This is a genomic window from Kribbella sindirgiensis, from assembly GCF_004331435.1.
Classification (GTDB): domain Bacteria; phylum Actinomycetota; class Actinomycetes; order Propionibacteriales; family Kribbellaceae; genus Kribbella; species Kribbella sindirgiensis.
Genome location: NZ_SJKA01000003.1, coordinates 281096 through 334130, shown reverse-complemented (window position 1 = coordinate 334130; position 53035 = coordinate 281096). Strand labels below are relative to the sequence as shown.

The 53035-nt window shown below is 67.8% G+C and carries 69 protein-coding genes and 1 pseudogene (2 of these 70 cut by a window edge); 53 read left to right on the top strand and 17 right to left on the bottom strand.

Annotated features, from left to right (window positions below):
* On the bottom strand, positions 1–491 hold the 5' portion of the coding sequence (locus tag E0H50_RS10095; RefSeq protein WP_131286365.1) for a hypothetical protein. It extends 40 nt beyond the left edge of the window; the window shows 491 of its 531 coding nt (coding positions 1–491); its start codon is at positions 489–491; its stop codon lies off the left edge, out of view.
* Positions 492–1125: 634 nt separating this feature from the next.
* On the opposite strand from E0H50_RS10095, the gene E0H50_RS10090 reads away from it, so the two are divergent.
* The 32 genes and pseudogenes from E0H50_RS10090 to E0H50_RS09935 all read left to right on the top strand — a co-directional run bounded on the left by E0H50_RS10090 (position 1126) and on the right by E0H50_RS09935 (position 22236).
* Positions 1126–2433, top strand: coding sequence for a nuclear transport factor 2 family protein (locus tag E0H50_RS10090; RefSeq protein ID WP_131286363.1), 1308 nt, complete (start codon positions 1126–1128; stop codon positions 2431–2433).
* Complete coding sequence (locus E0H50_RS10085; protein WP_131286361.1) at positions 2426–3184, top strand: maleylpyruvate isomerase N-terminal domain-containing protein; 759 nt, start codon at positions 2426–2428, stop codon at positions 3182–3184. The genes E0H50_RS10090 and E0H50_RS10085 overlap by 8 nt, the downstream gene beginning before the upstream one ends.
* A 278-nt stretch (positions 3185–3462) precedes the next feature.
* Positions 3463–3837: a 30S ribosomal protein S12 gene (gene rpsL, locus E0H50_RS10080; RefSeq protein WP_130384649.1), complete on the top strand. Its 375-nt coding sequence runs from the start codon at positions 3463–3465 to the stop codon at positions 3835–3837.
* Positions 3837–4307, top strand: coding sequence for a 30S ribosomal protein S7 (gene rpsG, locus E0H50_RS10075; protein WP_131286359.1), 471 nt, complete (start codon positions 3837–3839; stop codon positions 4305–4307). Before rpsL ends, rpsG begins: the two co-directional genes overlap by 1 nt.
* 122 nt (positions 4308–4429) lie before the next feature.
* A complete protein-coding gene (fusA, locus tag E0H50_RS10070) occupies positions 4430–6490 on the top strand; it encodes an elongation factor G (RefSeq protein ID WP_238150905.1) in 2061 nt (686 codons plus the stop codon).
* Between the two features lie 72 nt (positions 6491–6562).
* Positions 6563–7756 carry an elongation factor Tu gene (gene tuf / locus E0H50_RS10065; RefSeq protein WP_131286355.1) on the top strand — a complete coding sequence of 398 codons (1194 nt, stop codon included), beginning with the start codon at positions 6563–6565 and terminating at the stop codon, positions 7754–7756.
* A 352-nt stretch (positions 7757–8108) separates the two neighbouring features.
* A complete protein-coding gene (gene rpsJ, locus E0H50_RS10060) occupies positions 8109–8417 on the top strand; it encodes a 30S ribosomal protein S10 (protein WP_012923688.1) in 309 nt (102 codons plus the stop codon).
* Positions 8418–8433: 16 nt separating this feature from the next.
* A complete protein-coding gene (rplC, locus tag E0H50_RS10055) occupies positions 8434–9090 on the top strand; it encodes a 50S ribosomal protein L3 (protein ID WP_131286353.1) in 657 nt (218 codons plus the stop codon).
* Complete coding sequence (rplD, locus tag E0H50_RS10050) at positions 9087–9779, top strand: 50S ribosomal protein L4 (protein WP_131286352.1); 693 nt, start codon at positions 9087–9089, stop codon at positions 9777–9779. Before rplC ends, rplD begins: the two co-directional genes overlap by 4 nt.
* Positions 9776–10081: a 50S ribosomal protein L23 gene (gene rplW / locus E0H50_RS10045; protein WP_130384643.1), complete on the top strand. Its 306-nt coding sequence runs from the start codon at positions 9776–9778 to the stop codon at positions 10079–10081. Before rplD ends, rplW begins: the two co-directional genes overlap by 4 nt.
* Entirely contained in the window at positions 10081–10914 is an 834-nt protein-coding gene (gene rplB / locus E0H50_RS10040; protein ID WP_131286351.1) for a 50S ribosomal protein L2, read from the top strand. The genes rplW and rplB overlap by 1 nt, the downstream gene beginning before the upstream one ends.
* Positions 10915–10929: 15 nt before the next feature.
* Positions 10930–11211, top strand: coding sequence for a 30S ribosomal protein S19 (gene rpsS, locus E0H50_RS10035; protein ID WP_130384641.1), 282 nt, complete (start codon positions 10930–10932; stop codon positions 11209–11211).
* Positions 11212–11266: 55 nt separating this feature from the next.
* Positions 11267–11716, top strand: a pseudogene (gene rplV / locus E0H50_RS10030) (50S ribosomal protein L22); the annotation flags it as partial.
* A gap of 157 nt (positions 11717–11873) precedes the next feature.
* Complete coding sequence (rpsC, locus tag E0H50_RS10025) at positions 11874–12749, top strand: 30S ribosomal protein S3 (RefSeq protein ID WP_131286349.1); 876 nt, start codon at positions 11874–11876, stop codon at positions 12747–12749.
* 3 nt (positions 12750–12752) lie between these two features.
* The gene (rplP, locus tag E0H50_RS10020; RefSeq protein ID WP_130384638.1) at positions 12753–13172 is read left to right on the top strand and encodes a 50S ribosomal protein L16; all 420 of its coding nucleotides are present in this window, start codon (positions 12753–12755) and stop codon (positions 13170–13172) included.
* A complete protein-coding gene (rpmC, locus tag E0H50_RS10015; protein WP_131286348.1) occupies positions 13172–13456 on the top strand; it encodes a 50S ribosomal protein L29 in 285 nt (94 codons plus the stop codon). The genes rplP and rpmC overlap by 1 nt, the downstream gene beginning before the upstream one ends.
* Positions 13453–13749 carry a 30S ribosomal protein S17 gene (gene rpsQ / locus E0H50_RS10010; protein ID WP_131286347.1) on the top strand — a complete coding sequence of 99 codons (297 nt, stop codon included), beginning with the start codon at positions 13453–13455 and terminating at the stop codon, positions 13747–13749. Before rpmC ends, rpsQ begins: the two co-directional genes overlap by 4 nt.
* Before the next feature lie 94 nt (positions 13750–13843).
* Positions 13844–14212 (top strand): 50S ribosomal protein L14, encoded by a 369-nt coding sequence (rplN, locus tag E0H50_RS10005; protein WP_012923677.1) that lies wholly within the window; start codon positions 13844–13846, stop codon positions 14210–14212.
* 1 nt (position 14213) lies between these two features.
* Positions 14214–14603 (top strand): 50S ribosomal protein L24, encoded by a 390-nt coding sequence (rplX, locus tag E0H50_RS10000; protein ID WP_238150874.1) that lies wholly within the window; start codon positions 14214–14216, stop codon positions 14601–14603.
* A complete protein-coding gene (gene rplE / locus E0H50_RS09995; protein ID WP_131286346.1) occupies positions 14603–15175 on the top strand; it encodes a 50S ribosomal protein L5 in 573 nt (190 codons plus the stop codon). Before rplX ends, rplE begins: the two co-directional genes overlap by 1 nt.
* A gap of 1 nt (position 15176) precedes the next feature.
* Positions 15177–15362 carry a type Z 30S ribosomal protein S14 gene (locus tag E0H50_RS09990; RefSeq protein ID WP_012923674.1) on the top strand — a complete coding sequence of 62 codons (186 nt, stop codon included), beginning with the start codon at positions 15177–15179 and terminating at the stop codon, positions 15360–15362.
* Between the two features lie 94 nt (positions 15363–15456).
* Positions 15457–15864, top strand: a complete 408-nt coding sequence (gene rpsH / locus E0H50_RS09985; RefSeq protein ID WP_131286345.1) for a 30S ribosomal protein S8 — start codon at positions 15457–15459, stop codon at positions 15862–15864.
* Positions 15865–15891: 27 nt separating this feature from the next.
* On the top strand, positions 15892–16434 hold the full coding sequence (gene rplF / locus E0H50_RS09980; protein ID WP_131286344.1) for a 50S ribosomal protein L6: 543 nt from the start codon (positions 15892–15894) through the stop codon (positions 16432–16434).
* A gap of 2 nt (positions 16435–16436) precedes the next feature.
* Positions 16437–16820 (top strand): 50S ribosomal protein L18, encoded by a 384-nt coding sequence (gene rplR, locus E0H50_RS09975; RefSeq protein WP_131286343.1) that lies wholly within the window; start codon positions 16437–16439, stop codon positions 16818–16820.
* A gap of 28 nt (positions 16821–16848) precedes the next feature.
* Entirely contained in the window at positions 16849–17448 is a 600-nt protein-coding gene (rpsE, locus tag E0H50_RS09970; RefSeq protein ID WP_131286342.1) for a 30S ribosomal protein S5, read from the top strand.
* Positions 17448–17630, top strand: coding sequence for a 50S ribosomal protein L30 (gene rpmD, locus E0H50_RS09965; RefSeq protein WP_131286341.1), 183 nt, complete (start codon positions 17448–17450; stop codon positions 17628–17630). Before rpsE ends, rpmD begins: the two co-directional genes overlap by 1 nt.
* A 1-nt stretch (position 17631) precedes the next feature.
* Entirely contained in the window at positions 17632–18072 is a 441-nt protein-coding gene (rplO, locus tag E0H50_RS09960) for a 50S ribosomal protein L15 (RefSeq protein WP_131286340.1), read from the top strand.
* A gap of 135 nt (positions 18073–18207) precedes the next feature.
* A complete protein-coding gene (gene secY / locus E0H50_RS09955) occupies positions 18208–19509 on the top strand; it encodes a preprotein translocase subunit SecY (protein ID WP_131286339.1) in 1302 nt (433 codons plus the stop codon).
* Complete coding sequence (locus E0H50_RS09950; protein WP_202868082.1) at positions 19509–20081, top strand: adenylate kinase; 573 nt, start codon at positions 19509–19511, stop codon at positions 20079–20081. Before secY ends, E0H50_RS09950 begins: the two co-directional genes overlap by 1 nt.
* 10 nt (positions 20082–20091) lie before the next feature.
* On the top strand, positions 20092–20913 hold the full coding sequence (gene map / locus E0H50_RS09945) for a type I methionyl aminopeptidase (protein WP_420323240.1): 822 nt from the start codon (positions 20092–20094) through the stop codon (positions 20911–20913).
* Between the two features lie 64 nt (positions 20914–20977).
* Positions 20978–21424 carry a DUF1707 SHOCT-like domain-containing protein gene (locus E0H50_RS09940; RefSeq protein ID WP_131286337.1) on the top strand — a complete coding sequence of 149 codons (447 nt, stop codon included), beginning with the start codon at positions 20978–20980 and terminating at the stop codon, positions 21422–21424.
* On the top strand, positions 21421–22236 hold the full coding sequence (locus E0H50_RS09935) for a hypothetical protein (protein ID WP_131286336.1): 816 nt from the start codon (positions 21421–21423) through the stop codon (positions 22234–22236). Before E0H50_RS09940 ends, E0H50_RS09935 begins: the two co-directional genes overlap by 4 nt.
* Here the strand turns inward: E0H50_RS09935 and E0H50_RS09930 are convergent.
* Positions 22217–23074 carry an NAD(P)-dependent oxidoreductase gene (locus tag E0H50_RS09930; protein ID WP_131286335.1) on the bottom strand — a complete coding sequence of 286 codons (858 nt, stop codon included), beginning with the start codon at positions 23072–23074 and terminating at the stop codon, positions 22217–22219. The genes E0H50_RS09935 and E0H50_RS09930 overlap by 20 nt on opposite strands.
* A 76-nt stretch (positions 23075–23150) precedes the next feature.
* On the opposite strand from E0H50_RS09930, the gene E0H50_RS09925 reads away from it, so the two are divergent.
* From E0H50_RS09925 to E0H50_RS09860, 14 genes are all read left to right on the top strand, one after another.
* Positions 23151–23480, top strand: coding sequence for a winged helix-turn-helix transcriptional regulator (locus E0H50_RS09925; protein WP_131286334.1), 330 nt, complete (start codon positions 23151–23153; stop codon positions 23478–23480).
* Positions 23481–23577: 97 nt separating this feature from the next.
* Positions 23578–23799 (top strand): translation initiation factor IF-1, encoded by a 222-nt coding sequence (gene infA, locus E0H50_RS09920; protein ID WP_012923661.1) that lies wholly within the window; start codon positions 23578–23580, stop codon positions 23797–23799.
* A gap of 33 nt (positions 23800–23832) precedes the next feature.
* Entirely contained in the window at positions 23833–23946 is a 114-nt protein-coding gene (gene rpmJ / locus E0H50_RS09915; protein ID WP_008361054.1) for a 50S ribosomal protein L36, read from the top strand.
* A gap of 198 nt (positions 23947–24144) precedes the next feature.
* Positions 24145–24516, top strand: coding sequence for a 30S ribosomal protein S13 (rpsM, locus tag E0H50_RS09910; protein ID WP_131286333.1), 372 nt, complete (start codon positions 24145–24147; stop codon positions 24514–24516).
* A gap of 35 nt (positions 24517–24551) precedes the next feature.
* Entirely contained in the window at positions 24552–24959 is a 408-nt protein-coding gene (gene rpsK / locus E0H50_RS09905; protein ID WP_131286332.1) for a 30S ribosomal protein S11, read from the top strand.
* Between the two features lie 26 nt (positions 24960–24985).
* On the top strand, positions 24986–25594 hold the full coding sequence (gene rpsD / locus E0H50_RS09900; RefSeq protein WP_131286331.1) for a 30S ribosomal protein S4: 609 nt from the start codon (positions 24986–24988) through the stop codon (positions 25592–25594).
* 100 nt (positions 25595–25694) lie between these two features.
* A complete protein-coding gene (locus E0H50_RS09895; RefSeq protein ID WP_130384620.1) occupies positions 25695–26720 on the top strand; it encodes a DNA-directed RNA polymerase subunit alpha in 1026 nt (341 codons plus the stop codon).
* Positions 26721–26790: 70 nt separating this feature from the next.
* Positions 26791–27474, top strand: coding sequence for a 50S ribosomal protein L17, sunset domain variant (gene rplQ, locus E0H50_RS44655; protein ID WP_131286330.1), 684 nt, complete (start codon positions 26791–26793; stop codon positions 27472–27474).
* 60 nt (positions 27475–27534) lie between these two features.
* Positions 27535–28347 (top strand): tRNA pseudouridine(38-40) synthase TruA, encoded by an 813-nt coding sequence (gene truA / locus E0H50_RS09885; RefSeq protein ID WP_131286329.1) that lies wholly within the window; start codon positions 27535–27537, stop codon positions 28345–28347.
* Entirely contained in the window at positions 28340–28939 is a 600-nt protein-coding gene (locus E0H50_RS09880) for a class I SAM-dependent methyltransferase (RefSeq protein ID WP_131286328.1), read from the top strand. The genes truA and E0H50_RS09880 overlap by 8 nt, the downstream gene beginning before the upstream one ends.
* Before the next feature lie 39 nt (positions 28940–28978).
* Entirely contained in the window at positions 28979–29266 is a 288-nt protein-coding gene (locus E0H50_RS09875) for a hypothetical protein (protein WP_131286327.1), read from the top strand.
* Complete coding sequence (locus E0H50_RS09870; RefSeq protein WP_131286326.1) at positions 29263–30519, top strand: zeta toxin family protein; 1257 nt, start codon at positions 29263–29265, stop codon at positions 30517–30519. The genes E0H50_RS09875 and E0H50_RS09870 overlap by 4 nt, the downstream gene beginning before the upstream one ends.
* Positions 30488–31111 (top strand): SigE family RNA polymerase sigma factor, encoded by a 624-nt coding sequence (locus E0H50_RS09865; RefSeq protein WP_238150873.1) that lies wholly within the window; start codon positions 30488–30490, stop codon positions 31109–31111. Before E0H50_RS09870 ends, E0H50_RS09865 begins: the two co-directional genes overlap by 32 nt.
* The gene (locus E0H50_RS09860; RefSeq protein WP_131286325.1) at positions 31104–31868 is read left to right on the top strand and encodes a hypothetical protein; all 765 of its coding nucleotides are present in this window, start codon (positions 31104–31106) and stop codon (positions 31866–31868) included. Before E0H50_RS09865 ends, E0H50_RS09860 begins: the two co-directional genes overlap by 8 nt.
* Before the next feature lies 1 nt (position 31869).
* On the opposite strand, the gene E0H50_RS09855 is transcribed toward E0H50_RS09860, so the two are convergent.
* Together E0H50_RS09855 and E0H50_RS09850 are read right to left on the bottom strand one after the other, a co-directional pair.
* Complete coding sequence (locus E0H50_RS09855) at positions 31870–33039, bottom strand: hypothetical protein (RefSeq protein ID WP_131286324.1); 1170 nt, start codon at positions 33037–33039, stop codon at positions 31870–31872.
* Entirely contained in the window at positions 33036–33245 is a 210-nt protein-coding gene (locus E0H50_RS09850; RefSeq protein WP_131286323.1) for a hypothetical protein, read from the bottom strand. The genes E0H50_RS09855 and E0H50_RS09850 overlap by 4 nt, the downstream gene beginning before the upstream one ends.
* 109 nt (positions 33246–33354) lie before the next feature.
* Between E0H50_RS09850 and E0H50_RS09845 the strand changes: the two genes are divergently transcribed.
* The gene (locus E0H50_RS09845; RefSeq protein ID WP_131286322.1) at positions 33355–35037 is read left to right on the top strand and encodes an ABC-F family ATP-binding cassette domain-containing protein; all 1683 of its coding nucleotides are present in this window, start codon (positions 33355–33357) and stop codon (positions 35035–35037) included.
* A gap of 37 nt (positions 35038–35074) precedes the next feature.
* Positions 35075–36832, top strand: coding sequence for a hypothetical protein (locus E0H50_RS09840; protein ID WP_131286321.1), 1758 nt, complete (start codon positions 35075–35077; stop codon positions 36830–36832).
* Here E0H50_RS09840 and E0H50_RS09835 read toward each other — a convergent pair.
* Together E0H50_RS09835 and E0H50_RS09830 are read right to left on the bottom strand one after the other, a co-directional pair.
* Positions 36829–37797: a glycoside hydrolase family 18 protein gene (locus E0H50_RS09835; protein WP_131286320.1), complete on the bottom strand. Its 969-nt coding sequence runs from the start codon at positions 37795–37797 to the stop codon at positions 36829–36831. The two genes, E0H50_RS09840 and E0H50_RS09835, sit on opposite strands and share 4 nt — an antisense overlap.
* A complete protein-coding gene (locus E0H50_RS09830; protein WP_238150872.1) occupies positions 37794–38342 on the bottom strand; it encodes a TetR/AcrR family transcriptional regulator in 549 nt (182 codons plus the stop codon). Before E0H50_RS09830 ends, E0H50_RS09835 begins: the two co-directional genes overlap by 4 nt.
* 121 nt (positions 38343–38463) lie before the next feature.
* Here E0H50_RS09830 and E0H50_RS09825 point away from each other — a divergent pair, with 121 nt between their 5' ends.
* On the top strand, positions 38464–38919 hold the full coding sequence (locus E0H50_RS09825) for a nuclear transport factor 2 family protein (protein ID WP_131286319.1): 456 nt from the start codon (positions 38464–38466) through the stop codon (positions 38917–38919).
* A gap of 35 nt (positions 38920–38954) precedes the next feature.
* Here the strand turns inward: E0H50_RS09825 and E0H50_RS09820 are convergent, their stop codons facing one another.
* From E0H50_RS09820 to E0H50_RS09795, 6 genes are all read right to left on the bottom strand, one after another.
* The gene (locus E0H50_RS09820; RefSeq protein ID WP_131286318.1) at positions 38955–39428 is read right to left on the bottom strand and encodes a DoxX family membrane protein; all 474 of its coding nucleotides are present in this window, start codon (positions 39426–39428) and stop codon (positions 38955–38957) included.
* 137 nt (positions 39429–39565) lie between these two features.
* Positions 39566–40906: a sulfatase-like hydrolase/transferase gene (locus E0H50_RS09815; protein ID WP_131286317.1), complete on the bottom strand. Its 1341-nt coding sequence runs from the start codon at positions 40904–40906 to the stop codon at positions 39566–39568.
* 11 nt (positions 40907–40917) lie between these two features.
* On the bottom strand, positions 40918–41745 hold the full coding sequence (locus E0H50_RS09810; RefSeq protein ID WP_131286316.1) for a carbohydrate ABC transporter permease: 828 nt from the start codon (positions 41743–41745) through the stop codon (positions 40918–40920).
* Positions 41738–42586 (bottom strand): carbohydrate ABC transporter permease, encoded by an 849-nt coding sequence (locus E0H50_RS09805; protein ID WP_238150871.1) that lies wholly within the window; start codon positions 42584–42586, stop codon positions 41738–41740. The genes E0H50_RS09810 and E0H50_RS09805 overlap by 8 nt, the downstream gene beginning before the upstream one ends.
* Positions 42583–43854: an extracellular solute-binding protein gene (locus E0H50_RS09800; RefSeq protein WP_131286315.1), complete on the bottom strand. Its 1272-nt coding sequence runs from the start codon at positions 43852–43854 to the stop codon at positions 42583–42585. The genes E0H50_RS09805 and E0H50_RS09800 overlap by 4 nt, the downstream gene beginning before the upstream one ends.
* 44 nt (positions 43855–43898) lie before the next feature.
* Positions 43899–44900 carry a LacI family DNA-binding transcriptional regulator gene (locus E0H50_RS09795; protein WP_131286314.1) on the bottom strand — a complete coding sequence of 334 codons (1002 nt, stop codon included), beginning with the start codon at positions 44898–44900 and terminating at the stop codon, positions 43899–43901.
* 302 nt (positions 44901–45202) lie between these two features.
* Between E0H50_RS09795 and E0H50_RS09790 the strand changes: the two genes are divergently transcribed.
* Complete coding sequence (locus tag E0H50_RS09790) at positions 45203–46021, top strand: LLM class flavin-dependent oxidoreductase (protein WP_131286313.1); 819 nt, start codon at positions 45203–45205, stop codon at positions 46019–46021.
* A 112-nt stretch (positions 46022–46133) separates the two neighbouring features.
* Here E0H50_RS09790 and E0H50_RS09785 read toward each other — a convergent pair whose 3' ends face one another.
* A complete protein-coding gene (locus tag E0H50_RS09785; protein WP_131286312.1) occupies positions 46134–47447 on the bottom strand; it encodes a citrate synthase in 1314 nt (437 codons plus the stop codon).
* Positions 47448–47704: 257 nt separating this feature from the next.
* Between E0H50_RS09785 and rplM the strand changes: the two genes are divergently transcribed.
* From rplM to glmM, 3 genes are read left to right on the top strand one after another with little or no spacing between them, the layout of a single operon-like run.
* Positions 47705–48148, top strand: coding sequence for a 50S ribosomal protein L13 (gene rplM / locus E0H50_RS09780; RefSeq protein ID WP_131286311.1), 444 nt, complete (start codon positions 47705–47707; stop codon positions 48146–48148).
* Between the two features lie 35 nt (positions 48149–48183).
* Positions 48184–48705 (top strand): 30S ribosomal protein S9, encoded by a 522-nt coding sequence (gene rpsI, locus E0H50_RS09775; protein WP_131286310.1) that lies wholly within the window; start codon positions 48184–48186, stop codon positions 48703–48705.
* A gap of 7 nt (positions 48706–48712) precedes the next feature.
* Positions 48713–50059, top strand: coding sequence for a phosphoglucosamine mutase (gene glmM, locus E0H50_RS09770; RefSeq protein ID WP_131286309.1), 1347 nt, complete (start codon positions 48713–48715; stop codon positions 50057–50059).
* Positions 50060–50412: 353 nt separating this feature from the next.
* Here the strand turns inward: glmM and E0H50_RS09765 are convergent, their stop codons facing one another.
* The 4 genes in view from E0H50_RS09765 to E0H50_RS09750 are tightly spaced (at most 11 nt apart) and all read right to left on the bottom strand, a layout consistent with a single transcriptional unit that may run on beyond the window.
* Positions 50413–51213, bottom strand: coding sequence for an ABC transporter ATP-binding protein (locus E0H50_RS09765; RefSeq protein ID WP_131286308.1), 801 nt, complete (start codon positions 51211–51213; stop codon positions 50413–50415).
* Complete coding sequence (locus tag E0H50_RS09760) at positions 51213–52076, bottom strand: ABC transporter ATP-binding protein (protein ID WP_131286307.1); 864 nt, start codon at positions 52074–52076, stop codon at positions 51213–51215. Before E0H50_RS09760 ends, E0H50_RS09765 begins: the two co-directional genes overlap by 1 nt.
* Positions 52073–52990, bottom strand: coding sequence for an ABC transporter permease (locus E0H50_RS09755; protein ID WP_131286306.1), 918 nt, complete (start codon positions 52988–52990; stop codon positions 52073–52075). The genes E0H50_RS09760 and E0H50_RS09755 overlap by 4 nt, the downstream gene beginning before the upstream one ends.
* A gap of 11 nt (positions 52991–53001) precedes the next feature.
* On the bottom strand, positions 53002–53035 hold the end of the coding sequence (locus tag E0H50_RS09750) for an ABC transporter permease (RefSeq protein ID WP_131286305.1). The gene runs 956 nt beyond the window's last position; the window shows 34 of its 990 coding nt (coding positions 957–990); its start codon lies beyond the right edge, outside the window; it ends in the stop codon at positions 53002–53004.

The following is a 53035-nucleotide window of genomic DNA, read 5'->3' as shown; positions in this document are numbered from 1 at the left end:
GAGCGAGCAGTGCCGGTCCAGCCTCGAAGGCGCAGGGCAGAAGCCACCTGTGCGGCCGCCTGGCATGGCTCGTCGACGAGTTGGTAGCCAAATCGCAGAGTCAGATCGCCGCTCATCGCCGTGGAGTTGTCCCGGTGCATGTCGCGCCACCGCGACTCGGAGTCCGAATGACCGGCGTGCCCGTCGAGCTCGATGACGAGTCCGTACGGCGAGTACAGGGCGTCGCGATAGCGGACGATTCGGCCAAACCCGTCCGTCGACTCGACCCGGACCTGCCGCTCGGCGGTCGGCAGTCCATGCGCCCGCTCGACCCGGCGCAGGTAGACCTGCTCCAGGAACGACTGCACACCGTCCGCCGCGTCCAGCACGATCCGGCGGAGAACCTGACGAGCAGGCAGTCTGGTGAGCGAGTCGAGTTCGGCGAGCAGACGCCGGGGAGTGGTGGCGCGCTGGCGGCAGACATCGAGGAGCAGAGCGGCCTGCCGGACCATTCGGGCCGTAGGCGAGCCAAGCGGCCCAGACCCTGGTCTCCCACGGCAGCGGCCCGGTGAAGTCGACGTACACACCGCCGTGGACGTGCTGGATCTGCCGCGCACGGCGTTGTCGCGAAAGGACCTTGTCCGTGATCCCGTGCGCGACCGCCTGCTGTCTGCTGAAGGCACCCGCCTGCTGATGACACAGGTCCCTGAACCGCATCAGTCCCTCGTCGATCTCGTCAGGTGGGTCACTGTCGCGCACCGCGTCGACGTTTCGCATGGCAACTCCTCTCGACGGATCGCCCGCGGATCCGCTGCCAGAGAAGATGCACCGCCGGCCACCCGTCCCGCCCGACCATTTGTTTCCTGTGCAAACCCGATGCTCGCCCCCGACCCCCTTCCACCGCCGACCCCGCCTGTCCCGCTCCGTCGCCCAAACCGGTTCGGGGAGGCGAGCAGCCCGATTCGGGTGGGTGATCCTCCCCGGTCCGGATGGCTTCCGTTCCCGAACCGGTTTGGGGAGTTCGGCGTCCTGGGCGGGGGGATCGGGGGCTGTCCGCGGTGCTTTTACGCGCCAGTACGACGGGTGCCGGAAAAGACACTCGGGGTGGCGGCTGTAAAGGTGCCCGTCATGCGCCAAGATTGGTGCATGACGGATCTGCCGGCCTACCTGCGGCCTTTCGTCTTGGGGGTTCTGGAAGGTTCTGACGTACGCGTCGATCGCCTGGGGGAGATCGACCTGTACCGCCCGCCCGGTACCGCCCGAGGCGGCGCAATTCTCTTCGTGCACGGGGGACCTGGGCCTGCCGGCCTCGAGGTGATGCCTCGGGACTGGCCGGTCTACAAGGGTTATGCAACCGCTGCGGCCAGGCGTGGCCTGGTCTCGGCGGTGGTCGACCACAGCCTGATTCACGGCCTCGACCGACTGGTCACGGCCGCGGACGAGGTGGAGGCTGCGGTCGGCGTACTGCGTTCCGATCCACGTGTCGATCCCGATCGGGTCGGCCTGTGGTTCTTCTCGGGCGCGGGCCTGCTCGCCGGTGAGTGGCTGGACAGCCGCCCCGACTGGCTGCGCTTCGTCGCCCTGACGTACCCCCTGCTCGCCACCCCGCCCGGTGTCGACGATCTGGTAACCGCTGCCGAAGTGATCGGCAAACACAAGGACCTGCCGGTGCTGCTGACAAGAGTCGGACTCGAGCGTGAGGAGCTCGCCGGTCCGGTAGCGGAGTTCGTCTCCGCGGGCGGCGCCGCGCTGGACATCATCGACGTACCGAAAGGGCACCACGGGTTCGACATGCTCGACCACACCGAAGAATCACGCGCCGCCGTGACCAAGGCTCTCGACTGGGCGATCGCCCACCTCGGCGAAGAGCCTGGCACCGACGGCAAGCTCCTCGTCCCACCCCCGGCCACCAAGAAGACCACCCCAACCCGCCGTACGACGTCCGCACCCAAAGCGGCCGTCGCGGTGCAGAAAGCCCCGGCCCCGGCTCCGGCTGAACCCGCCACTCAGCCGCCGGTGACCTCCACACCCACCACCACCCCTCCGCCCGTCGTTCCGGCGCCCGTCGCGCCCGTTCCGGCTCAGCCGCCGTTGGCGGGTCTCGGAGCCGCGACGGTGGCGGCTGTCACGGCCGATACGCCGGCCGCACGGGTGATCGGCCGTGAGCACGCGGCGTACGACGCCCACGATCTCGAGGCGTTCCTGGCCATGTACTCGCCGACCGCCCGGATCCTGCTCGCGGACGGCACCGAGCTCAAGGGCCGCCGGTTCCTGCGCGAGTTCTACCGCCCGCGCTTCGCCGCCGGCCGCTGCAAGACCGAGGTCGTCCAGCGGCTGATGCTGGGGGAGTGGGTGGTCGAGCACGTCATCACGTACGACGACGGCGAAACCCCGCAACTCGCGCTCTACCGGGTCCTCGACGGCCTGATCACCGACGTCGAGTTCCGTGCCTGACCCGATCGATCACCTGTCCGAGTACGAGCGGGCGGCCGACGATTTCGCGGCCGCCCTCGGATGGATCGATCCTGGTGCGGCGGTGCCGGCCTGTCCCGGCTGGACCGTCGCCGACCTGGCCCTGCACCTGGGGGCGGGGCAGCGCTGGGCCGCGTCGATCCTGCTCAGCGGCACCTCCCAGAAGGAGCCGGAGGTGCTGCGTACGACGGCCTCCTGGCCGGACTGGTACGCCGGGACGACTGCCGCGTTGGCGGCGGCGATCCGCGCGGTCGATCCGGACGAGAAATGCTGGAATTTCGCACCGGTGGAACAGCGTGCGGGGTTCTGGTCCCGCCGTCGTCTCCATGAGACGGTCATCCACCTGGTGGACCTCATTCAGGCCGGCCTGGCGGCTGACGAGCAGGTCGATGACGGACTGGCAGTCCCCTTGGCGGCGATCGCGGCCGACGGGGTGGACGAGGTTTTCGAGGTGTTCCTGCCGCGGATGATCGCCCGCGGGTTCGCGCCGGCGGTCACCCGGCAGGTCGGCGTACGGGCGACCGACACCGGCGACGAATGGACGCTAACCCCTGTGCCACAAGGGGATCGGCCGCGGGTCGAACGGGGCAAGGCGACGGGTGAGGCGGTGCTGTCCGGCACCGCGGCCGAGCTTGACCTGTGCGTGTGGAAGCGCTTGCCGGCGGCCGCGCTGACCGTCGAGGGAGACGCTGTCGTGGCCAGTGACTTCCTGGCCGGGAGGGCTACTCCGTAAGCCTTGTACACTGGAGGGGCGGAAGGCTCTCAACCGTGGTCGATCAGTCATTTTGACCGCACTTGAGGCACCCGCTAGTCTTAACGATCGTGCCCGGGGTCTTTCCTGGGCCGTCATGCGTGCCCCTCGTCCAACGGGTCGGGCCGCGTGGCACGGGACTCCTGCCGACAGTCTGGAAGATTACGGCTTCGGTCTGCTCGTGCGCACGCGACACACCCGACCGCGGGGGTCAGGTAAAAGCTACAAACCCAGCCGGACGACAGAAAGAGACCCACGCGGTGCCCACCATTAACCAGCTGGTCCGCAAGGGCCGCCAGGACAAGGTGTCCAAGAACAAGACGCCCGCCCTGAAGGGTTCCCCTCAGCGTCGTGGTGTGTGCACGCGCGTCTACACGACCACGCCGAAGAAGCCGAACTCCGCGCTTCGCAAGGTTGCGCGTGTCCGCCTGACCAGCGGTATCGAGGTCACCGCCTACATTCCCGGCGTCGGCCACAACCTGCAGGAGCACTCGATCGTGCTCGTGCGTGGCGGCCGGGTGAAGGACCTCCCGGGTGTCCGGTACAAGATCATCCGCGGTTCGCTCGACACCCAGGGTGTGAAGAACCGGAAGCAGGCTCGCAGCCTCTACGGCGCGAAGAAGGAGAAGAGCTAATGCCGCGCAAGGGCCCGGCCCCGAAGCGCCCGGTCATCATCGACCCGGTCTACAGTTCGCCGCTCGTCACCCAGTTGATCTCCAAGATCCTGGTCGACGGCAAGAAGCAGATCGCGCAGAGCATCGTCTACAGCGCGCTCGAGGGCACCCGCACCAAGACCGGCACCGACCCGGTGATCACGCTGAAGCGTGCGCTGGACAACGTGAAGCCGAGCATCGAGGTCAAGAGCCGTCGGGTCGGTGGAGCCACCTACCAGGTGCCGATCGAGGTCAAGCCCGGCCGGTCCACCACGCTGGCGCTGCGCTGGCTGACGACGTACTCGCGGGCCCGTCGCGAGAAGACCATGTCCGAGCGCCTGATGAACGAGATCCTGGACGCGTCCAACGGTCTCGGTGCGTCGGTGAAGCGCCGCGAGGACACGCACAAGATGGCCGAAGCCAACAAGGCTTTCGCCCACTACCGCTGGTGAACCGGAGTCCGATCCGGACGCCGGCACTCACCCCTTTGACGCAGTACAGAATCGAGAGGTAGACCACCGAGGTGGCCGTACAAATCACCACCGACCTGGCCAAGGTCCGCAACATCGGGATCATGGCCCACATCGACGCCGGCAAGACGACGACGACCGAGCGGATCCTCTTCTACACCGGTATCACCTACAAGATCGGTGAGGTCCACGACGGCGCCGCCACGATGGACTGGATGGAGCAGGAGCAGGAGCGCGGCATCACGATCACGTCCGCCGCGACGACCTGCACCTGGAAAGACCACACCATCAACATCATCGACACCCCGGGCCACGTGGACTTCACCGTCGAGGTGGAGCGTTCGCTGCGCGTCCTCGACGGAGCCGTCGCGGTCTTCGACGGTGTCGCCGGCGTCGAGCCGCAGTCCGAGACCGTGTGGCGTCAGGCGGACCGGTACGGCGTACCCCGCATCTGCTTCGTGAACAAGCTGGACCGGACCGGCGCGGAGTTCATGCGCTGTGTCGACATGATCGTCGACCGGCTGGCCGCGGTGCCGCTGGTGCTGCAGCTGCCGATCGGGTCCGAGGCCGACTTCATCGGCGTCGTCGACCTGATCGGGATGCGCGCGCTGACCTGGCGCGGCGAGACCACGATGGGTGAGGACTACACCGTCGAGGAGATCCCGGCGACCCACACCGAGATCGCCGCCGAGTGGCGCGACAAGCTGATCGAGACGCTGGCCGAGGCCGACGACGAGATCATGGAGATGTACCTGGAGGGCGACGAGCCCACCCAGGAGCAGCTCGTCGCCGCGATCCGGCGCGCGACCATCGCGAGCAAGCTGACCCCGGTGCTGACCGGTACGGCGTTCAAGAACAAGGGCGTCCAGCCGCTGCTGGACGCGATCAACGCCTACCTGCCGAGCCCGATCGACGTCCCGGCCATCGAGGGCCACGACGTCAAGGACGCCGAGCAGGTCGTGCTGCGCAAGCCGGACGACAGCGAGCCGTTCTCGGCGCTGGCGTTCAAGATCGCGGCCGACCCGCACCTGGGCAAGCTGACCTTCATCCGGGTGTACTCGGGCAAGCTCGAGACCGGCACCCAGGTGCTGAACCCGACGAAGGGCCGCAAGGAGCGGATCGGCAAGATCTACCGGATGCACGCGAACAAGCGTGAGGAGATCGCGTCGATCGGCGCCGGCCACATCGTCGCCGTGATGGGCCTCAAGGACACCACCACCGGTGAGACCCTGTGCGACCCGGCCAAGCCGGTCGTGCTGGAGTCCATGCAGTTCCCGGCCCCGGTCATCTCGGTCGCCATCGAGCCCAAGTCGAAGGCCGACCAGGAGAAGCTGGGCGTCGCGATCCAGCGGCTCGCCGAGGAGGACCCGACCTTCCAGGTCCGGACCGACGAGGACACCGGCCAGACGATCATCGCCGGGATGGGCGAGCTGCACCTCGAGGTGCTGGTCGACCGGATGAAGCGCGAGTTCCGCGTCGAGGCCAACGTCGGCAAGCCGCAGGTCGCCTACCGCGAGACCATCAAGAAGAAGGTCGAGAAGGTCGACTACACGCACAAGAAGCAGACCGGTGGTTCGGGTCAGTTCGCGCGCGTGATCATCAACATCGAGCCGACCTCGGTCGAGGCCGGCGGCGAAGGCGGCTACGAGTTCGTCAACTCCGTCACCGGTGGCCGGATCCCGCGGGAGTACATCCCGTCGGTGGACGAGGGCGCCCAGGAGGCGATGGAGTTCGGCGTACTGGCCGGCTACCCGATGGTGGACGTCAAGGTCACGCTGACCGACGGCGCCTACCACGATGTCGACTCGTCCGAGCTCGCCTTCAAGATCGCCGGTTCGATGGCCTTCAAGGATGCCGCCCGCCGGGCGAACCCGGTCATCCTGGAGCCGATGTTCGCGGTCGAGGTCACCACGCCCGAGGACTACATGGGTGAAGTGATCGGCGACCTCAACTCCCGCCGTGGCCAGATCCAGTCCATGGACGAAGGTCCTGGTGGCAGCCGGGTCGTCAAGGCCCTGGTGCCGCTGTCGGAGATGTTCGGGTATGTCGGTGACCTGCGGTCGAAGACCCAGGGCCGCGCGTCCTACTCGATGCAGTTCGATTCCTACGCCGAGGTTCCGAAGAACGTGGCGGAAGAGATCATCAAGAAGGCCCGGGGCGAGTAGTCTCTCGCTCCTGACCACCACACCCCAAGCGCGTCGGCGTACGGCGTAGTCAATTTATCTAGGAGGGCCCCAGTGGCGAAGGCGAAGTTCGAGCGGACTAAGCCGCACGTCAACATCGGCACCATCGGTCACATCGACCACGGTAAGACCACTCTTACCGCGGCGATCACCAAGGTGCTGCACGACAAGTACCCGGACCTGAACGAGGCGTCGGCGTTCGATCAGATCGACAAGGCGCCGGAAGAGCGCCAGCGCGGTATCACCATCTCGATCGCGCACGTCGAGTACCAGACCGAGGCCCGGCACTACGCCCACGTCGACTGCCCGGGGCACGCGGACTACATCAAGAACATGATCACCGGTGCGGCTCAGATGGACGGCGCGATCCTGGTCGTCGCCGCCACCGACGGCCCGATGCCGCAGACGCGTGAGCACGTGCTGCTCGCCCGTCAGGTCGGCGTGCCGGCGATGGTCGTCGCCCTGAACAAGTGCGACATGGTCGACGACGAGGAGATCCTGGAGCTCGTCGAGCTCGAGGTCCGCGAGCTGCTCTCGGAGCAGGAGTTCGACGGCGACAACGCGCCGATCGTCCGCGTCGCCGCTCACCCGGCGCTGCAGGGCGACGCCAAGTGGGGCGAGTCGATCCTCGAGCTGATGAACGCGGTCGACGAGTACATCCCGCAGCCGGAGCGCGAGATCGACAAGCCGTTCCTGATGCCGGTGGAGGACGTCTTCACCATCACGGGTCGCGGCACGGTCATCACCGGCCGGATCGAGCGCGGTGTCATCAAGGTCAACGAGACCGTCGACATCGTCGGTATCCGTCCGGAGAAGCAGACCACCACGGTCACCGGTATCGAGATGTTCCGCAAGCTGCTCGACGAGGGCCAGGCCGGTGAGAACGTCGGTCTGCTGCTTCGTGGCACCAAGCGCGAGGACGTCGAGCGCGGCATGGTCGTCATCAAGCCGGGCACCACGACCCCGCACACGAACTTCGAGGCGTCGGTCTACATCCTGTCCAAGGAGGAGGGCGGCCGTCACACGCCGTTCTTCCAGAACTACCGCCCGCAGTTCTACTTCCGCACCACCGATGTCACCGGTGTCGTCACGCTGCCCGAGGGCACCGAGATGGTCATGCCGGGCGACAACACCGACATGTCGGTCGAGCTGATCCAGCCGATCGCCATGGAGGACGGTCTGAAGTTCGCGATCCGTGAAGGTGGCCGCACCGTCGGCGCCGGCCGGGTCACCAAGATCATCAAGTGATCTCATGAGGCCCGCGCGGGCTGTCCCGCGCGGGCCTCTGCTTTGTGCCTGATCCGGCGCTCAGGTGGTACCGGATCAGGCGTGAAGCCACCCGATTGGCGTTCCGGCGCCCATCGATGGCACAATATTCAGGTTGCTCAGGCGAGGCCGCCGGGGTGCGCCCCAGATCTTCTTGATCTGGCTGGTGCGCTGGACCGGAGACCATGCCGAGGTTCCGGTCCGAGACCGGGCCCCGATCTCCAATCCAGGTCGACGAAGCGGTGGGTCACGTGCGTTCCGCGTGCGCGACACACCCGACCGCGGGGGTCGGAGCAACGAAGGCGAAGACGATAGAGAAGGACGAAGCGAAGCGATGGCGGGACAGAAGATCCGCATCCGGCTGAAGGCCTACGACCACGAGGTCATCGACAGCTCGGCACGCAAGATTGTCGACACGGTGACGCGTACTGGTGCGAAGGTTGCTGGCCCGGTGCCGTTGCCGACGGAAAAGAACGTGTTCTGCGTCATCCGCTCGCCGCACAAGTACAAGGACAGCCGCGAGCACTTCGAGATGCGCACCCACAAGCGGCTCATCGACATCATCGACCCCACGCCGAAGACCGTCGACTCGCTGATGCGTCTCGACCTGCCGGCCGGCGTCGACATCGAGATCAAGCTCTGAGGGACGCGAACAGCCAATGAGCAAGCTAAAGAACACGCGCGGTCTGCTGGGCACCAAGCTCGGCATGACCCAGACCTGGGACGAGAACAACCGCGTCGTCCCCGTGACCGTGGTCCAGGCCGGCCCGTGCGTCGTGACCGAGGTTCGCACCTCGGCCAGCCACGGGTACGACGGCGTCCAGATCGCCTTCGGCGACATCGACCCGCGCAAGGTGACCAAGCCCATGCGGGGGCACTTCGAGAAGGCCGGCGTGACTCCGCGGCGCCACCTGCTGGAGCTGCGCACCGCCGACGCCAGTGAGTACACCCTGGGCCAGGAGATCAAGGCCGAGGCCTTCGCAGCCGGTGAGCTCGTCGACGTCTCCGCCACCAGCAAGGGCAAGGGTTTCGCCGGTGTCATGAAGCGGCACGGCTTCCACGGTCTGCGCGCCACCCACGGTGTGCACAAGAAGCACCGCTCGCCGGGTTCCATCGGCGGCTGCGCCACCCCGGGCCGGGTCTTCAAGGGCCTGCGGATGGCGGGCCGGATGGGCGCCGAGCAGGTCACCACGCAGAACGTGTCGGTGCACGCGATCGACGCCGAGCGCGGCCTGATCCTGATCAAGGGCGCCGTCCCCGGCCCCAAGGGCGGCCTCGTGCTGATCCGCAACGCCGCGAAGGGAGCTGGCAAGTGAGCACCGTCGACGTCGTCGTCGTGAAGGGCGACAAGGTCAGCAAGAAGGGTTCCGCCGAGCTTCCGGCCGAGCTGTTCGACGTCCAGGTCAACGTGCCGCTGATCCACCAGGTCGTGGTGGCCCAGCTGGCCGCGGCCCGCCAGGGTACGCACAAGGCGAAGACCCGGGGCGAGGTGTCCGGCGGTGGCGCCAAGCCGTACCGCCAGAAGGGCACCGGTCGCGCCCGCCAGGGTTCGACCCGTGCGCCGCAGTTCACCGGCGGTGGCGTCGTCCACGGCCCGGTGCCGCGCGACTACAGCCAGCGGACCCCGAAGAAGATGATCGCCGCCGCGCTCCGCGGCTCGCTGTCGGACCGGGCCCGTGACGGCCGCGTGTTCGTCGTCGAGAGCTTCGTGGACGGCGACAAGCCCTCCACCAAGTCGGCGCTGAAGGTGCTCGGCGAGGTGACCGAGCCGGGTAAGGCGCTGGTCGTCGTCGACCGCGCCGACGAGCTCACCTGGCTGAGCCTGCGCAACGTGCAGCACGTGCACCTGATCGCGGCCGACCAGCTGAACGCGTACGACGTGCTGTGCAGCGACGCAGTGGTGTTCACCAAGAGCGCCCTGGACTCCTTCGTTGCCGGCGCGCCCAAGGGCAAGTCCGTCAAGGCCGTCGCCACGTCGACTGAGGCCGAGGAGGTAGAGGCATGAGCCACGGAGTCAACAAGGACCCGCGTGACGTGCTGCTCCGGCCGGTCGTGAGCGAGAAGAGCTACGGCCTGCTGGACGAGCAGAAGTACACGTTCGAGGTCGCGCCGGACGCCAACAAGACCGAGATCAAGCTCGCGGTCGAGAAGGTGTTCAAGGTCAAGGTCAGCGACGTCAACACCCTGAACCGCAAGGGCAAGCGCCGCCGGACCCGGTCCGGTTTCGGCAAGCGCCCGGACACCAAGCGGGCGATCGTGACCCTCAAGGGCGACGACCGCATCGATATCTTCGGAGGCCAGTCGTAATGGGAATCCGCAAGTACAAGCCGACGACGCCGGGCCGCCGTGGCTCGAGCGTGGCCGACTTCGTCGAGCTCACCCGTTCGACCCCCGAGAAGTCGCTGCTGCGTCCGCTGCCCAAGAAGGGCGGCCGGAACAACTCCGGCAAGATCACCACCCGGCACCACGGCGGCGGTCACAAGCGGGCGTACCGGCTGATCGACTTCAAGCGGTACGACAAGGACGGCGTGCCGGCCAAGGTCGCGCACATCGAGTACGACCCGAACCGGACCGCGCGGATCGCGCTGCTGCACTACGTGGACGGCGAGAAGCGCTACATCCTCGCCCCGTCCAACCTGAAGCAGGGCACGGTCGTCGAGAACGGCCCGGCCGCGGACATCAAGATCGGCAACAACCTGCCGCTGCGCAACATCCCGGTCGGTTCCACGGTGCACGCCGTCGAGCTGCGCCCGGGTGGCGGCGCCAAGATGGGCCGCTCGGCCGGCGCCAGCATTCAGCTGGTCGCGAAGGAAGGCCGGATGGCCACCCTGCGGATGCCGTCCGGCGAGGTCCGGATGGTCGACGTGCGCTGCCGCGCCACCCTCGGTGAGGTCGGCAACGGCGAGCAGTCGAACATCAACTGGGGCAAGGCGGGCCGGATGCGCTGGAAGGGCAAGCGCCCGACCGTCCGCGGTGTCGCGATGAACCCGGTCGACCACCCGCACGGTGGTGGTGAGGGTAAGACCTCGGGTGGTCGCCACCCGGTGTCCCCGTGGGGCCAGCCGGAAGGCCGGACCCGCACCCGCAAGGAAAGCGACCGAATGATCGTCCGGCGCCGCAAGGCCGGCAAGAAGCGCTGATAGGGAGCCGGCCACATGCCACGCAGCCTCAAGAAGGGCCCGTTCGTCGACCACCACCTGGCCAAGAAGGTGGAGGTGCAGAACGAGAAGGGCACCAAGAACGTCATCAAGACCTGGTCCCGGCGATCGATGATCGTGCCGGACATGATCGGCCACACGATTGCGGTGCACGACGGCCGCAAGCACGTGCCGGTGTTCGTGACGGACTCGATGGTCGGGCACAAGCTCGGCGAGTTCGCCCCGACCCGGACGTTCAAGGGTCACGAGAAGGACGACCGGAAGTCACGGCGTCGCTGATCCCGCACGGGGTCAGTGACGAAGCGAAAGCAATCTACGGAGAGATTCGAACATCATGAGCGTTCAAGAGCGTAGGGCGATCAGCGCCCGTCGCGAGAGCCTGCTGGGCGAGCAGCCCGGGGCCTTCGCGGTCGCGCGCTTCGTCCGCGTGACGCCGATGAAGGCGCGCCGCGTGGTCGATCTGGTGCGCGGTCTGGGCGTCGACGACGCACTCGCCACTCTGAAGTTCGCCCCGCAGGCCGCTGCCGCGACCGTGTACAAGGTCGTCGACAGCGCCGCGGCGAACGCCGAGGGCACCGAACACCTGAACCGCGCCGACCTGGTCGTGGCGAAGGCCTACGTGGACGAGGGCCCGACGCTGAAGCGTCACCGCCCGCGGGCACAGGGCCGGGCCACCCGGATCGACAAGCGCACGAGCCACATCACCGTGGTCGTCGCGCCGCGCGTCGTCGAGGCCGAGCCGGTCGAGAAGGCCCCGGTCAAGAAGGCAGCCGCGAAGAAGTCCGCGGACACCGCCGACACGGCGAAGAAGGCACCGGCGAAGAAGGCGGCCAAGAAGGCCGCCGACAAGCCGGCCGAGGCCGCCGAGAAGCCGGCCAAGAAGGCGACCGCGAAGAAGGCGACCGCCAAGAAGGCCACCGCTGAGAAGAAGGAGTCCTGACGTGGGACAGAAGGTAAACCCGCACGGGTTCCGTCTCGGCATCAGCACCGACCACAAGAGCCGTTGGTACGCCGACAAGCTGTACAAGGACTACGTGGGCGAGGACGTCAAGATCCGTCGTCTGCTGAGCAAGGGCATGGAGCGTGCCGGTATCTCTCGGGTGGAGATCGAGCGCACCCGTGACCGGGTCCGGGTCGACATCCACACCGCCCGTCCGGGCATCGTGATCGGCCGCCGTGGCGCCGAGGCGGACCGCATCCGCGGTTCGCTGGAGGAGCTCACCGGCAAGCAGGTGCAGCTGAACATCCTCGAGGTGAAGAACTCCGAGGTCGACGCCCAGCTGGTCGCGCAGGGCGTGGCCGAGCAGCTGTCCGGCCGCGTGGCGTTCCGCCGCGCGATGCGCAAGGCGATGCAGACCACCATGCGTGGCGGTGCCCTGGGCATCCGGATCCAGTGCTCCGGCCGGCTCGGTGGCGCGGAAATGTCGCGGTCGGAGTTCTACCGCGAGGGTCGCGTTCCGCTGCACACGCTGCGGGCCGACATCGACTACGGCTTCTACGAGGCCCGGACGACCTTCGGCCGGATCGGCGTGAAGGTCTGGATCTACAAGGGCGACGTCGCCGGCACCCGCGCCGAGCGCGAGGCGCAGGCTGCTGCCCGCGCCGCTACCCAGCAGCGTGGCCGTCCGGCCCGTCGCGACGGTGGCGACCGCGGTGACCGTGGCGGACGCGGCGGCGACCGTGGCGGTCGCGGTGGTGACCGTGGCGGTCGCGGTGGCGACCGGCGTGACGACGCGCGCAACAACAACGCGGCCCCGGCCGCCGAGGCGTCCGCGCCGGCCGAGAAGGCTGCCGAGACGACCGGAACGGAGAGCTGAACAATGCTCATCCCCCGCAAGGTCAAGCACCGCAAGCAGCACCACCCGACGCGCTCCGGCGCGGCCAAGGGCGGTACGACGCTGGCGTTCGGTGACTTCGGCATCCAGGCGCTGGAGAGCCACTACGTCACCAACCGGCAGATCGAGGCCGCGCGTATCGCGATGACCCGGCACATCAAGCGTGGCGGCAAGGTGTGGATCAACATCTACCCGGACCGCCCGCTGACCAAGAAGCCGGCCGAGACCCGGATGGGTTCCGGTAAGGGTTCGCCGGAATGGTGGATCGCCAACGTGAAGGCCGGTCGCGTGATGTTCGAGCTCTCCGGTGTGCCGGAGGACATCGCTCGCGAGGCGATGCGCCGCGCGATTCACAAGTTGCCGATGAAGTGCCGCTTCATCACCCGAGAGGCAGGTGAGAACTGATGGCTACCCTGACCGCCGCCGAGCTGCGGAACCTGGGCCGGGACGAGTTGCTGACGAAGCTCGGTGAAGCCAAGGAGGAGCTGTTCAACCTCCGGTTCCAGGCTGCCACGGGCCAGCTGGAGTCCCACGGCCGGCTGCGCGCCGTCCGCAAGGACATCGCTCGCATCTACACGGTGCTGTCCGAGCGTGCGCTCGGGATCACCGAGGAGGTCGACGCCCCGGTCGCAAAGGACGAGGCCGACGCCGACGAAGCTGCGGACGACAGTGAGAAGGCCAACGCATGACCGAGAACACGAAGGACGAGACCGTGAGCACGACCACCGAGGCGCGAGGCCGCCGGAAGACCCGCGAGGGCCTGGTGCTGAGCGACAAGATGGACAAGACCGTCGTGGTTGAGGTCGAGGACCGGGTCAAGCACAAGCTGTACGGCAAGGTCATCCGGCACACCAGCAAGCTCAAGGCGCACGACGAGCAGAACGCCGCCGGGATCGGCGACCGCGTCCTCCTGATGGAGACCCGGCCGCTGTCGGCGACCAAGCGCTGGCGCGTCGTAGAGATCCTCGAGAAGGCCAAGTAGCCGTTCCGGTCATGCGATCGGCAACCATTCGAAATTATTCGTTCCGCAAGGCTCACGTGAGTGAGAACCAGCGAGACAACCAGGAGATCAACAGATGATCCAGCAGGAGTCGCGACTGAAGGTCGCCGACAACACGGGCGCGAAGGAGATCCTTTGCATCCGCGTTCTCGGTGGCTCCGGTCGGCGCTACGCCGGTGTCGGTGACACGATCGTCGCCACCGTCAAGGACGCGATCCCCGGCGGTGGTGTGAAGAAGGGCGACGTCGTCAAGGCGGTCGTCGTGCGTACCGTGAAGGAGCGCCGGCGTCCGGACGGCTCCTACATCCGCTTCGACGAGAACGCCGCGGTGATCCTGAAGGCCGACGGCGAGCCGCGCGGCACCCGTATCTTCGGGCCGGTCGGCCGGGAGCTGCGGGAGAAGCGCTTCATGAAGATCATCTCGCTCGCGCCGGAGGTGCTCTGAGATGGCCCAGCAGAAGAAGCTGAACGTGAAGAAGGGCGACCAGGTCCGCGTGATCTCGGGTCGTTCGAAGGGCCTTGAGGGCAAGATCATCCAGGTCTTCCCGAACGACGAGAAGGTCATCGTCGAGGGCGTCAACCGGGTGAAGAAGCACACCAAGGTGCAGCAGGCCCAGCGCGGCGGCACCACCGGTGGCATCGTCACCCAGGAAGCCCCGATCCACGTCTCGAACGTGGCGCTTCTCGTCGAGGTCGAGAAGGACGGCAAGAAGGAGAAGGTGACCACGCGCGTCGGCTACAACCGCGTCGAGGTCCAGAAGCGCCGTCCCGACGGTTCGACGTACACCGGTTACCGGAGCGTCCGGATCGCTCGGCGGACCGGCGAGGAGATCTGATGAGCACCGCAGTTTCGGAGACCAAGGTCCAGCCGCGGCTGAAGACGAAGTACCGCGAGGAGATCGTCGGCCAGCTGCACGAGCAGTTCAAGTTCGAGAACGTCATGCAGGTGCCCGGGCTCACCAAGATCGTGGTGAACATGGGCGTCGGCGAGGCGGCTCGCGACTCGAAGCTGATCGAGGGCGCCGTGAAGGACCTGGCCGCGATCACCGGCCAGAAGGCGCAGGTCACCAAGGCCCGCAAGTCGATCGCGCAGTTCAAGCTGCGTGAGGGGATGCCGATCGGCGCCCACGTGACGCTGCGCGGCGACCGGATGTGGGAGTTCCTGGACCGGCTGCTGGCGCTCGCGCTGCCCCGGATCCGCGACTTCCGCGGCCTGTCCCCGAAGCAGTTCGACGGCACCGGGAACTACACCTTCGGTCTGACCGAGCAGGTGATGTTCCACGAGATCAACCAGGACCGGATCGACCGGGTCCGGGGCATGGACATCACCGTGGTGACCACCGCGAAGAACGACGACGAGGGTCGGGCCCTGCTGCGGGCGCTCGGCTTCCCGTTCAAGGAGAACTGACGTGGCGAAGACAGCACTCAAGGTCAAGCAGGCCCGGAAGCCGAAGTTCGCGGTGCGTGGCTACACGCGCTGCCAGCGCTGCGGCCGGCCGAAGGCGGTCTTCCGCAAGTTCGGCCTGTGCCGGATCTGCCTGCGGGAGATGGCGCACCGGGGCGAGCTGCCCGGCGTGACCAAGTCCAGCTGGTGACCGTCTCCACCCCCGAACTTCTCCCCATTCACCACCATCTAGTCACCGTAGGTCGCCGGACGGCGAAACCACGGCGGGAAAGAGGCCCCAGGCCATGACGATGACCGACCCGATCGCAGACATGCTGACGCGTCTGCGCAACGCCAACCAGGCGTACCACGAGTCGACCTCGATGCCGTACAGCAAGATCAAGCAGGGCATCGCCGACATCCTCCAGCAGGAGGGCTACATCTCCTCCTACAAGGTGGAGGAGCCCAAGGAGGGCACCGTCGGCAAGACCCTGATCGTCGACCTCAAGTTCGGCCCCAGCCGGGAGCGCTCCATCGCGGGCGTCCGCCGGATCAGCAAGCCGGGCCTGCGGGTCTACGCGAAGTCGACCAGCCTGCCCAAGGTCCTCGGTGGCCTGGGCGTCGCGATCATCTCGACGTCCCAGGGTCTGCTGACCGACCGTCAGGCCAAGAACAAGGGCGTTGGCGGGGAAGTCCTCGCCTACGTCTGGTGACGAAGAACCGGAAGGAGGACCACTGCAATGTCTCGCATCGGTAAGCTCCCGGTCACGGTCCCGTCCGGCGTCGACGTCACGATCGACGGCCAGACGGTCACTGTGAAGGGTCCCAAGGGTCAGCTGTCGCACGTCGTCGCTGAGCCCATCGTGGTCAACCGGGACGAGGACGGCGCGATCGCCGTGACCCGCCCGGACGACCAGCGCAAGAGCAAGGAACTGCACGGCCTGTCCCGCACTCTGATCGCCAACCTGGTGACCGGCGTGACGGACGGCTACGAGAAGAAGCTCGAGATCGTCGGCGTCGGGTACCGCGTCCTGTCCAAGGGACCGACCCAGCTGGAGTTCTCGCTCGGGTACAGCCACACGATCACGGTCGACGCCCCCGAGGGCATCACCTTCAACGTGGAGGCGCCGACCCGCTTCTCGGTCATCGGCATCGACAAGCAGTCCGTCGGTGAGGTCGCCGCCAACATCCGCAAGCTGCGCAAGCCCGAGCCGTACAAGGGCAAGGGTGTGCGGTACGCGGGCGAGCAGGTGCGCCGCAAGGTCGGAAAGGCTGGTAAGTAACCATGGCGATCGGACTGCGTCCGCACAAGCACTCCGCCAAGAAGACGGCTTCCCGGCTGCGTCGGCAGATCCGGGTCCGGAAGAAGATCAACGGCACGGCCGAGCGGCCGCGCCTGGTGGTCTCGAAGTCGTCGAAGCACCTGTTCGCGCAGGTCATCGACGACGTCGCCGGCAAGACGCTGGTCTCGGCTTCCACCATGGAGGCCGACCTGCGGGGCGCGGAGGCGAACAAGACCGACAAGGCCAAGACCGTCGGCGGCCTGATCGCCGACCGGGCCAAGGCCGCCGGCATCGACTCGGTCGTCTTCGACCGGGCCGGGAACAAGTACCACGGCCGCATCGCGGCCCTGGCCGACGCCGCCCGCGAGGGCGGGCTCGGCTTCTGATGGCGACAAGGGAAGAAGGTAGTTCGAAATGAGCGGAGGCCAGCAGCGTCGCGGAGGCGGCGCCGGTGGTGAGCGCCGTGGCCGCGACGGTGGTCGCGGTCAGCAGGCGGACAAGACCGCCTACATCGAGCGCGTGGTAGCCATCAACCGTGTCGCCAAGGTCGTGAAGGGCGGTCGTCGCTTCAGCTTCACCGCCCTCGTGGTCGTCGGCGACGGCGAAGGCACCGTCGGTGTGGGTTACGGCAAGGCCAAGGAGGTGCCCGCGGCGATCGCCAAGGGTGTCGAGGAGGCCAAGAAGGCATTCTTCAAGGTGCCGAGGATCCAGGGCACCATTCCGCACCCGGTCCAGGGCGAGAAGGCCGCCGGCGTGGTGCTGCTGCGCCCGGCCGCGCCCGGTACCGGTGTGATCGCGGGTGGCTCGGCGCGCGCCGTACTGGAGTGCGCGGGGATCCACGACATCCTCAGCAAGTCGCTGGGTTCGTCCAACTCCATCAACGTGGTGCACGCCACCGTTGAGGCGTTGCGCAGCCTGGAGACCCCGGAAGCCGTGGCCGCGCGCCGTGGCCTGCCGGTTGAGGACGTCGCTCCGGCGGCCCTGCTGAAGGCGCGGGCGGAGGCGGCTTCCTGATGGCACGCTTGAAGGTGACCCAGATCCGTTCGGGTATCGGTGGCAAGCAGAACCAGCGCGACACGCTGCGCACCCTCGGCGTCAAGCGGATCGGCGACAGCGCCGTCCACGAGGACAAGCCCGAGGTTCGCGGCATGGTGCGTGCGGTTCGCCACCTCATCACCGTCGAGGAGGTCGACTGACATGGCGCTCAAGGTTCATCACCTGCGTCCGGCGCCCGGTGCCAAGACCGCCAAGACCCGCGTGGGTCGTGGTGAGGGCAGCAAGGGCAAGACCGCCGGCCGCGGTACCAAGGGCAGCAAGGCGCGTAACAACATCCCCGAGTGGTTCGAGGGTGGCCAGATGCCGCTGCACATGCGGCTCCCGAAGCTGAAGGGCTTCAAGAGCAGGAACCGAGTGGAGTTCCAGGTCGTTAACCTGGACAAGCTCGGACAACTGTTCCCCGAAGGTGGCGAGGTCGGCATTGCCGACCTGGTGGCCAAGGGCGCGGTCCGTAGCGGTCAGCCGGTCAAGGTACTGGGTGACGGCGAACTGACCGTGGCACTGCAGGTCTCGGCCAACAAGTTCTCCAAGTCCGCCACGGACAAGATCCAGGCGGCCGGGGGGACCACGTCCGAGGTGTGACACGAGGTCCAGGGCTCGTAACGGCCGGTGCTTGATATCCTGCGCCGGTCGGACGGGCCCTGGTTCGTCTCTTGCCCAGCGGCTTAGCTAGGCCCCTGCCGTGCCCGCGGCAAGGGAAACTTGTGGGAGGACAGGGTGTTAGGCGCCTTTGCCAACGCGTTCAAGACTCCGGACCTGCGCCGGAAGATCTTGTTCGTGCTCTTCATCGTCGTGATCTTCCGGATCGGCTCCGTGGTGCCGGCCCCCGGCGTGAACGTTCAGTCCCTGGACACGTGTATCAAGATCTCCCAGGGCGGCCAGAACGCCAACCTCTACAACCTGATCAACCTGTTCTCCGGTGGGGCACTGCTGCAGCTCGCGATCTTCGCGCTCGGCATCATGCCCTACATCACCGCCAGCATCATCCTGCAGCTGCTCACCGTGGTGATCCCGCGGCTGGAGTCGCTGAAGAAGGAAGGCCAGGCGGGCCAGGGCAAGATCACGCAGTACACCCGGTTCCTGACCGTCGGGCTGGCGATCCTGCAGTCCACCGCGTTCGTGGCGCTGGCGCGGACGCCGGGCCGGCTGTTCCAGGGCTGCAACGAGCCGCTGCTGTACAAGGACGACTGGTTCACCATCACCGTGATGGTGCTGACCATGACCGCCGGCACCGGCGTCGTCATGTGGCTCGGCGAGCTGATCACCGACCGTGGTGTCGGTAACGGCATGTCGATCCTGATCTTCACCCAGATCGTCGCCACCTTCCCGACCCAGCTGTGGAGCATCCGCAAGCAGAAGGGCGTCACCACCTTCGTCGTGGTGATCGCGATCGGCCTCGTCATCATGGCCGCGGTCATCTTCATCGAGCAGGCTCAGCGCCGGATCCCGGTGCAGTACGCGAAGCGCATGGTCGGCCGGAAGATGTTCGGCGGAACGTCGACGTACATCCCGCTGAAGGTGAACCAGGCCGGTGTCATCCCGGTCATCTTCGCCTCGAGCCTGATGTATCTCCCGGTCCTGATCAGTCAGTTCCAGCAAGGCAAGGGCTGGTCCAACTGGATCCAGGCCCACTTGGTCAAGGGCGACCACCCGATCTACATGGTGACGTACGTCGCCTTGATCCTCTTCTTCACGTACTTCTACGTCTCGATCACCTTCAACCCGAAGGAGGTCGCCGACAACATGAAGAAGTACGGCGGCTTCATCCCGGGGATCCGGGCGGGCCGGCCGACCGAGGAATACCTGAAGTACGTGTTGGACCGCATCACGCTGCCCGGCGCGATCTACCTCGCGGCGATCTCGATGATCCCGCTGGTCGCTCTCGTCCTGCTGAACGCGAGCCAGAACTTCCCGTTCGGCGGTACGTCGATCCTGATCATGGTCGGCGTCGGACTCGACACGGTGAAGCAGATCGAGAGTCAGCTGCAGCAGCGTAACTACGAAGGGTTCCTGCGCTGATGAGAATGTTGCTGATGGGTCCGCCCGGGGCGGGCAAGGGCACGCAGGCAAAGGTGCTTGCGGAACGCCTGAAGATCCCGGCCGTGTCCACCGGCGACATCTTCCGTGCGAACGTGAAGGACGAGACGCCGCTGGGGATCGAGGCCAAGCGGTACATGGACGCCGGCGACTACGTCCCGGACGAGGTCACGAACTCGATGGTGCGCGACCGGCTGTCCGAGGCCGACGCGGGCGAGGGCTTCCTGCTCGACGGGTACCCGCGGACGCTGGCCCAGGTGGGCACGCTGGACGAGATCCTGGCCGACCACGGTCACAAGCTGGACGCCGTCGTCGCGCTGGTCGCCGATATCGACGTACTCGTCGAGCGGATGACGAAGCGGGCCCACATCGAGGGCCGGACGGACGACTCCGAAGAGGTCGTCCGGCACCGGCAGGACGTCTACACGGCCGAGACCAAGCCGCTGCTGCAGGTGTACGCCGAGCGCGGCCTGCTGGTCGAGGTCGACGGCGTCGGCGAGATCGAAGAGGTCAGTGAGCGCGTCCTCGTCGCGCTGAAGACCGTCACGGAGTAGACCGGACGTGATGTTCAGGGACCGCGGTATCGAGATCAAGACCCGCGAGCAGATCCTCTCCATGCGGAAGGCCGGCCTGGTGGTCGGCCGGACGCTGGAGCTGCTCCGCGGTGCGGTCCGGGCCGGAATCACCACCGGCGAGCTGGACGCGATCGCGGAGGACAACATCCGGTCCTCCGGCGCGACGCCGTCGTTCAAGGGGTACCACGGGTTCACCGGCTCGATCTGCGCGTCGGTGAACGACGAGATCGTGCACGGCATCCCGGGCGACCGGGTGCTGGCCGACGGCGACCTGATCTCGATCGACTGCGGTGCGATCGTGGACGGGTGGCACGGCGACGCCGCGATCACCGTGCCGGTCGGCGAGGTGGACGCGGAGCTGCTGGACCTCGCCCGGATCTGCGCGGAGTCGATGTGGCACGGGTTCGCCGCGGCGCGGCTCGGCGGGCGGCTGTCGGACATCTCGGCCGCGGTCGAGGCGCATGTCCGCGCGAACTCGTCGTACGGAATCGTCGAGGACTTCGTCGGGCACGGGATCGGTTCAGCGATGCACCAGCCGCCGAACGTGCCGAACTTCGGCCGCCCCGGGCGCGGCCCGAAGCTGGTCGAGGGGATGGCACTGGCCGTCGAGCCGATGCTCACGCTCGGCAAGCAGGACAACCACACGCTCGAGGACGACTGGACGGTCGTCACCGACGACGGCCGGTACGCCGCCCACACCGAGCACACGTTCACGCTGACCCCGGCCGGCCCGTGGGTCCTGACCGCCCTCGACGGCGGCGAATCCCACCTCGCCGACCTCGGCGTCAAGTTCGGCGCCCTGGCCGACTGACGGACCCTGTGGGTCCACCCGTTGGGGGACGCGGAGGGGACCGGGGCTGAGGCACACTTGTGACATGCCTCAGTACCAGCCGCACCAGCGTTTCACCGAAGCCGACCGGGACAAGATCGCCGGGCGGTTGCGGGACGCGTTCGCGGACGGGCGGCTGGACCAGCCCGAGTTCTCGTCCCGGCTCGACCAGCTCTACACCGTGCAGACGTACGGCGAGCTCGAGCCGCTGGTGCGGGACCTGCCGGCGGTCCGGACGTACGAGACGCCCAAGGTGGTGCAGGACCGCAAGCCGGCGCCCGAGCCGGGGAACTTCCCGGAGCGGAAGAAGGACAACCACCCGCACGGCCGCGCCGGAGCGATCGGCGGCTTCACCGGCGTCGTGATGATCAACGTGGTGATCTGGTTCGTGATCGGTCTCGGCAACGGCGGGCACTGGCCGCACTTCTGGCCGGTCTGGCTGCTGATCCCGTGGGCGGTCATCGCCCTCGGCGGCCTGGGCAGACGCCGTTGACGGCGGCCCAGGTCAGCCACCGCGTCACCGGACCGCGGTTGCGGTCCGACCTGGCGTGGCAGCTGCACCAAGGGGCTGCGATCGTCTACGTGATCTGGTTCGCCGTCGCCGTACCGCTGGCGATCGCCGGGCTGCTGCTGGAACCGCGCTGGGTGGGCTGGATGGTGCTGGCCTGGTTCCTGGTGCTGATCGGGTTCACGGTGCTGCTGCGGGTCCGTGACGGCCGGCGGCGACGGGCGTGGGCCGAGGCCGCCGGGCAGCTCGGATGGCGGATCAGCGCGTCCGGGACGGAACTCCTGGATCGTTGGCCGTTCCCACCGTTCGACGTGGACCCGAAGGCCGAGGTCGTCGACGTGACGTCCGGGCGGCATCGCGGCCGGGAGTTCTGGACCGGACGGTTCCGGCACAAGGTCCGGCGCCGTGAACTCGGCTTCGACTTCCTTGATCTGCACGTGGAGCGGCCCCTGCCGCCGTTGCAGGTGCTGCCGACCGCACTGGCGCCGGTCGCGGCAGCCGGCTACCTGCCGCTGCCTTTGCAGATCGACGGATTGCCGGCGCGGTACGGCTTGTTCAACGGGCGCGAGGACCACGCGACGGCGGTCCTGCATCCGCGGGCGGTCGAGGCGCTGGCCGACGTACCGGCGTTCGGTTTCAGCTGTGAGGGCAGGCGATTCGTCGCGATCCTTCCGGCGTACCGCGACACGACCACCGCCCTCGCCCAACTGGACGCGGCCTGCGACCTGCTCGACCTGATGCCCGAGCAGGTCTGGCGTGCGGGTGAGCAGTGGGCGGCTACTCAGCAGGAGTCCTGAGTACGCCGATGAGCGCCGCGAGGTCCCCGTCGCCGTGCCCAGCGGCGACTGCCCTGCGCAGCAGTTCGCCCATCGGCGCCACCAGCATCGGGTCGACGCCTTGTGCAATGGACGTTTCGGTCAGGTTGTCGAAGGAGGCTGCCTGCATCGCGAGGTTCGAGCCGGCGGTGTCGCCCGGCCCGTTGTCGAGATCCTCGGCGATGGGAGGCAGCGAGCCGAGCATCGCGGTCAGCCACGGGAAGAGGAAGCGTTCGGTGAACGGTCCGGCCGGGACGTTCTCGGTGCCGACCAGCGCCAGCGCGTGCTGGGCGCCGCCGAACATCCCGTACATCGCGCTCAGCAAGGCGATGTCGTACAGGGCTGCGAGCCCCGGATCGGCGCCGACGTACTCGGGACGTGCCGGCACGGACAGATCGGCGCGGTGCTTCTCGAACGCTTCCGGTACGCCGCTGTAGAAGATGAACGCCGCGGGACCGCCGATCATCGCGGGCACTGCCATGATCCCGCCGTCGACGTACTGCGCTCCCGCGGCCGAGACTCGTTCCGCGGTCGCGCGGGCCTGGTCGGGAGTGCTGTTGGTGAGGTTGACGACTGTCTTGCCGCTCAGATCGATGCCGTCCAGTGTGCTGCGGACGGTGTCGTCGACGAGCAGGCAGACGATCACGAGCGGACTCGCGGCGATCGCCTCGGCGGCTGTCGCGGCGCGCACCGCGTCGAGTTCGGGAGAGCGGCCGGGGGTGCGGTTCCAGACGGTGGTCGGATGGCCGGCGGCCAGGTAGGCCCGGGCGAGAGCGGTCCCCATCGCCCCGAGCCCAAGGACGGTGACAGGTGTCTTCATGCCGTCCACCCTGGTGCTTAAGCTTTAGGATGGACAAGTACCCACTAAATAGTCAGGTACTGACGGAAGGGTAAGTATGCGCGCCTACACCTGTGGCCTGGACGCCGCCGCCGATGTGATCGGCGGGAAGTGGAAGCCGCGGATCCTGTGGGCGTTGCACCACGGGCCGATGCGGTTCGGGGAGTTGCGGCGGGAGATCTCCGGGGTCACCGAGAAGATGCTGATCCAGCAACTGCGGGAGCTGGAATCGCGGGACATCGTGCACCGGGAGGTGTTCCACCAGGTGCCGCCGAAGGTGGAGTACTCACTCACCGAACTCGGGCGATCACTCAACGAAGCGCTGATACCCTTGGACACCTGGGGATCGGAGCATCTGACCGAGCTCGAGGCCTCGCGGGTGCGCTGACCGGGTCTCGATTGGGTTTCGCCTGGGTGTCTGGCGTACACTCGGTCCTTGGCTACTTTGTGGCCATAGCCAGTCACGTCTACAGAAGTGCGAGGACATGCCCAAAAAAGAGGGAGTTATCGAACTCGAGGGCACCATCGTCGAGGCCCTGCCGAACGCGATGTTCCGTGTTGAGCTGTCCAACGGGCACAAGGTGCTCGCGCACATCAGCGGCAAGATGAGGCAGCACTACATCCGGATCCTCCCCGAGGACCGGGTCGTCGTGGAGCTGTCGCCGTACGACCTCACCCGGGGTCGGATCGTCTATCGGTACAAGTAAGACCCACCAACACCTGTCGAAGAAAGTAGCTCGATGAAGGTCAATCCGAGCGTCAAGAAGATCTGCGACAAGTGCAAGGTGATCCGCCGTCACGGCCGGGTCATGGTGATCTGCGAGAACCCGCGGCACAAGCAGCGGCAGGGCTGACAAAGCCTTCACGCAGGAACACGGCACTTTCGCACCACAGCGCGCATGCTCGTCCGGGATCCGTCCCGGACGTTGCCCCCGGAACAGAGGCCGGGGCCTTGCCGGTGCTCTACCCAATGAGAAGCGGGTACGAATCACCGAGGCGGGCAAGGACGCAGCGCGCCACCACACCTCTGCTGACGAAAGGAACACCGCCACATGGCACGCCTCGTAGGAGTCGACCTGCCGCGCGACAAGCGCATCGAGGTCGCTCTGACCTACATCTTCGGTGTGGGCCGTACTCGGGCCCTGGAAACGCTGAAGAACACCGGGGTCTCCCCGGACAAGCGCGTCCACGAGCTGGGCGACGAAGAGCTGGTCAAGCTCCGGGACTGGATCGAAGGCAACTACAAGATCGAGGGTGACCTCCGTCGCGAGGTGACCGCGGACATCCGCCGCAAGATCGAGATCGGGTCGTACCAGGGTCGCCGGCACCGCAGCGGACTGCCGGTGCGCGGTCAGCGCACCCGCACCAACGCCCGCAGCCGTAAGGGTCGTCGTAAGGCGATCGCCGGCAAGAAGAAGAAGTGACCCGGATGACCGTCGACCCCAGGAGCAACTGACCTATGCCTCCCAAGAGCCGCACCGCGGCCGGCGCGAAGAAGGTGCGCCGCAAGGAGAAGAAGAACGTGGCCGCCGGCCACGCGCACATCAAGAGCACGTTCAACAACACGATCGTGACGATCACCGACCCGACCGGCGCGGTCATCTCGTGGGCTTCCGCGGGCACCGTCGGCTTCAAGGGTTCGCGCAAGTCGACCCCGTTCGCCGCGCAGATGGCCGCCGAGGCCGCCGGGCGCCGGGCGATGGAGCACGGCATGCGCAAGATCGACGTGTTCGTCAAGGGTCCCGGCTCCGGCCGTGAGACCGCGATCCGTTCGCTGGGTGCGGTCGGCCTCGAGGTCGGCACCATCCAGGACGTCACCCCAGTCGCCCACAACGGATGCCGCCCGCCGAAGCGGCGCCGGGTCTGACCCCAGAGAGAGGAAGGTAGCGAACCATGGCCCGTTACACCGGACCTATGACCAAGAAGTCGCGCCGTCTCGGGGTCGACCTCGTCGGTGGCGACAAGGCGTTCGAGCGTCGTCCGTACCCGCCGGGTATGCACGGCCGCGGCCGCCCGAAGGAGAGCGAGTACCTGCTCCAGCTGCGCGAGAAGCAGAAGGCGCGTTACTCGTACGGCGTCCTCGAGAAGCAGTTCCGCCGGTACTACGAGGAGGCCTCGCGGCGCTCCGGCAAGACCGGTGACAACCTGCTGCAGATCCTCGAGTCCCGCCTGGACAACGTGGTCTACCGCTCCGGCCTGGCCCGGACGCGCCGGCAGGCCCGTCAGCTCGTCGTCCACGGTCACTTCACCGTGAACGGCGTCAAGGTGAACATCCCGTCGTACCGCGTTTCCGCTCACGACATCATCGATGTCAAGCAGAAGTCGGTCGAGACGACGCCGTTCATCATCGCCCGGGAGACGCACAGCGAGCGCGTCGTACCGGCTTGGCTCGAGGTGATGCCCGAAAGGCTGCGGATCCTCGTCCACCAGCTGCCGACCCGGCAGCAGATCGACACCCAGGTCGCCGAGCACCTGATCGTCGAGCTCTACTCGAAGAACTGACCCGGTTCCGGCCGGCGGCCTGCGGGCCGCCGGCCGGATCGGTGCGTTCTTCCTTCGCGACCTCAAATAGTGGTCGTCGCGGAACAGAAAGAAGACAGAAGTGCTTATCGCACAGCGCCCCACCCTGACCGAAGAGGTCGTCGACGAGTACCGCTCGCGGTTCGTGATCGAGCCGCTGGAGCCGGGCTTCGGTTACACCCTCGGTAACTCGATCCGCCGGACCCTGCTGTCCTCCATCCCGGGGGCGGCCGTCACCAGCATCAAGATCGACGGTGTCCTGCACGAGTTCTCGACCGTCGCCGGTGTCAAGGAAGACGCGACCCAGCTGATCCTGAACCTGAAGGACCTGGTCGTCTCCTCCGAGCACGACGAGCCGGTCACCATGTACCTGCGCAAGCAGGGCCCCGGTGACGTCACCGCCGCCGACATCGCGCCGCCGGCCGGTGTCGAGGTGCACAACCCGGACCTGAAGATCGCCACCCTGAACGAGAAGGGCCGGCTCGAGATGGAGCTGGTCGTCGAGCGGGGCCGCGGCTACGTGTCCGCCGTACAGAACAAGTCCGCCGACGCCGAGATCGGCCGGATGCCGGTCGACTCGATCTACTCGCCGGTCCTCAAGGTCACCTACAAGGTCGAGGCGACCCGTGTCGAGCAGCGCACCGACTTCGACCGGCTCGTGGTCGACGTCGAGACCAAGCCGTCGATGCTGCCCCGCGACGCCGTCGCGTCGGCCGGTAAGACCCTGGTCGAGCTGTTCGGTCTGGCCCGTGAGCTGAACGTCGAGGCCGAGGGCATCGACATCGGTCCGTCGCCGGTCGACGAGCAGATGGCCGCCGACCTGGCCCTGCCGGTCGAGGACCTGCAGCTGACCGTCCGGTCGTACAACTGCCTGAAGCGTGAGGGCATCCACACCGTGGGTGAGCTGATCTCGCGCAGCGAGCAGGACCTGCTGGACATCCGGAACTTCGGCTCCAAGTCGATCGACGAGGTCAAGCTGAAGCTGGCCGAGATGGGCCTGTCGCTGAAGGACTCGCCTCCCGGCTTCGACCTGCGCGCCGCGTCCGGTGCCTACGGCAACGAGGCGGACGACGAGGACGAGAGCTTCGCCGAGACCGAGCAGTACTGAGCTGACCAAGGCCCGTCGGGCCCTACATCCGCAACGGCTCGACGAGCCTTAGATTCCTGGAGTTATCGAGATGCCAACCCCCACCAAGGGTGCCCGGCTGGGCGGCAGCCCGGCGCACGAGAAGCTGATCCTCAGCAACCTCGCGACGTCGCTGTTCGAGCACGGCGCCATCACCACCACCGCGGCCAAGGCCAAGCGCCTGCAGCCGCTGGCGGAGCAGATGATCACCAAGGCGAAGCGTGGTGACCTCAACTCGCGCCGCCAGGTGATGAAGCGGATCAAGGACAAGAGCGTCGTGCACGTGCTCTTCACCGAGATCGGCGAGCGGTACGCCGACCGCCCGGGTGGCTACACCCGGATCACCAAGCTCGGCCCGCGCAAGGGCGACAACGCCCCGATGGTGAAGATCGAGCTGGTCGAGGCGCTGTCGGACTCGCCGAAGGCGAAGAAGACGGCCGCCAAGAAGGCGCCGGCGAAGAAGGCCGCGGCCGCCGAGACCAAGGTCGAGGACAAGGTCGAGGACGCGCCGGTTCAGGACGTCGTGACCGGTAAGTACGACAACTCGGCCGCCCCGATCGCCGACGGCTCCGCGCCGGAGGGCTACCCGGTCAAGGGCAACGAGAACTCGATGAAGTACCACACCACCGAGTCCCCGTGGTACGAGCAGACCGTCGCCGAGGTCTGGTTCAAGACCGCGGAAGACGCCGAGGCGGCCGGTTTCGCCAAGGCCGGCGAGTCGGACGACGACAAGTAAGCACTCCTTCAGCGCCCCCTCACCGCACGGTGAGGGGGCGCTGTTGCGTTAGATTGCCGTGTGCGTTGGCGGATTGATCTTCGGTACGACGGAGCGGCCTTTCACGGGTGGGCCCGTCAGGAGGGTCTCCGTACCGTGCAGGGGGAGCTCGAAGAGGCGGTTCGCGTCGTACTGCGGCTGCCGGAGCCGGTGATCGTGACCTGTGCCGGACGGACCGACACGGGCGTGCACGCCCGGGGACAGGTCACCCACGTCGACGTGGAAGGCGCTGTGGACCCGCTGAGGCTCTTGAGAGGGCTGAACGGCGTCCTGCCCGCGGACGTAGCTGTCACGGCCGTCACGGCGGCTCCTGAGGGCTTTGACGCCCGGTTCTCCGCCCTGGCCCGCCGGTACGTGTACCGGCTGTGTGACGACCCAGCCGGCTGGGACCCGCTCACCCGGGGCCATGTGCTGCGGGTTGGGCGGCCGATGGATGTGGATCGTATGAACGCTGCCGCGACCGGTCTGCTCGGAGAGCACGACTTCGCGGCATTCTGCAAGAAGCGGGAAGGCGCCAGCACGGTGCGGGCCCTGCTGGAGTTCTCGTGGCGGCGGACCGGCGTAGGGCAGCTGGAGGGCACTGTGATCGCAGATGCCTTCTGTCACTCGATGGTGCGAGCACTGGTGGGGTCGATGATCCCGGTGGGTGACGGGCGTCGGGACGTCGAGTGGCCGGCCGCCGTACTGGCTGGGAAGGTGCGGGACTCGGCTGTGTCCGTTCTGCCGGCGCACGGGCTGACACTGGAAGAGGTGCGCTACCCGGCGGACGGCGAGCTGGCCGCGCGGGCGTTGCAGGCCCGACAGGTGCGAGGAGAGGTACATCAGCGTGGGTGACCACTTCTTTTCGGCGGAGCCGCAGTCGGCGGACGTACGGCGTACCGTCGAAGCCCAGATCTGGGGACGGTCGTACGTCTTCACGACGGCTACCGGGGTGTTCTCCCGAGACCGGTTGGACATCGGTACGTCGGTTCTCCTGCGCTCGGTGGAACCGCCGAGCGCAGCGGGGACGTTCCTCGACCTCGGGACCGGCTACGGGCCGATCGCGTGCGCGCTGGCGACAGAGGTGCCGGAGGCAACGGTGTGGGCGGTCGACGTGAACACGCGCGCGCTCGAGCTGACGGTGGAGAACGCCAAGGCTGCGGGGGTCTCGGACCGGGTGCGGGCGGTGCTGCCGGACGACGTACCGGAGGACGTGCTGTTCGACGAGATCTGGTCGAACCCCGCGATCCACATCGGCAAACCCGAACTCCACAAGATGTTGCTGCGCTGGCTGGAACGTCTCGCGCCGGGTGGGACCGCGCGGTTCGTTGTCGGAAAGAATCTGGGCGGTGACTCGCTGCAGCGGTGGATGACCGAGCAGGGGTATCCGTGTGAGCGGACCGGGAGCGCCAAGGGTTTCCGGGTGCTGCGAGCCCGCCGGGATTAATTTGCCTCAGGCATCCATATCCGGGATATCGTTGCCTGGATGACGGAAACGGGGAGCAGCGAGCCGGATCCGCGCTGGTCGTTCGACGAGGAGCGGGCGTTCGAGTCGGCGCGCAATCGCATCGGTGCGGTGATCGCGGCGTACAGCGCCCGGATCGGCGCCGCGGACGACGCCGGTGACCACGCCGAGGCCGATCGGCTGGCGGAGGTGTCGGCCGAGTACGAGGAGCTGCGGCGCGGGCTGTCTCCCGACGACGGGGCCGAGATCGCGCGGATCAACGCGGAGTTCCCCGAGCTGCTCGCCAGGGTCCGCGCCGGCCGGCAATGAGCCAGCTGCCGAAGGAGAAGCTGGCCGACTTCTACCGCCGGCGGATCCAGCCCGGCATCGCCAAGCACGGCCGTGGGCGCCCGCCGTGGCGGCAGCCCACCGTGCTGTTCATCCTCGGACAGCCCGGCGCGGGCAAGACGACCATGCAGGCGGCGGCGATGGAACGCCTCGGCATGAAGAAGGCGTACGTCCTCGATCACGACGAGTTGCTGGAGAAACACCCCGACTACGCGGGGGCGGCGCTCGACGACGACTACCACGCGACCGTCGGGCATGCGGACGACGCGGCGCAGTGGCGCGGGTGGGCGTTCCACGACATCAAGGCGCGGCGGATGGACGTCGTCGTGCCGTACCCGATCGGCGACCTCGACCTGATGCGGTCGTTCCAGGAGCAGGGGTACCGGGTCGAGGTCGCGATCGCGGCCGTGCACGAGTCGCAGAGCCAGCTCGGGATCATGGAGCGGTTCAACGACAGCCGGCAGGAGGTCGGGTACGGCCGGTGGATCTCGGCCGAGCAGCACGACCAGCTGTACCGCCAGATGCTGGACACCGCGGACGCGATCGAGGCGGAGGGTGTCGCCGACGGCGTGCACGTGTACCGGCGGGGTGAGGCCGAGCCGGTGTTCACGAACGAGCGGAAGAACGGCGTCTGGCGGCACCAGATCGGGTCCAGCCGCTGGGCGATCGAGACCGAGCGCAACCGCCCGTGGACCGACCGCGAGGTCAACCACTTCGTCCGCGGCTACAACAAACTGGCCGAACTGGCCCGGCGCCCCCTCAAGGACCACTTCAGGGCAATGCCCCTGATGGCAACCCCCGAGGGCCACCGCCTGCTGGCCAAACTCCACCAAACCGCCGCCCCCAAACTCGCCGAACACCAACGCCTCACCGCCCTGAAAGCCCAAGCCGACGCCGCCCGAGCCGCCGCCCAGCAACCCCAGCAGCCCCAGCAGCAGATGCCTCCGCCTCCGCGGTATGCGCCGCATCAGCAGCACGTGGCGCAGCCATGGCAGGAGCAGGTGCCGCAGCAGCAACCGCAGCCGCAGCAACCGCAGCCGCAGCAGGGGCGGGTGGAGCATGACTGGGAGCGGTTTGCGGTGCGGTTGCAGGCTGAGCAGAGCCCTGCGTCTGGTATCTCTGTGCCTGGGGCCGACGCGCACTCGCAGTCTGCGGGGGAGCAGCGGCCGCAGCGGGGACAGGGTGCGGCTCGGGACGAGCGTGGTGGCGGAGACAACGGTCGGTTGGCTCGGTGACCTCGGCCGGACGGTGCCGTACTGCAACGGACAGCGGTCCACCGGCGTCCTGAGGGGTATGGAGGCAGTCTTGGCGGCAGCTGAGGTTCGGACGGGGCCGCTCGACTTCGAGGTGTGGGTCACCGAGAAGGCGGATGCCCTGCTGCGGTTCGCGTATGTCCTGACCGGTGACGCGAACCTGGCCGAGGACGCCGTACAGGACGCTCTGACGACAGCCTGTGCACGCTGGGGCCGGGTGAGCCGGGCCGACGACCCCGAGGCGTACGTGAAGCGGATGGTGGTGAACGCGCACATCTCCTGGTGGCGGCGGTTCCGCCGGCGGGAGGCGCCGGTCGACGACCCGGTGCGCACGGCGCGCGCCGTCTCGGACGGTACGGCGGCCCGCGCGGAGGCGGATGCCATTTGGGACCTGTGCGCGACCCTCCCGGACAAGCAGCGAGCTGCCGTCGTACTGCGGTTCTACGAGGAACTGTCGTACGCCGAGATCGCCCAGCTGCTGCACTGCGCGGAGGCGACGGCGCGGTCGCACGTCCACCGCGCACTGGCTGCGTTGAAGACCACACTGAGCACGGAAGGAGCCGAGGATGCCTGAGCAGCACGACCCAGAGCAGGAGCTCGGCCCCAAGTTCACCTCTGCGTTCCAGGACCAGGCGGGTACTCAGGACATGCAGACGTCCGGTCTGGCCCGTGAGGCACGTCGACGAGTGCGCCGCCGCCGGCAGGCGTTGTCGATGGCTGCGGGTGCAGTCCTGGTCGTTGCGGCTGTTGGAGGCGTGTGGGGCTTGCTGGGCGGTGAGTCACCGGTAGCCACCAGCCAGAGCGACTCGGCTTCCGCGGGCAAAGAGGCCGCACCTGAGCCGCGGTCCTCACATGGCGTGGCCTCGAACGCCGAGAACGCAGCCTGCCCGATCTCTCACCCGATCCAGCAGGCTGCGGCGCCCAACGACGTACCGGCTGGGACGGGACTCGACCTGAACACACCGGTGGCCGGTCTTCGCGCGTGCCGCTACAGCACGGGTGCGGGCGGTCTGCTCGGACAGGAGCAGTTCAGCGCTGCTGTCGCGCAGCAGGTGGTCAACGCGATCAAGGTGCTCCCGGAGCGGAACCCGGACCTGCCGGTGTTCAAGTGCGCTCCGCAGGTCGCCAAGCCGTCCGAGGCGATCGCACTCCGCTTCGACACCGCAGCCGGTACCAAGGAGATCTGGGTCGTGTACGACGGATGCACGTCGTCGGGCTTCTTCACCGGCAGCCACACGTACGGGCTGTACTCCGCGCCGCTGAAACTGTTCATGACGGGCTCGGTCCGCCCGTCCGGCGGTACCTACCTGAGCGCGCTCAAGGACTGGTAGCTCACTCGACCCCGCGGCCGTGCTTACGGGCGGAGCCGATCTGCCGGACGTTGTCGGGGCGTCCGCCGGTGTCTACTGCCGAATCGGTGTGCTGGCTCGGTGCCGTGTGCGACCACAGGAACTGCTGCAGCTTCGCGATCTCCTGATCTCGTGCGGTCACGGGCCCATGGTCGGGCAGCCGCTCGTAGTACGCCTGTTCGCGTCCCACGACCGGCTGCTGCGCCGGCCAGCCCTTACTGGCCCAGACCTGCTGGATCTCCTCCTCGCGGTCGCGGAACGTCTCGCGCAGAGAGTCCGGGAGCTCCGGCGGCTCCTCGCCCGGGTGCTCCGCCTCCCAGGACTCGTAATGGGCCTTGATGTCGCCGAGATTCGTACTGAACTCGACTTCGGTCCACTCTGCCGAGTCCCAGCCCCAACTGTGCTTTGAGCCGGGGTGCGTGAGTTCGCTCATCTCCGTCATCGTGAGGCCGCCGAGTCCGCGGCGGAGCGGCCCAGTCAGGTGCTCGCGCAGTTCGGCGCGGTGCGACTCGGGGACCAGTTCGCCGACCTCATGGTCGAGCGCCTCGTCGGCGATCGCGTTCAGCCGCTGCGTGCGCTCGGTGCTGTCGATGAGTTCGCCGAGCCGGCGGTGGCTCAACCCGGTGGGGCCGCCCAGCGTGTACAAGAGCCGGTCCGTGGCCGCGGAGTACGCCGGGAACAACGGTGCCTGAGCGACCAGAGGCAGCGACTGGTCGGTCATGCTCTCCGCGATCCGGCCGCTGTACTCCCGGCTGAACTGGTCGCACCGGGCGTTCTCGAGGGCGATGTCCTCGAGCGACTCGAGCGGTGTCGCGCCCGGCAGGCTGTCGTCCCCGACCTCGGACATCGAGTGCCGCGCCTGGAACACCGCCATTCTGGTCGCCTCCGCAGCCGCGAACTGCTGGTCGGAAGTCAGTGTCTCGCCTGGGGTGTAGGCGGGGCGGGCCTGGTCGAGGACGTGCTTGCGGCTGATCGTCATGCTTCCGTCGGGAAGGCAGACGCCGGCGACGTCTCCGGGCTGCTCGTACAGCTTGCCGTTCCAGTGGGAAGGCCGGCCGGAGTACTCCTCGGCCTTGGCGACGACCGACGAGATCCAGTCGTGATCCCAGGTGCCCGCGGGGATCTCCGGGCCGCGTTCGAGGAGCTCGTTCATCGGGTCTCCTTCGGCAACCGGGCAAGCCGTTCCGCGAGCGAGCTGTTCATCAGCAGTACGGAGGCGCGCTCGCCCGGAGCCGTTTGGGGCAGCAGGTCACCGATCCGCTGGACCGTCTCCCCGAGCTCGGCGACCAGCTCGTCCCCGGAGGCAGCCGACATCATGGCTTCGGCGTACAGCCGCTGTACTTCCCGATAAGCGTCCATCGGTGCCGATCATCCCTTGCAAAGGGTCGACTGCCCGGCCGGTACGTCGCTCGACCGCCGCCACGATAACTGTTCGCGTGCGGGTTGCGGTGGCCGTCAGACTGGGGGGATGGGTCACGTGGATGTTGCCGGTGTGGGGTTCGAGCTGCCGGACGGGCGGGTGTTGCTGGACGACGTCACGTTCCGGGTCGGGGACGGTGCGAAGGTCGCGCTGGTCGGGGCGAACGGTTCGGGCAAGACCACGCTCACCAGGATCATCTCGGGCGACCTGAAGCCGCACAGCGGCAGCATCTCCCGGTCCGGTGGGCTGGGCGTGATGCGGCAGTTCGTCGGTTCGGTGCGCGACTCGTCGACCGTGCGGGACCTGCTGCTCGGTGTGGCGCCGGAGGCGATCCAGCAGGCCGCGGCCAAGCTGGACAAGGCCGAGCAGAAGATGATGGACGCGGACGACGAGAAGACCCAGCTCCGGTACGCGCAGGCCGTGGCGGACTGGGGCGAGGTCGGTGGGTACGACGCGGAGGTCCTCTGGGACGTCTGTACGACGGCCGCACTCGGCGTACCGTTCGACCGCTGTCGCTGGCGTGAGGTGAAGACGCTGTCCGGCGGTGAGCAGAAGCGTCTGGTGCTGGAGGCGCTGCTGCGCGGCCCGGACGAGGTCCTGATGCTGGACGAGCCTGACAACTACCTCGACGTACCGGGGAAGCGGTGGCTCGAGGACCAGCTGCGTACCTCCGACAAGACCGTGCTGTACATCAGCCACGACCGGGAGCTGCTGGCCAACACCGCTACCCGCATCGTCACCGTAGAGCTCGGTGCGGCGGGTAACACCGCGTGGACGCACGGCGGCGGGTTCGCGACCTACCACGAGGCCCGGCGGCACCGGTTCGAGCGTTTCGAGGAGCTACGCAAGCGCTGGGACGAGGAGCACGCCAAGCTGCGCGCACAGATGCTCATGTACAAGCAGAAGGCGGCGTACAACTCCGACATGGCGTCGCGCTACCGGGCGTCGCAGACGCGGCTGCGCAAGTTCGAGGAGGCCGGTCCGCCGCAGGCCTTGCCACGCGAGCAGAAGGTCAGCATGCGTCTGACCGGTGGCCGCACGGGCAAGCGGGCCGTGGTGTGCACCGCACTCGAGCTGACCGGGCTGATGAAGCCCTTCGACCTTGAGGTCTGGTACGGCGAGCGCGTCGCCGTACTGGGCTCCAACGGGTCCGGGAAGTCGCACTTCCTGCGGCTGCTCGCCAACGGTGGTTCGGACCCGGATGTGGAGCACGAGCCCGTCGGCGACGTACAGATCCCGTCTGTGGCGCACACCGGCAACGCCAAGCTCGGTGCGCGCGTACGGCCTGGCTGGTTCGCGCAGACCCACGAGCACCCGGAGCTGGTCGGTCGGACGTTGCTGGAGATCCTGCACCGCGGCGACGACCACCGGGACGGCATGGGGCGCGAGCTGGCGTCGCGGAAGCTGGACCGGTACGAGCTGGCGCACGCGGCCGAGCAGACCTTCGACAGCCTGTCCGGAGGTCAGCAGGCCCGTTTCCAGATCCTCCTCCTGGAGCTGTCCGGTGCGACGCTGCTCCTCCTCGACGAGCCCACCGACAACCTGGACGTCGAGTCGGCCGAGGCGCTGGAAGAGGGCCTCGACTCGTTCGACGGCACGGTGCTCGCGGTGACCCACGACCGCTGGTTCGCCCGCGGCTTCGACCGCTACCTGGTCTTCGGCGCCGACGGCTCGGTCTACGAACCCGACGAGCCGGTCTGGGATGAAGGTCGCGTAGAAAGGGCCCGCTGACCTTAGAGTTCTCCCACACCGTGGAGGGGGGACTGTGATGACAGGCGATCTGGCTGCCCGCTGGGCCGGCGCTGTTGTCCCGAGCTGGATCTATCGCTGGCTTCTGCCGGTGGTCTGGCTCGGGGCGATTGTGGCGTCGGTCGTTGGTGACACCAGCAGCTGCTCGATCGAGGACCCGACGATCTGCGGTCCGGACCGGACGTTCTCACTGGCGATGATCGCCTGCTTCGCGTCGCTCGCGCTGTTGTGGTGGCGGCCGATCGCTGCCGCGGCCGCCGGTGTGCTGTTCATGGTCCTCGACCTCCGGTACGACGATGTCGCCTCGGCACGGGTCGCCTGGACCGTGTACGGCGTCCTGTGTGCCGTACTGCTGATCTGGTTCTTCACGAGCCGCCGCAGACAACGGTCCCTGGTGGCGGGGATGCCGCGACAGCAGGTGCAGGTGCCGGCGGCCGCACCGGTCGGTGTGACCAGCCGACTCCTCGTGGCGGGCGGCCTGGTGCTGGTAGGCGCTGCGGCGCTCGGTCTGATGCAGTGGCAGGACCAGCGCGAGGAAACGCATGTACGACGTGCTGTCGAGCAGACCGCTGTCGTGAAGGGTACGAACGACGACGGGGACCTTGTTCTGCAGCTGCCCGACGGCCGCAGCCACACCGTGACCGTGGTGGACGACTACGACACCGGTGCGCAGGTCCCGGTCCTGATCGACCCTGCGGACCCGGACTGGCTCCGGCTGCGGGCCGAGCTCGCCGACTACACCTGGTGGTACACGGTGGCCGGTGGCGCGTGGGTGCTGGCGCTCCTGTTCTTGCTCGGCGACCTCCAGCTGCGTAGGGCCCGGCCGCGCGGGTCGTGGAACGGACAGGCGATGCCGGTCCGGATCGAGCCGGACGCCTCCTCTGCGTTCGCGGTCCGGTCGGCGGACGGCGCGGTACTGCTGGGCTTTCTCGAGGCAGAACTGGACGACGCGGAGAGCGATCTCCGGCTGTTCGAAGCCTTCACCGCGCTCGACGAGGACGAAGACGCCGCACCGGCCAGGCTCAATCAGGAGTGGACGGAAACGCTCAGGCGGTACCGCGGCGACGCCCTGCTGGTCGGCGATCTGGCCGAGGGCAGCTGGCCGACCATTCTGCTCGGTGGCCGGGCGCTCCGCCCGGTCAGCCCGTTCCGGGCGCCGCGTCGGGTGCCGTGGCGCACCGAGAAGTCCGAGGGGCTACCGACGGACTTCGAGCCGGACGAGGACGCACCTCGCCGTCCGTCGGTCGAGGCGGCGCGGGACGTACCGATGCTGCCGTGGGAGGTGCCGCTGGAGACCCGGTCCTGGTGGAATCTGCCGGCGTTCGTCGCCGTACTGGTGGCCGCGCCGGTCGCAGTCGGGACTTTCGCGAGCTGGGGTGAGTGGTACGGCGCCGTCGTGGCGACCTTCGTCGGCGCGCAGCTGGTGCACTCCCTCGGTTCACGTGCGTTCTACCGGGTGACTGCGACCGCGACCGAGCTGACGATTCGCACCGGCTGGTTCGAGCAGCGCGTGCCGTGGCGGGCCGTGGAGTCGGTCGAGGTCGAGGACGAAGGGCTCAGCCTGGCGGCAGGTGACGACTGGCACGTTGTCGGCGGCATCGCGGACAAGGAACTCCCCAACGTCGCAGCCGTCTTCGAAACTCTCCGGCTGCGCTCACGCACCGGTCTGCCGGAAGAGCCCGCCGCCCGCCGACCCTCACCAGTACTGCTGATCAACGCCGTCTACGTGGCGATCTGCCTGCTCATCCTCGCTCTGACCCGCTGGAACCCGTTCTAGGGCGCCACACACCAGCCGTCGCGGTACGCCGCCCAGTGCTCGTCGGTGGCCGCGAAGTCGACGTACAAGGCCAGGCCGAAGTTCTGGCGAGGTGAGTCGCCAAGACCGAGGCGTGCGCCGCGTACTGCCGCGCTGACCGTCTCCGCGTTGCCCCAGTGGGACGGGTTGTTCTCCCAGTACGCCGGGAGCCCCATGAGGAGGTCCGTACCTGGTGGGGTGACCTCCAGCGCCAGCTTGGTCTGCTTGGCTACGTACCCGCCGTACAGGGACTCCAGCGGCTGTGCGGTGTCGTAGGACATGACGGCGATCTGGGTGACCCGGTCCGCGACCTGGCGGAAGTAGTCCTGTGACCACCACTTGTCGATCGGGATCACGTGCAGGTACCAGAGCGGGTCGATCTGCGCCGCCGCGACCGACAACGTCGTACCCAGCGCCCGGGTCTCGTCGAGCACGGCCAGGTAGCCCTTCGACCCGGACCGCACCGGCTCGAAGTCGTAGTGGATGCCCTGAAACCCCTGCTGCAGAACGGCGGACGCCGACTCGACGACCCGGCGGCGTACCGCCGAATCGTCGAGGTTCATCCCGGGGTCCTTGCCAGGCTGGACCACATCACCGAGCCAGGCCTGCACGCGGACCGCGGGAGCCGCGGCATGCATCGCGTCGACGAACCAGCGCGCCTGCGGCGAAACCTTTGCCAACGGCAACGAGCCGTCATGCTCCAGCGGACCGGTGTGCACGTAGAGGTCGCGGATGCCGGTGCCCTGCAGCCGTTGCGCCAGGGCGGTCACGTCGGCGCCGGTCTTCCGGCCGTCGACCCAGGCGTGGCCGAGCCAGAGCGCGTCCTGGTCGCGGGTCCTGGCCGTCGGGTCGCCGGCGTACTGCACGCGCAACGAGATCCCGTAAGCACCGATCGGCACGATCAGGAGCAGCAGCAGCGCAATGACGATCTTGAGAGCACGCTTCACCGGCGAGGCTTCAGGCCGTCGTAGATCAGGGCGAGCATCCGGTCGCGCGTCTCCGGGTCGAGCTTGGCCGCGGTCGCGCCGCGGGACGCGCCGATCAGCAACGCGTAGACCTCCGGCATCTCCGCGTCGTCCCGGACCGCACCGGCCTTCTGGGCCGCCGTCAGCAGTCCGCTGAAGGCCTCCCGCATCCCCCGTCCGGCTTCCCGGGCCTCCTCGCCGGCCGCCGCCCCCGCCGCGGTCAGTGCTTCGGCGATCGCGAGCTTCGACGCGGACTCCGACACGACCTGCGTGAAGAACTCGAAGAACGCCGTACCCGGGTCGTCGCTCGCGGCCAGCTCCAGGGCCCGGTCGCGGATCCGCTCCAGGCGCAGCGTCAGGACAGCCTCGAGTAGTTCGGTCTTGGTCGCGAAGTGCCGGAACACGGTCGCGATCCCGACCCCGGCCAGCCTCGCCACATCGTCGGTCGACGCCCCCGGCGACCGCCCGAAGACGTCGTCCGCGGCCGTCATGATCCTGGCCCGATTGTCCCGTGCGTCTGCTCGCACCCCAGCTCCCCTCCGTCGCCCCTCAGCCTAGAAGACGCCCGGAACGCCGCCGAGGTTGTAAACGAAGTCACGACTCCATATATTCGAAGTCATCACTCCGTTTATACCCGTGAGGAATCCGATGACTCCTGAAGAGGTCTTCCTGAAGCTCGTGCACGGTGTCGCCGACCGCGACTTCGCCGTCCTGCCGGAGCTGTACGCCGAGCAGACCGACGTCCGGCACCCGATGAACCCGTACGGCGACCACCCGCTGCTCAGCCGGGACGCGCTCCGCGAGCACTTCGGCGGCGTCGGCCCGCGGGTCACCGAGGTGGTGCGCTTCCAGCCGGACAACCTCCGCGTGCACCAGACCGCCGACCCCGAGGTGATCGTCGCCGAGTTCGAGTACGCCGGCACGATCGTGGCCACCGGCGAGCCGTTCCGGGTGCCGGCGATCTTCGTCCTGCGGGTGCGCGACGGGCTGATCGTGGAGTCCCGGGACTACATCGACCACCTGTCGATGATCCGCGCCCGCGGCCAGGTGGACGAACTCGTCGCCCACCTGAAGGAACCGGCGGGCGCCCCGGCCGCGTCGTAGTCGGCAGAGGCGCCGGACGGCCCCGGACCGAGGCATCAAGCCCGCCCGGGGCCGTCTCCAATTCGGACCGGCATCACGCTCAGAGCCTTCGCGGCGACGACGAGCCCGGCCGCCGCGAGTACGACGTCCTTCAGGACGTACTGCGCCTCCAGCGTCGGGGTTCCCGGGAACAGGTCGCCGAAGAACAGCACCAGCGGCGACATGATCCCGACCAGCGAGAAGCCGAGCACCAGCAGCCCGGTCCGCAGCAGCCGGCCGGAGACGAGCGTGAGCCCGATGAAGCACTCCATCACCGCGGTCAGCAGGACGGCGGACCGCCCGTGGATGATGCCGAACGTCAGCGTGTCGATGGTCCGCATCACCAGCGCCTCCGCCGGGCTGGCCCCGGGGAAGAACTTCAGTACGCCGAACACCAGGAAGATCAGCCCGAGGCTGACTCGCAGGATGTCGACGCTACGCTGCCCGAGCCACTCGGCGGCCCGATTTCCCTTGTGGATCACGGTGTTCATGGTGGTCTCCCTGTTCAGAATCGATGTCCTGAACAGGTTCGCGAAAACCACCCGCCTGCCGCGTCGGGCGGCCGGCGGCACTTGCGCTACGCCGACCGCCGTACGACTCAGGGAGACCCTGAGGCCTGGGGGAGTAGTCACTCCAGCCGACGGCCGTCCAGCTTCAGGCGGCGGACCGTGGTCTCCGGGAAGCGTCCGCGGTCGCGGGGCTCCGGGTACGGCGACACCGACACCGTCTGCCCTTCGATCGCGGCGATCTCGTCCGTGAGCCGCTTGCGCAGCTCAGCCGCGACCTCCTGGTGGTTGACGCTGTCGATCAGGTTGTCGAGCTCGTACGGGTCCGCGTCGAGGTCGTACAACGCCCGCTCGGTATAGGTCGCGGCCGCTGGTACGTCGCCGGCGTCCGGCGCGTGCACGTAGTACTTCCAGCGGCTGGTCCGCAATGCACGCCCGACCTCCGACTCACTGACCTGGATCAGCACGGCGTCGCGACGGGACTCCCGCAGCGGCACACCGTCCAGGTGGTCGGGCAGTTCGATCCCGGCCGCGTCCAGCAGAGTCGGTACGACGTCGACCGTGCTGACCGGTGTGGTGACCCGCGAGCCGCCGCGGTACCCGGGTCCTTCGACGACCAACGGCACGCGGACGGAGCCGTCGTGTGGTGAGCGCTTGTACTCGCTGTTCCGGGTCTTGAAGTGTGAGCCGTGGTCGGACGTGTAGAGCAGGAGCGTGTCGTCGGCGAGGTCAAGACTCACCAGAGCGTCCCTCAGGCGGCCGAGGCACTCGTCGACGCGCTTGATCTGGCCGTAGTACCCGGCCGCGTGCTGGTGCGCCGTACCGGGCAGTGTTGCCAGGTCCGGCGGCAGCCACGCACCGGTGTAGGTGTTCCGGTAGACCTCCGGTGCCGGGTAGTCGTCGTGCTCGTTCTGGTGGTGTGGCTCGATCAGCGAGAGGAAGAGCATGAACGGCCGGTCGTCGGCCGACGCACGCGTCACGTAGCGGATCGCCGCGTCGGTCAGCGCGTCCGGGCGGTAGCCGGGAAGGAAAACGGGTTCCCCGTTTCCGTCGGACACCACCGTCCGGTAGGCGTCGGAGGTGAATTCGAGCAGATTCGAGGCCAGCCAGTCCTCGTACCCGGCCTGCTCCTCGGTCGGCACCGGGTCCTGCGTGCCCAGGTGCCACTTGCCGATGTAGCCGGTTCGGTAACCCGCGGCACCGAACAGCCGGCCCAGCGTGGGCGCGTCGGTCGGCAGCGGAACGTTGTTCCGGAAAACGCCGGTGTTGGTCGGAAACATTCCGGTTTGCATTGCCGCCCGGGCCGGAGCGCAGACCGGGTTGGTGGTGCAGGCGGTCTCGAAGAAGGTCCCGCGACGGGCCATCAGGTCGAGGTTCGGGGTCAGTCCGAGCGGGCATCCGGCCGCGCCGACGGTGTCCCAGCGCTGCTGGTCGGTGAAGAAGACGATCACATTGGGGCGCATCGAAGGAAGTCTCATTTCAGTCCGGAGAGGGCGATGCCTGCCACCAGGAACCTCTGGGTGATCACGAAGAAGATCGCGGTCGGCACGAACAGGATCAGCGCACCGGCCGCCGTCAGGTTCCACTGCGTGAAGTACTCCTGGTTGAACAGGGTCAGACCGATCGGCAGCGTGCGCATCTCGGTGCGGCTGGTGGCGATCAGCGGCCAGAGGAACTCGTTCCACTGGAAGACGAACGTGAACAGGCCGAGCACCGCCAGGGCCGGCTTGCACTGCGGCAGGATCACCCGCAGGTAGATCCGGAACTCGCCGGCGCCGTCAACCCGGGCCGCCTCGATCAGCTCGTCCGGCAGCGGCCGGATGAACTGCCGCATCAGGAAGATGCCGTAGGCATCCATCAGGAACGGCACGATCAGGCCCTGGTAGCTGTCGATCCAGCCCAGGCTCGCGAAGATCGAGTAGATCGGCAGCATCCGGACGAAGAACGGCACCATCAGCGTCGACAGCACCGCGACGAACGCGATCCGCTTGCCGGGGAAGTCCAGCTTCGCGAACACGTACCCGACCAGCGGGTCGAAGATCAGGTGCGAGACGGTGATCGCGCCGGCCATCACGAAGCTGTTGACGAAGAACCGCCCGAACGGCGCCGCCTCGAACAAGCGGCTGAAGTTCTGCCACTGCAGGTGATCCGGCCAGAGCACCGGGTCGCCGGACTGCACCTCGCCGTCGCTCTGCAGCGCCAGCACGATCATGTACAGCAGCGGCAGCACCGTGACCAGGCCGAGGACGACGAGGACGACGTACGCCGCGACGCGGTCACCGGGGAACAGTCGTTCACGCATCGGCCCGGTCCCCGATCCGCAGCTGCACCAGGGACAGGATCAGGACGACGATCAGCAGCAGCAGCGACAGCGCCGACGCGTACCCGAAGTCGTTGTCGTTGAACGCGACGATGAACAGCCGGTGCGCGTACAGCGAGGTCGCGTTGCCGGGACCGCCGCCGGTGACGATGTACGGCAGCGCGAACTGCTGCAGCGTGCCGATCAGCCCGATGATCGAGACGAAGACCGTGGTCGGGGCGAGCAGCGGCAGCGTGATCGCGAAGAACCGGCGCCACGGCCCGGCGCCGTCGATCCGCGCGGCCTCGTAGTACAGGCCCGGGATGCCCTGCAGCCCGGCGAGGAACAGCACCATCGTGTAGCCGGCGCCGGACCAGACGGTGATGCCGACGATCGTCGCCAGCGGATGCGTGCTGAGCCAGGTCTGCCCGGGCAGGCCGACCGCCTCGAGCAGCCGGTTGAGGATGCCGACCTGCGGGTCCAGGATGTTCCGCCAGAGCAGGCCGATGATCGACACCGACGTCAGGTACGGGATCAGCAGCACCGAGCGGAACAGCGTACGGCCGCGCAGGGACTGGTTGAGGATGACGGCCAGCCCGAGGCCCACCGCCGTACCGACGACCAGCGTGCCGGCCGCGTAGGCGAGCGTGATCAGGAACGAGTGCAGGACCTCCGGGTCGCGGAAGGCCCGGCTGAAGTTGCTCAGGCCCGCGAAGACGCCGTCGGCGTCGTACAGGCCGGTCATCAGCTGGTTGCCGATCGGGAGGAAGAACAGCAGGACGAAGAACAGCACTGCCGGGGTGAGGAACAGCCAGGCGGTCAGCGCCTGCCGGCGACGGATCACAGCGCCGCCCCGGCCTGCTTGCGGAAGTCGTCCAGCGCGGGCCCGACCGGCGCGTGCTGGATGATCATCTGCTGGTAGGCCTTCTTCCACAGCTCGTTGACCTGCGCGGCCTTGCCGCTTGCGGAAAGCGCTACATCTTGTTTCGCCACCACGGCGAGGGCCTTGGCGATCGTCGCGAGGTTCGGGTCCGCGGCCACCGCGGGGTCGGCGGCCCAGCTCTTGCGCGGCATCGACATACCGGCTTCCTTGGTCGCAGCGAGCTCGGTCTTCACGGCGGCGAGCTTGGTGATCAGCTCCCAGGACAACTTCGGGTCCTTGGCCTTGGCCGGAATCATCAGGCCGGAGCCCGCCATCGCGGCGGACTGCACGGCGCCGGTCAGCGGTACGGCGAGACCGAGCTCGATGTCCGGACTGCCCTGCCGGATCGGGCCGATGTCCCACGGCCCGGAGACGAACATCGCGGCGCGCTTGGCGGAGAACAGCTTCTGCGGACCCGAGTAGTCGGTGGTCGCGACCGGAGCGGGGGAGACCTTGTGGGTGTAGATCAGGTCCTGCATCCACTGCAGGGTCTTGAGCGCGCCGTCGGCGGGCAGCATGAACTGCTTGGCGCCCGCGCCGCTGAAGTCGACCTTCTGCTGGTTGTAGTACGGCGCCGCGTAGCTCGGGTCCGAGTTCAGCGCGCAGCCGGACACCTTGTCCTTGGTGGTCGCCTTCGCCACCTCGAGGAACTCGTCCCAGGTCGACGGCGGCTGGTCGGAACCCGCCGCCGACAGCAGTTGCTTGTTGTAGAACAGCAGACCGTTGGCCGTCAGGTGCAGGGGGATCGAGTAGGTCTTGCCCTCGTACTGACGGGCGACGACGGCCTGGTCCAGGAAATCCCCCGGAAAACCGAATTCCTTGTCCGCCGCCGCGAACTCGTCCAGGGCCAGCACGTTGCCGGCCAGTCCGTACTGCGTTCCGGTGCCGGCGGAAACTTCTTCGACCAGGTCCGGAACGTTTCCGGAACGGAAGTCCGCGGTCAGTTTCGTGGTCAGGTCCGGCCACTGGAACTTCTGCCAGTTCATCTGCAGGTCGTGGTCCTTACCGAACTGGTCGATCACCTGCTTGTAGGCCTGGTACCCGTGACCGGCGTTCCAGTAGATCGTGAACGTCCGGCTGTCCTCCTTCTTCGAGGCGGGCTTGGCCGGTGCACAGCCCGCCCCGACCGCGCCGAGCACGGTGACGCCGAGGCCGAGCCGGAGGAACGAGCGGCGGTTGTACGAGGGCATGACAAACCTTTCGAATAGCAGGTACCGCGTGCACAGGGGGCGAGCTACGCGGACGCGCGGTGGTTCAGCACCCAGGGCATGGACAGCTCCCGGGCCGGCAGCGCGGGATCGTCGATCCGCGCGAACAGCGCCTCGACCATCTCGGTGAAGTCGAGTTGATGCATGCCGACGCTGGTCAGCGGCGGCTGGGAGTACGACGCCTCCCGGGTGTTGCCGGTACCGATCACGGCCAGGTCGTCCGGCACCTTGACGCCCCGGTCGACGGCGGCCTGCAGCGCCGCGAACCCGCCGCGGTCGGACTCCGAGACGATCGCGTCCGGAGGGTTCGGTGTGTCGAGCAGTTCGCGGACGACTCGTACGGCGTCCTCACGGGCGGCGGCGCCGATCCGCACGAGGCCGGGGTCGACCTCGCGGCCCGCCTGCCGAAGCGCGTCGACGTACCCCAGGTAGCGCTCCTCCTGGGCGCCCGTGTGGGAGAGGAACGCGATCCGGGTGCGGCCGGCCTCGATCAGGTAGGCGGTGGCCTCCGCGAGCGCCGTACGGGCGTTGTTCCGGACGACGTCGACACCCGGGAGTTCGAGGGTGTCGCTGAAGGCCATCAGGGCACGGGTGGACCGGCGAGCCGCGGTGAGGTCGAGCTCGTCGCTCAGACCGCCGACGAAGATCGCGCCGTCGACGTGACCGCGGGTGATGACCCGCAGCGACTGGGCGGCCCGGTCGAGGCGACGTACCGGGACCCCGATCACCGAGTACCCGTGGGCGGCGGCGATGTCCTCGGACTGCGCTGTCAGGTGGTCCAGCCAGGGTCCGACGGGTGGCGCGTAAACGATCGCAATCAACTCCGACCGCTGCCGCCGCAGACTCCGAGCGGCGGTATTTCCTTTGTAGCCGAGTCGCCGCGCGGCCTCCTCCACCCGCTTTCGCGTCGGCTCGGGAAGCGGGGTCGTCCGGTCCGCCCGCCCACTCAGCACGTACGAACACGTCGCCACGGAAACCCCCGCGGCATCAGCCACGTCCCGAAGCGTCGTACGCCCTTCCCTACTCATGGTGAAAGCATTAACCTGGTCCCAGATCCGGTCAACACCCCATAGTTGGTTAATTTGCTAGACATTAACCAACCTCAACGGACACGGTGTGGCGGGTGGTTGATGGCGCACTGGGTACTGAGCACCCCCAGCGGGGCCGCTGAACAGGTAATTGCCTGCTCACCGCCACCGCGGAGTGTTCACACCCACGGCTTGCGGGGCCGGTGTGGAGGTTTCTTGGGTGGGGTTGTCGGATTCTGGGTGGCTGGTTCGTGGACAGGGCAAAGGGACCGAACGAGGACTCAGACTCAAGGAGAACTGCGATGACCGAGCAGGCCAAGCGTGTGACCAGACCGTTTCGCTTCGGGGTTGTTGCTCCAGTAGGTGATGATCTGTCGGCGTGGCGGGATCGGGTGCGGCGGATTGCCGACCTCGGGTACTCGACGTTGCTGATGCCCGATGTGCCTACCTGGCAGCCGACACTCGCCCCCACCCTGGCGACCGCGGCCGCGATTGCTGATCTGCGGGTCGGCTCGTGGGTCTATGCCGCCGCGCTGCGCGAACCCATGAGCACGGCGTGGGAAGCGCACTCGCTCTCGGTCCTCACCGAAGGCCGCTTCGAGATGGGGATCGGCGCCGGCCGACCCGGTATCGAGGTCGAGCTGGGGCTGCCTGCCGTCTCCCTCGCCGAGCGGCGCTCCCGGATGCGCGAGACCGTCACCGCCCTCCGTGAGTTCGACGGCCCCGATCTGCACACGCCGGTGGTGATGGCGGTGAGCGGACCGAAGGCGCAGGAGCTGGCGCTCGAAGTCGCTGACGCGGTCACGTTCGTACTCCCCGCGGACGACGACCGCGCCGAAACCACGCAGCGGGTCCGCGACTTCGCCGGCCGCCGCGACCTCGAACTCGCCCAGCACGTGGCCGCCGTCGGTGACCGTGTCGCGCCGTTCATGGCGCCGCCCGACCTCGACACCGCAGCGCTCCGCGCGGCCGACTCGCTCGTCATCCTCCCGAGCGACCCTTCGGCGGCTGCCGAAGAGATCCAGCGCCGACGCGAAGAGATCGGCTTCTCGTACTTCGTCATCGGCGCCGACTTCGCCGAAGCGCTCGCCCCGGCCGTCGCCAAGCTGTCCGGACAGTAGGCGGCGTACGTCGTCGCAGGTCAACCCGGCGTACCGGCGTCCTTCGTGCCGGGGACAAGGAACAGCCGCCGCGAAACGAGGTTCGCGGCGGCTGTGGGGTGTTGGTGAGGGGTCAGCGGTCGCCCATGGGGACGTACTGGACGCCTCGGGCGCCGGTGTAGATCTGTTTCGGGCGGGCGATCTTCTGGTCGCCGTCGCCGAGCATCTCCAGCCACTGGGCCAGCCAGCCGGAGGTGCGGGGGATCGCGAACAGGACGGTGAACATGTCCGGTGGGAACTGCAGCGCCTCGTAGATCAGGCCGGAGTAGAAGTCGACGTTCGGGTAGAGCTTGCGGGAGACGAAGTACTCGTCCTCCAGCGCGATCTTCTCCAGTTCGACGGCGATCTTCAGCAGCGGGTTGATGCCGGTGACCTCGAAGACGTCGTCGGCGGCCTTCTTGATGATCTTGGCCCGCGGGTCGTAGTTCTTGTAGACCCGGTGGCCGAAGCCCATCAGCCGCTCTTCGCCGTTCTTCACGCCCTCGATGAACGACGGCACGTTGTCGATCGAGCCGATCCGGCGGAGCATCTTCAGCACCGCCTCGTTGGCGCCGCCGTGCAGCGGGCCGTAGAGCGCGCCGATCCCGCCGGCGACCGCGGTGTACGGGTCGACCTGGGTCGAGCCGATCGCGCGGACCGCGTTCGTGGACGCGTTCTGCTCGTGGTCGGCGTGCAGGATGAACAGGATCTCCAGCGCCCGCACCAGGCGGTCGTCGGCGGCGTACTTCGGCTCGCTCATCTTGAACAGCATCGACAGGAAGTTCGCCGTGTAGCTGAGCTCGTTGTCCGGGTACACGTACGGCTTGCCCTGGGCGTGCCGGAACGCGAACGCGCCGAGCGTCGGCATCTTCGCGATCAGCCGCCGGATCTGCAGCGCCCGGGACTCCTCGTCGAAGATGTTGCGCGACTCGGGGTAGAACGTGGACAGCGCGCCGACCGAGGCCAGCAGCATGCCCATCGGGTGCGCGTCGTACCGGAAGCCCTGCATGAAGGTCTTCAGGTTCTCGTGCACGAACGTGTGATACGTCACGTCGTGCGCCCAGGCCTCGTACTCCGCCTTGTTCGGCAGCTTGCCGTTGACCAGCAGGTAGGCCACCTCGAGGTAGTTCGACTGCTCGGCGAGCTGCTCGATCGGGTACCCGCGGTACTCCAGGATGCCCTTGTCGCCGTCGATGAAGGTGACGGAGGAACGGCAGGAGGCGGTGTTGACGAAGCCGGGGTCGTAGGTGGCCAGGCCACCGTCGCCGTCGGATGCGCTGATCTGCTTGAGGTCTGCGGCACGGATGGTGCCATCGGTGATGGCAAGGTCGAAGTCCTTGCCGGTCCGGTTGTCCCGGACGGTGAGCGACTGTTCGGTCACGATGCCCTCTTCGGAAGCTGGCGTCATCGCCTGGATGAATGAGGGTAGATCAGCCGGCGGGACGCGATTCGGACTGCAATCTTCACCGCTAAACTAGTGCGGTCCTCAGCTGCTTCCAAGCCGGGGTCCCCTCGGCGTGTGGGCTCGCTTTGACCCGAACGTGGCCACGCCGGTATTCTGGGCTGCTGTTGTGCGTTCCAGGTCCGGTACAGACACTGTCCTGTCGGCTGACCGCTCGCCGACGTCCAGTTTGTTCAATCTCTGAGAAACGAAGGTCAACGACCGTGCGCACGTACAGCCCGAAGCCTGCTGACGTCACTCGTGAGTGGCACGTGATCGACGCCACCGACGTCACGCTCGGTCGGCTCGCCGTCCAGATCGCCACCCTGCTGCGCGGCAAGCACAAGCCGACGTTCGCTCCGCACGTGGACGGCGGCGACTTCGTCGTTGTCGTCAACGCTTCCAAGGTGGCCCTGTCCGGCACCAAGCGGACCGACAAGCTGGCGTACCGTCACTCGGGTCACCCGGGTGGTCTGACGGCGACGCCGATCGGCGAGATCCTCGACAAGGACCCGCGCAAGGCCGTCGAGAAGGCCGTCTGGGGCATGCTCCCGAAGAACCGCCTGAGCCGGAAGCTGCTGACCAAGCTGAAGGTCTACGCCGGTCCGGAGCACCCGCACACGGCGCAGCAGCCGAAGCCGTTCGAGATCACCCAGATCGCCCAGTAAGCGATCGACGAACCAGGTAAACGAGGATTCACAGCGTGAGCGACATCACCACCGAGACCGAAGAGTTCGACACCGAGGTCCCCATCGACACCGAGGGCCCGGTCGCCTACACCTCCGAGACGAACCCGGCTCCGGAGCAGCGCGCCGAGACGGGTCGGGTCGCGGTCATCAACCCGGCCGGCGCCACCGGCCGTCGCAAGGAGGCCGTCGCTCGCGTGCGGATCGTCCCGGGCACCGGCAAGTGGAAGATCAACGGGAAGGACCTCGACGTCTACTTCCCGAACAAGGTCCACCAGCAGCACGTGAACGAGCCGTTCGTCGTCGCGGGCCTCGAGGGCTCGTACGACGTGATCGCCCGGATCAACGGCGGCGGGATCACCGGCCAGGCCGGTGCGCTGCAGCTGGGTGTGGCCCGCTGCCTGAACGACGCCGACCGTGAGGCCAACCGCAAGGGCCTGAAGTCGGCCGGTCTGCTCAGCCGCGACGCGCGGATCAAGGAGCGCAAGAAGGCCGGTCTCAAGAAGGCCCGTAAGGCGCCTCAGTACAGCAAGCGCTGATCACCTGATGGGGCGTTTGTTCGGCACGGACGGAGTCCGTGGCCTGGCGAACGTGGACCTGACCGCGGAGCTGGCGCTCGACCTCTCGGTCGCGGCAGCTCACGTACTCGGCGAGGCCGGTGCCTTCGAAGGGCACCGGCCACGCGCCGTTGTGGGCCGGGATCCGCGTGCCAGTGGTGAGTTCCTGGAAGCTGCCGTGGTGGCCGGTCTGGCCAGCGCCGGCGTCGACGTGGTCCGGCTCGGCGTACTGCCGACCCCGGCCGTAGCGCATCTGACCGGTTCGACCGGCGCCGATCTCGGCGTGATGCTGTCCGCGAGCCACAACCCGATGCCGGACAACGGCATCAAGTTCCTGGCCCGCGGCGGGATCAAGCTCGACGACGTCATCGAGGACGCCATCGAGGCCCGGATGAACGAGGAGTGGCAGCGCCCGACCGGCGCGTCCGTCGGCCGGGTGACCGACGACGGGCAGGGTTTCGAGACGTATGTCTCGCACCTGGTCCGCTCGGCGCCGAACCGGTTCGACGGTCTCAAGGTCGTGATCGACTGCGCGAACGGCGCCGCCTCGCAGACCGCGCCGGAGGCACTGCGCCGGCTCGGCGCCGAGGTGATCACGGTCGCCGCCGCCCCGGACGGGCTGAACATCAACCTGAACTGCGGATCCACGCATATCGAGGGTCTGCAGCGTGAGGTCGTCGGGCACCGCGCCGATGTCGGCATCGCGCTCGACGGCGACGCGGACCGCTGCCTGGCGGTGGACGCGAACGGCGAGCTCGTCGACGGCGACCAGATCCTCGCGATCCTGGCGCTGGCGATGCGGGACAGCGGCCGGTTGTCGAACGACACCGTGGTCGCGACCGTGATGAGCAACCTGGGCTTCGTGCAGGCGATGGTCCGGGAGCGGATCGCGGTCGAGCAGACCAAGGTCGGCGACCGGTACGTGCTCGAGGCGATGAAGGCCGGCGGCCACAAGCTCGGCGGTGAGCAGTCCGGGCACGTGATCCTGTCCGATCACGCGACCACCGGCGACGGCACGCTGACCGCGGTCATGCTGCTCTCCCGGGTCGCCCAGACGGGGAAGAGCCTGGCCGATCTGGCCGGTGCGATGACCCGCCTCCCGCAGGTCCTGGTCAACGTGAAGAACGTCGACAAGTCCCGCGCGGGTACCGACCCCGCGGTGCAGTCCGCGGTCACCGAGGCCACCACGCGCCTGGGTGACTCCGGCCGGGTCCTGCTCCGCCCGTCCGGCACCGAGCCGTTGGTCCGGGTCATGGTCGAAGCCGAGTCCTCGGACACGGCCGACGAGATCGCCCACGCCCTCGCGGACGTGGTCGCTTCCGCACTGAAGCTCTGACGACGTACAAGTACGCCGGCAGCCACCTGGCTGTCCGGCGTACTTGTCTTCAGGGCTGGCAGAGAGCGGCCCTTCGGCGCCGACCGAGCGCGACCGGAGCCCCCGCACACGAGGGGATATCCCTTCGTGTTGTGCCTTCTCCGTTGGTGTGCGAGGGGAGAACCCACAACACCAGGGGATATCCCCTCGTGTGGCGGAGGGTGGGTGTTCGCGGGGTGATCTGCAGCTCGACAGGTAGTGCACCGGTGGGACGCTGTACGCGCGGGCGCGTTAACGCTCTGGTGCACTACCCGGCCACCCGACACATCCTGTCGAGCTGCCGATCGCGCCAGGTCCGACGGTCCGCTTGTTGTTTACGGGCCGAGTTCGGTCAGGCGGCGTTCTGGGGCGGGGGCGGCTTCGGCGAGGAGCTGGGTGTACTCGTGCTGCGGGTTGAGGATCACGTCGTCGGCGGGGCCCTGTTCGACGACCTGGCCGTGGTACAGCACCATGATTTCGTCGCTGAAGTGGCGGGCGGTGGCGAGGTCGTGGGTGATGTAGAGGACGCCCAGGTTCTCCTCGCGCTGGAGGGTGGCGAGGAGGTTGAGGACGCCCAGGCGGATCGAGACGTCGAGCATCGAGACCGGTTCGTCGGCGACCAGGATCGCCGGTTCGGGCGCGAGGGCGCGGGCGATGGCGACACGCTGGCGCTGGCCGCCGGAGAGTTCGTGCGGTTTGCGGTGCACGAAGTCCTCGTCGAGGCGGACGCGGCGGAGCAGTTCCAGTACCCGCTCCTCAACCTGCGAACGGGTGAAGTCCGGGTGGTGGAGCTTCACCGGACGCTCCAGGTGATGGCTGATCGTGTGGTACGGGTTCAGCGACGCGAACGGGTCCTGGAACACCATCTGCACAGCCTTCCGGTACGCCGCCGCGCGCGCACCGTGGTACTGCATCGGTTCGCCGTCGACGAGGATCGCTCCGGACGTCGGCCGTTCGAGCTGCATCAGCAACTTGGCGATCGTCGACTTGCCCGACCCGGACTGGCCGACCAGCGCGATCGTCCGGCCCGGTGTCAGTTCGAAGCTCACCGTGTCGACGGCGCGCAGCCGCGTGGTCCGCAGACCGTTGCGCAGCCGGTACTCCTTCACGACGTCGCGCATTTCCAGGACGCTCATCAAGCCTCCACCGTCTGATCAGTCTCTTCGAGTGCGATCTCGCCGGTTCGTACGAAGCCGCCGCGCTCACCGGTCAGGCTGGGGAAGGACGACAGCAATCGCTTCGTGTACGGGTGTTTGGGCTTCGTGTAGAGCGTCAGCGCGTCGTCCAGTTCGACGATCAGCCCGGCCCGCATCACCGCGATCCGGTCGCTGATCTCGAGCAGCAGCGGCAGGTCGTGGGTGATGAAGACGACCGCGAACCCCAGCTCCGAGCGGAGCCGGGTGATCTCCCGGAGGATCTCCCGCTGCACGACCACGTCGAGCGCGGTGGTCGGCTCGTCCATGATCAGCACCTGCGGCTCGAGCGCCAGCGCCATCGCGATCATCACCCGCTGCCGCATGCCCCCGGACAGTTCGTGCGGGTAGGCGCGGAGCCGGTCCCGGTCGACGCCGACCCGTTCGAGCAGGTCGGCGCAGCGGGCCCGGCGATCCGCCTTGCTCAGCTCGGGACGATGCGTGATGAACACGTCTTCGAGCTGCTCGGAGATCCGTAGTACCGGATTGAGCGAGTTCATCGCGCCCTGGAAGACCATTGCGATCTTGTCCCAGCGGAACGCCCGCAGATCGTCGCCGGCCAGCGACGACAGGTCGATGTCGTACCCCTCGCGAGACGAGAAGACGACGCGCCCGCCGGTGATCGCCGCCGGCGGCTTGAGCAGACGGGTGATCGCGTACGCCAGCGTCGACTTCCCGCAGCCGCTCTCACCAGCCAGGCCGAGGATCTCGCCGCGTTCCAGGGTGAGAGAGACCTCGCGTACGGCGTGGACGGTCGTCTCGGCGCGGTAGTCGATGCTCAGGTTCTCGATACTCAGCACACTCATGCTTTCACGCTCCACTTGTTGCGCTCGGCACGCGTCTGTGAACGCAGCTTCGGGTTGATGATCTCGTCGATCGAGAAGTTGATCAGCGACAGCGCCGCGCCGAACAGCGCGATCGCGAGGCCGGGCGGCGCGAACCACCACCAGGCACCGAGCCGGAGCGCCAGCCCGTTCTGGGCGTAGAAGAGCATCGTGCCCCAGGTGAACGAGCCGGACGCGCCGAGCCCGAGGAACGACAGGCCCGCCTCGCCGAGGATCGCGAAGATGACCGCGAACACGACCTGCGACGCGAGCAGCGGGATCAGGTTCGGCAGGATCTCGACGAGCAGGATCCGCCAGCGCTTCTCGCCGCCGATCCGGGCCGCGAGGACGTAGTCGCGGCTGCGCACGCTGAGGGTGAAACCGCGCAGGACGCGCGCGGACCCGGCCCAGCTGGTGATCGCGAGGACCGCGGCCACCAGCCAGATCGACTTGTTCGGCACATAGCTGGAGATCACGATCACCAGCGGCAGACCGGGAATCACCAGCATGATGTTGGTGAACAGCGAGAACGCCTCGTCGGTCCAGCCGCCGACGAACGCGCCGACGATGCCGAAGAACGACGACAGCAGCAACGTGATCGCACCGACCACGACGCCGATGATCAGCGAACCGCGGGTGGCGTACGCGAGCTGGGCGAACACGTCCTGTCCGCTCTGCGTGGTGCCGAGCAGGAAACCGTTCCCCGGTCCGGTCAGGCCGACGTCGCGGACCGTCGACGGATCGCCGACGAGCAGCGGACCGAGTACGCCGAACAGGATGATCAGGCCGGCGATGCCCAGCCCGACGGCCAGCTTGACGGTCATCGGCGGCAGGGACCGGCGGCGGACCGGCGCCGATTCCTGCACGGCGGCGGCCCCTTCAGTGGTGATAGCCATAGAGCCCTTCCTCAGGACCGCGCACGGGTGCGGGGGTCGATGACG

Excerpts from the sequence above, each read along its gene's own strand:
- E0H50_RS10090 (WP_131286363.1), top strand. The coding sequence starts at position 1,126 with ATGACGGATCTGCCGGCCTACCTGCGGCCTTTCGTCTTGGGGGTTCTG.
- rpsG (WP_131286359.1), top strand. The coding sequence starts at position 3,837 with ATGCCGCGCAAGGGCCCGGCCCCGAAGCGCCCGGTCATCATCGACCCG.
- fusA (WP_238150905.1), top strand. The coding sequence starts at position 4,430 with ATGGCCCACATCGACGCCGGCAAGACGACGACGACCGAGCGGATCCTC.
- rpsJ (WP_012923688.1), top strand. The coding sequence starts at position 8,109 with ATGGCGGGACAGAAGATCCGCATCCGGCTGAAGGCCTACGACCACGAG.
- rplC (WP_131286353.1), top strand. The coding sequence starts at position 8,434 with ATGAGCAAGCTAAAGAACACGCGCGGTCTGCTGGGCACCAAGCTCGGC.
- rplW (WP_130384643.1), top strand. The coding sequence starts at position 9,776 with ATGAGCCACGGAGTCAACAAGGACCCGCGTGACGTGCTGCTCCGGCCG.
- rplB (WP_131286351.1), top strand. The coding sequence starts at position 10,081 with ATGGGAATCCGCAAGTACAAGCCGACGACGCCGGGCCGCCGTGGCTCG.
- rpsS (WP_130384641.1), top strand. The coding sequence starts at position 10,930 with ATGCCACGCAGCCTCAAGAAGGGCCCGTTCGTCGACCACCACCTGGCC.
- rplP (WP_130384638.1), top strand. The coding sequence starts at position 12,753 with ATGCTCATCCCCCGCAAGGTCAAGCACCGCAAGCAGCACCACCCGACG.
- rpmC (WP_131286348.1), top strand. The coding sequence starts at position 13,172 with ATGGCTACCCTGACCGCCGCCGAGCTGCGGAACCTGGGCCGGGACGAG.
- rpsQ (WP_131286347.1), top strand. The coding sequence starts at position 13,453 with ATGACCGAGAACACGAAGGACGAGACCGTGAGCACGACCACCGAGGCG.
- rplN (WP_012923677.1), top strand. The coding sequence starts at position 13,844 with ATGATCCAGCAGGAGTCGCGACTGAAGGTCGCCGACAACACGGGCGCG.
- rplX (WP_238150874.1), top strand. The coding sequence starts at position 14,214 with ATGGCCCAGCAGAAGAAGCTGAACGTGAAGAAGGGCGACCAGGTCCGC.
- rplE (WP_131286346.1), top strand. The coding sequence starts at position 14,603 with ATGAGCACCGCAGTTTCGGAGACCAAGGTCCAGCCGCGGCTGAAGACG.
- rpsH (WP_131286345.1), top strand. The coding sequence starts at position 15,457 with ATGACGATGACCGACCCGATCGCAGACATGCTGACGCGTCTGCGCAAC.
- rplF (WP_131286344.1), top strand. The coding sequence starts at position 15,892 with ATGTCTCGCATCGGTAAGCTCCCGGTCACGGTCCCGTCCGGCGTCGAC.
- rplR (WP_131286343.1), top strand. The coding sequence starts at position 16,437 with ATGGCGATCGGACTGCGTCCGCACAAGCACTCCGCCAAGAAGACGGCT.
- rpsE (WP_131286342.1), top strand. The coding sequence starts at position 16,849 with ATGAGCGGAGGCCAGCAGCGTCGCGGAGGCGGCGCCGGTGGTGAGCGC.
- rpmD (WP_131286341.1), top strand. The coding sequence starts at position 17,448 with ATGGCACGCTTGAAGGTGACCCAGATCCGTTCGGGTATCGGTGGCAAG.
- rplO (WP_131286340.1), top strand. The coding sequence starts at position 17,632 with ATGGCGCTCAAGGTTCATCACCTGCGTCCGGCGCCCGGTGCCAAGACC.
- E0H50_RS09950 (WP_202868082.1), top strand. The coding sequence starts at position 19,509 with ATGAGAATGTTGCTGATGGGTCCGCCCGGGGCGGGCAAGGGCACGCAG.
- map (WP_420323240.1), top strand. The coding sequence starts at position 20,092 with ATGTTCAGGGACCGCGGTATCGAGATCAAGACCCGCGAGCAGATCCTC.
- E0H50_RS09940 (WP_131286337.1), top strand. The coding sequence starts at position 20,978 with ATGCCTCAGTACCAGCCGCACCAGCGTTTCACCGAAGCCGACCGGGAC.
- E0H50_RS09930 (WP_131286335.1), bottom strand. The coding sequence starts at position 23,074 with ATGAAGACACCTGTCACCGTCCTTGGGCTCGGGGCGATGGGGACCGCT.
- E0H50_RS09925 (WP_131286334.1), top strand. The coding sequence starts at position 23,151 with ATGCGCGCCTACACCTGTGGCCTGGACGCCGCCGCCGATGTGATCGGC.
- infA (WP_012923661.1), top strand. The coding sequence starts at position 23,578 with ATGCCCAAAAAAGAGGGAGTTATCGAACTCGAGGGCACCATCGTCGAG.
- rpmJ (WP_008361054.1), top strand. The coding sequence starts at position 23,833 with ATGAAGGTCAATCCGAGCGTCAAGAAGATCTGCGACAAGTGCAAGGTG.
- rpsM (WP_131286333.1), top strand. The coding sequence starts at position 24,145 with ATGGCACGCCTCGTAGGAGTCGACCTGCCGCGCGACAAGCGCATCGAG.
- rpsK (WP_131286332.1), top strand. The coding sequence starts at position 24,552 with ATGCCTCCCAAGAGCCGCACCGCGGCCGGCGCGAAGAAGGTGCGCCGC.
- rpsD (WP_131286331.1), top strand. The coding sequence starts at position 24,986 with ATGGCCCGTTACACCGGACCTATGACCAAGAAGTCGCGCCGTCTCGGG.
- rplQ (WP_131286330.1), top strand. The coding sequence starts at position 26,791 with ATGCCAACCCCCACCAAGGGTGCCCGGCTGGGCGGCAGCCCGGCGCAC.
- E0H50_RS09875 (WP_131286327.1), top strand. The coding sequence starts at position 28,979 with ATGACGGAAACGGGGAGCAGCGAGCCGGATCCGCGCTGGTCGTTCGAC.
- E0H50_RS09870 (WP_131286326.1), top strand. The coding sequence starts at position 29,263 with ATGAGCCAGCTGCCGAAGGAGAAGCTGGCCGACTTCTACCGCCGGCGG.
- E0H50_RS09860 (WP_131286325.1), top strand. The coding sequence starts at position 31,104 with ATGCCTGAGCAGCACGACCCAGAGCAGGAGCTCGGCCCCAAGTTCACC.
- E0H50_RS09855 (WP_131286324.1), bottom strand. The coding sequence starts at position 33,039 with ATGAACGAGCTCCTCGAACGCGGCCCGGAGATCCCCGCGGGCACCTGG.
- E0H50_RS09850 (WP_131286323.1), bottom strand. The coding sequence starts at position 33,245 with ATGGACGCTTATCGGGAAGTACAGCGGCTGTACGCCGAAGCCATGATG.
- E0H50_RS09845 (WP_131286322.1), top strand. The coding sequence starts at position 33,355 with ATGGGTCACGTGGATGTTGCCGGTGTGGGGTTCGAGCTGCCGGACGGG.
- E0H50_RS09840 (WP_131286321.1), top strand. The coding sequence starts at position 35,075 with ATGACAGGCGATCTGGCTGCCCGCTGGGCCGGCGCTGTTGTCCCGAGC.
- E0H50_RS09825 (WP_131286319.1), top strand. The coding sequence starts at position 38,464 with ATGACTCCTGAAGAGGTCTTCCTGAAGCTCGTGCACGGTGTCGCCGAC.
- E0H50_RS09820 (WP_131286318.1), bottom strand. The coding sequence starts at position 39,428 with ATGAACACCGTGATCCACAAGGGAAATCGGGCCGCCGAGTGGCTCGGG.
- E0H50_RS09815 (WP_131286317.1), bottom strand. The coding sequence starts at position 40,906 with ATGCGCCCCAATGTGATCGTCTTCTTCACCGACCAGCAGCGCTGGGAC.
- E0H50_RS09810 (WP_131286316.1), bottom strand. The coding sequence starts at position 41,745 with ATGCGTGAACGACTGTTCCCCGGTGACCGCGTCGCGGCGTACGTCGTC.
- E0H50_RS09800 (WP_131286315.1), bottom strand. The coding sequence starts at position 43,854 with ATGCCCTCGTACAACCGCCGCTCGTTCCTCCGGCTCGGCCTCGGCGTC.
- E0H50_RS09795 (WP_131286314.1), bottom strand. The coding sequence starts at position 44,900 with ATGAGTAGGGAAGGGCGTACGACGCTTCGGGACGTGGCTGATGCCGCG.
- E0H50_RS09790 (WP_131286313.1), top strand. The coding sequence starts at position 45,203 with ATGACCGAGCAGGCCAAGCGTGTGACCAGACCGTTTCGCTTCGGGGTT.
- E0H50_RS09785 (WP_131286312.1), bottom strand. The coding sequence starts at position 47,447 with ATGACGCCAGCTTCCGAAGAGGGCATCGTGACCGAACAGTCGCTCACC.
- glmM (WP_131286309.1), top strand. The coding sequence starts at position 48,713 with ATGGGGCGTTTGTTCGGCACGGACGGAGTCCGTGGCCTGGCGAACGTG.
- E0H50_RS09765 (WP_131286308.1), bottom strand. The coding sequence starts at position 51,213 with ATGAGCGTCCTGGAAATGCGCGACGTCGTGAAGGAGTACCGGCTGCGC.
- E0H50_RS09760 (WP_131286307.1), bottom strand. The coding sequence starts at position 52,076 with ATGAGTGTGCTGAGTATCGAGAACCTGAGCATCGACTACCGCGCCGAG.
- E0H50_RS09755 (WP_131286306.1), bottom strand. The coding sequence starts at position 52,990 with ATGGCTATCACCACTGAAGGGGCCGCCGCCGTGCAGGAATCGGCGCCG.